Origin of the sequence: Rhizobium sp. BR 362 (genome assembly GCF_036528765.1) — a bacterium.
Lineage (GTDB): Bacteria > Pseudomonadota > Alphaproteobacteria > Rhizobiales > Rhizobiaceae > Rhizobium.
Window position 1 is genome coordinate 112407 of record NZ_JARWGH010000004.1, and the last position, 57671, is coordinate 170077.

55 protein-coding genes, 1 tRNA gene and 1 pseudogene (2 of these 57 cut by a window edge) are annotated in these 57671 nt (G+C 60.4%); 31 read left to right on the top strand and 26 right to left on the bottom strand.

All coding sequences use genetic code 11. The features are described 5' to 3' along the window. A protein-coding gene (locus QDY28_RS07075; protein ID WP_331380988.1) for a hypothetical protein crosses the window boundary here: on the bottom strand, positions 1–232 show its 5' end (the start). It extends 329 nt beyond the left edge of the window; 232 of the gene's 561 nt are visible here — the first part of the coding sequence; the start codon lies at positions 230–232; its stop codon lies off the left edge, out of view. 172 nt (positions 233–404) lie between these two features. Then, positions 405–803 carry a VOC family protein gene (locus QDY28_RS07080; protein WP_331380990.1) on the bottom strand — a complete coding sequence of 133 codons (399 nt, stop codon included), beginning with the start codon at positions 801–803 and terminating at the stop codon, positions 405–407. 84 nt (positions 804–887) lie between these two features. Between QDY28_RS07080 and QDY28_RS07085 the strand changes: the two genes are divergently transcribed. Further along, positions 888–1598 (top strand): helix-turn-helix transcriptional regulator, encoded by a 711-nt coding sequence (locus tag QDY28_RS07085; RefSeq protein WP_331380991.1) that lies wholly within the window; start codon positions 888–890, stop codon positions 1596–1598. 95 nt (positions 1599–1693) lie between these two features. Here QDY28_RS07085 and purU read toward each other — a convergent pair whose 3' ends face one another. The 4 genes from purU to QDY28_RS07105 form a co-directional block, all read right to left on the bottom strand. Further along, positions 1694–2578: a formyltetrahydrofolate deformylase gene (purU, locus tag QDY28_RS07090; RefSeq protein ID WP_331380992.1), complete on the bottom strand. Its 885-nt coding sequence runs from the start codon at positions 2576–2578 to the stop codon at positions 1694–1696. A 193-nt stretch (positions 2579–2771) separates the two neighbouring features. After that, entirely contained in the window at positions 2772–3797 is a 1026-nt protein-coding gene (locus QDY28_RS07095) for an acyltransferase family protein (RefSeq protein ID WP_331380993.1), read from the bottom strand. Between the two features lie 38 nt (positions 3798–3835). After that, a complete protein-coding gene (locus tag QDY28_RS07100; RefSeq protein WP_331380994.1) occupies positions 3836–5080 on the bottom strand; it encodes a hypothetical protein in 1245 nt (414 codons plus the stop codon). Between the two features lie 95 nt (positions 5081–5175). Next, entirely contained in the window at positions 5176–6255 is a 1080-nt protein-coding gene (locus QDY28_RS07105; RefSeq protein ID WP_331380995.1) for a glycoside hydrolase family 5 protein, read from the bottom strand. A 210-nt stretch (positions 6256–6465) separates the two neighbouring features. Between QDY28_RS07105 and QDY28_RS07110 the strand changes: the two genes are divergently transcribed. Both QDY28_RS07110 and QDY28_RS07115 read left to right on the top strand, forming a co-directional pair. Continuing rightward, complete coding sequence (locus QDY28_RS07110) at positions 6466–8160, top strand: GumC family protein (RefSeq protein ID WP_331380996.1); 1695 nt, start codon at positions 6466–6468, stop codon at positions 8158–8160. 215 nt (positions 8161–8375) lie between these two features. Beyond that, on the top strand, positions 8376–10430 hold the full coding sequence (locus QDY28_RS07115) for a polysaccharide biosynthesis protein (protein ID WP_331380997.1): 2055 nt from the start codon (positions 8376–8378) through the stop codon (positions 10428–10430). A 6-nt stretch (positions 10431–10436) separates the two neighbouring features. Here the strand turns inward: QDY28_RS07115 and QDY28_RS07120 are convergent, their stop codons facing one another. Continuing rightward, entirely contained in the window at positions 10437–11279 is an 843-nt protein-coding gene (locus QDY28_RS07120; protein WP_331380998.1) for a glycosyltransferase family 25 protein, read from the bottom strand. A 292-nt stretch (positions 11280–11571) separates the two neighbouring features. Here QDY28_RS07120 and QDY28_RS07125 point away from each other — a divergent pair, with 292 nt between their 5' ends. The 6 genes from QDY28_RS07125 to QDY28_RS07150 all read left to right on the top strand — a co-directional run bounded on the left by QDY28_RS07125 (position 11572) and on the right by QDY28_RS07150 (position 17505). After that, positions 11572–11904, top strand: a complete 333-nt coding sequence (locus QDY28_RS07125) for a hypothetical protein (RefSeq protein WP_331380999.1) — start codon at positions 11572–11574, stop codon at positions 11902–11904. 195 nt (positions 11905–12099) lie between these two features. Then, positions 12100–13257: a Gfo/Idh/MocA family protein gene (locus QDY28_RS07130; RefSeq protein ID WP_331381000.1), complete on the top strand. Its 1158-nt coding sequence runs from the start codon at positions 12100–12102 to the stop codon at positions 13255–13257. Positions 13258–13270: 13 nt separating this feature from the next. After that, positions 13271–14155 carry a carbohydrate ABC transporter permease gene (locus QDY28_RS07135; RefSeq protein WP_331381001.1) on the top strand — a complete coding sequence of 295 codons (885 nt, stop codon included), beginning with the start codon at positions 13271–13273 and terminating at the stop codon, positions 14153–14155. Continuing rightward, the gene (locus QDY28_RS07140) at positions 14152–15009 is read left to right on the top strand and encodes a carbohydrate ABC transporter permease (RefSeq protein ID WP_331381002.1); all 858 of its coding nucleotides are present in this window, start codon (positions 14152–14154) and stop codon (positions 15007–15009) included. Before QDY28_RS07135 ends, QDY28_RS07140 begins: the two co-directional genes overlap by 4 nt. 36 nt (positions 15010–15045) lie before the next feature. After that, positions 15046–16275, top strand: coding sequence for an extracellular solute-binding protein (locus QDY28_RS07145; protein WP_331381003.1), 1230 nt, complete (start codon positions 15046–15048; stop codon positions 16273–16275). Positions 16276–16365: 90 nt separating this feature from the next. Beyond that, a complete protein-coding gene (locus QDY28_RS07150) occupies positions 16366–17505 on the top strand; it encodes an ABC transporter ATP-binding protein (protein WP_331381004.1) in 1140 nt (379 codons plus the stop codon). Between the two features lie 66 nt (positions 17506–17571). On the opposite strand, the gene QDY28_RS07155 is transcribed toward QDY28_RS07150, so the two are convergent. The 3 genes from QDY28_RS07155 to QDY28_RS07165 are packed head-to-tail and all read right to left on the bottom strand — an operon-like array spanning position 17572 to position 20649. Then, positions 17572–18675, bottom strand: coding sequence for a D-TA family PLP-dependent enzyme (locus QDY28_RS07155; protein WP_331381005.1), 1104 nt, complete (start codon positions 18673–18675; stop codon positions 17572–17574). A gap of 1 nt (position 18676) precedes the next feature. Continuing rightward, complete coding sequence (locus tag QDY28_RS07160) at positions 18677–20152, bottom strand: M81 family metallopeptidase (RefSeq protein WP_331381006.1); 1476 nt, start codon at positions 20150–20152, stop codon at positions 18677–18679. Between the two features lie 11 nt (positions 20153–20163). Next, positions 20164–20649 carry a hypothetical protein gene (locus QDY28_RS07165; protein ID WP_331381007.1) on the bottom strand — a complete coding sequence of 162 codons (486 nt, stop codon included), beginning with the start codon at positions 20647–20649 and terminating at the stop codon, positions 20164–20166. A 112-nt stretch (positions 20650–20761) separates the two neighbouring features. On the opposite strand from QDY28_RS07165, the gene QDY28_RS07170 reads away from it, so the two are divergent. The 5 genes from QDY28_RS07170 (at position 20762) to QDY28_RS07190 (ending at position 25313) form a co-directional block, all read left to right on the top strand. Then, positions 20762–21151, top strand: a complete 390-nt coding sequence (locus QDY28_RS07170) for a RidA family protein (RefSeq protein WP_331381008.1) — start codon at positions 20762–20764, stop codon at positions 21149–21151. Between the two features lie 85 nt (positions 21152–21236). Further along, positions 21237–22100 (top strand): MurR/RpiR family transcriptional regulator, encoded by an 864-nt coding sequence (locus QDY28_RS07175; RefSeq protein ID WP_331381009.1) that lies wholly within the window; start codon positions 21237–21239, stop codon positions 22098–22100. A gap of 28 nt (positions 22101–22128) precedes the next feature. Then, positions 22129–22905, top strand: a complete 777-nt coding sequence (locus QDY28_RS07180) for an SDR family oxidoreductase (RefSeq protein WP_331381010.1) — start codon at positions 22129–22131, stop codon at positions 22903–22905. Between the two features lie 27 nt (positions 22906–22932). After that, the gene (locus QDY28_RS07185; RefSeq protein WP_331381011.1) at positions 22933–24852 is read left to right on the top strand and encodes a beta-N-acetylhexosaminidase; all 1920 of its coding nucleotides are present in this window, start codon (positions 22933–22935) and stop codon (positions 24850–24852) included. A 146-nt stretch (positions 24853–24998) separates the two neighbouring features. Further along, positions 24999–25313, top strand: a complete 315-nt coding sequence (locus QDY28_RS07190) for a hypothetical protein (RefSeq protein WP_331381012.1) — start codon at positions 24999–25001, stop codon at positions 25311–25313. Positions 25314–25362: 49 nt separating this feature from the next. Here QDY28_RS07190 and QDY28_RS07195 read toward each other — a convergent pair whose 3' ends face one another. The 3 genes from QDY28_RS07195 to QDY28_RS07205 are packed head-to-tail and all read right to left on the bottom strand — an operon-like array spanning position 25363 to position 26968. Then, entirely contained in the window at positions 25363–25932 is a 570-nt protein-coding gene (locus QDY28_RS07195) for a pyridoxamine 5'-phosphate oxidase family protein (protein WP_331381013.1), read from the bottom strand. After that, a complete protein-coding gene (locus tag QDY28_RS07200) occupies positions 25929–26231 on the bottom strand; it encodes a DUF1330 domain-containing protein (protein ID WP_331381014.1) in 303 nt (100 codons plus the stop codon). The genes QDY28_RS07195 and QDY28_RS07200 overlap by 4 nt, the downstream gene beginning before the upstream one ends. Positions 26232–26263: 32 nt before the next feature. Continuing rightward, positions 26264–26968: an SDR family oxidoreductase gene (locus QDY28_RS07205; protein WP_331381015.1), complete on the bottom strand. Its 705-nt coding sequence runs from the start codon at positions 26966–26968 to the stop codon at positions 26264–26266. Between the two features lie 117 nt (positions 26969–27085). Here QDY28_RS07205 and QDY28_RS07210 point away from each other — a divergent pair, with 117 nt between their 5' ends. Continuing rightward, the gene (locus tag QDY28_RS07210; protein ID WP_331381016.1) at positions 27086–27973 is read left to right on the top strand and encodes a LysR substrate-binding domain-containing protein; all 888 of its coding nucleotides are present in this window, start codon (positions 27086–27088) and stop codon (positions 27971–27973) included. Positions 27974–28109: 136 nt separating this feature from the next. On the opposite strand, the gene QDY28_RS07215 is transcribed toward QDY28_RS07210, so the two are convergent. Beyond that, positions 28110–28194: transfer RNA gene (locus QDY28_RS07215), tRNA-Leu, on the bottom strand. Positions 28195–28286: 92 nt separating this feature from the next. Beyond that, entirely contained in the window at positions 28287–29708 is a 1422-nt protein-coding gene (locus QDY28_RS07220) for a phosphomannomutase (protein ID WP_331381271.1), read from the bottom strand. 191 nt (positions 29709–29899) lie between these two features. On the opposite strand from QDY28_RS07220, the gene QDY28_RS07225 reads away from it, so the two are divergent. Together QDY28_RS07225 and QDY28_RS07230 are read left to right on the top strand one after the other, a co-directional pair. Continuing rightward, entirely contained in the window at positions 29900–30325 is a 426-nt protein-coding gene (locus QDY28_RS07225) for a BA14K family protein (RefSeq protein ID WP_331381017.1), read from the top strand. A 157-nt stretch (positions 30326–30482) separates the two neighbouring features. After that, a complete protein-coding gene (locus QDY28_RS07230; protein WP_331381018.1) occupies positions 30483–30620 on the top strand; it encodes a hypothetical protein in 138 nt (45 codons plus the stop codon). Positions 30621–30717: 97 nt separating this feature from the next. On the opposite strand, the gene QDY28_RS07235 is transcribed toward QDY28_RS07230, so the two are convergent. Continuing rightward, positions 30718–31011: a SelT/SelW/SelH family protein gene (locus QDY28_RS07235; RefSeq protein ID WP_331381019.1), complete on the bottom strand. Its 294-nt coding sequence runs from the start codon at positions 31009–31011 to the stop codon at positions 30718–30720. A gap of 121 nt (positions 31012–31132) precedes the next feature. Here QDY28_RS07235 and QDY28_RS07240 point away from each other — a divergent pair. Then, positions 31133–31828 (top strand): annotated as a pseudogene (locus QDY28_RS07240) (type 1 glutamine amidotransferase); the annotation flags it as partial. 235 nt (positions 31829–32063) lie between these two features. After that, positions 32064–32519, top strand: a complete 456-nt coding sequence (locus QDY28_RS07245; protein ID WP_331381020.1) for a GFA family protein — start codon at positions 32064–32066, stop codon at positions 32517–32519. Between the two features lie 22 nt (positions 32520–32541). Here QDY28_RS07245 and QDY28_RS07250 read toward each other — a convergent pair whose 3' ends face one another. Continuing rightward, positions 32542–32772: a type II toxin-antitoxin system CcdA family antitoxin gene (locus tag QDY28_RS07250; protein ID WP_331381021.1), complete on the bottom strand. Its 231-nt coding sequence runs from the start codon at positions 32770–32772 to the stop codon at positions 32542–32544. Positions 32773–32831: 59 nt separating this feature from the next. Further along, positions 32832–34664 carry a translation elongation factor 4 gene (gene lepA, locus QDY28_RS07255; protein WP_331381022.1) on the bottom strand — a complete coding sequence of 611 codons (1833 nt, stop codon included), beginning with the start codon at positions 34662–34664 and terminating at the stop codon, positions 32832–32834. Positions 34665–34828: 164 nt separating this feature from the next. On the opposite strand from lepA, the gene QDY28_RS07260 reads away from it, so the two are divergent. Beyond that, entirely contained in the window at positions 34829–35398 is a 570-nt protein-coding gene (locus QDY28_RS07260) for a helix-turn-helix domain-containing protein (RefSeq protein WP_331381023.1), read from the top strand. Positions 35399–35413: 15 nt separating this feature from the next. Next, entirely contained in the window at positions 35414–35935 is a 522-nt protein-coding gene (locus QDY28_RS07265) for a GNAT family N-acetyltransferase (RefSeq protein WP_331381024.1), read from the top strand. A 15-nt stretch (positions 35936–35950) separates the two neighbouring features. Here QDY28_RS07265 and QDY28_RS07270 read toward each other — a convergent pair whose 3' ends face one another. Further along, positions 35951–36556, bottom strand: coding sequence for an HAD-IA family hydrolase (locus QDY28_RS07270; RefSeq protein WP_331381025.1), 606 nt, complete (start codon positions 36554–36556; stop codon positions 35951–35953). A gap of 161 nt (positions 36557–36717) precedes the next feature. On the opposite strand from QDY28_RS07270, the gene QDY28_RS07275 reads away from it, so the two are divergent. Continuing rightward, complete coding sequence (locus QDY28_RS07275; protein WP_331381272.1) at positions 36718–37734, top strand: histone deacetylase family protein; 1017 nt, start codon at positions 36718–36720, stop codon at positions 37732–37734. A 97-nt stretch (positions 37735–37831) separates the two neighbouring features. Beyond that, the gene (locus QDY28_RS07280; protein WP_331381026.1) at positions 37832–38746 is read left to right on the top strand and encodes an EamA family transporter; all 915 of its coding nucleotides are present in this window, start codon (positions 37832–37834) and stop codon (positions 38744–38746) included. A gap of 685 nt (positions 38747–39431) precedes the next feature. On the opposite strand, the gene QDY28_RS07285 is transcribed toward QDY28_RS07280, so the two are convergent. Both QDY28_RS07285 and QDY28_RS07290 read right to left on the bottom strand, forming a co-directional pair. Further along, entirely contained in the window at positions 39432–39899 is a 468-nt protein-coding gene (locus tag QDY28_RS07285; RefSeq protein WP_331381027.1) for a group III truncated hemoglobin, read from the bottom strand. 213 nt (positions 39900–40112) lie between these two features. Next, complete coding sequence (locus QDY28_RS07290) at positions 40113–41018, bottom strand: lysophospholipid acyltransferase family protein (protein ID WP_331381028.1); 906 nt, start codon at positions 41016–41018, stop codon at positions 40113–40115. A gap of 530 nt (positions 41019–41548) precedes the next feature. Between QDY28_RS07290 and mbfA the strand changes: the two genes are divergently transcribed. Continuing rightward, a complete protein-coding gene (mbfA, locus tag QDY28_RS07295; RefSeq protein WP_331381029.1) occupies positions 41549–42532 on the top strand; it encodes an iron exporter MbfA in 984 nt (327 codons plus the stop codon). 232 nt (positions 42533–42764) lie between these two features. Further along, on the top strand, positions 42765–42950 hold the full coding sequence (locus tag QDY28_RS07300; protein WP_331381030.1) for a hypothetical protein: 186 nt from the start codon (positions 42765–42767) through the stop codon (positions 42948–42950). Positions 42951–43065: 115 nt separating this feature from the next. Here the strand turns inward: QDY28_RS07300 and QDY28_RS07305 are convergent, their stop codons facing one another. Beyond that, on the bottom strand, positions 43066–43665 hold the full coding sequence (locus QDY28_RS07305) for a transglutaminase-like cysteine peptidase (RefSeq protein WP_331381031.1): 600 nt from the start codon (positions 43663–43665) through the stop codon (positions 43066–43068). A gap of 235 nt (positions 43666–43900) precedes the next feature. Continuing rightward, positions 43901–44713 (bottom strand): alpha/beta hydrolase, encoded by an 813-nt coding sequence (locus QDY28_RS07310; RefSeq protein ID WP_331381032.1) that lies wholly within the window; start codon positions 44711–44713, stop codon positions 43901–43903. A 278-nt stretch (positions 44714–44991) separates the two neighbouring features. On the opposite strand from QDY28_RS07310, the gene infC reads away from it, so the two are divergent. The 6 genes from infC (at position 44992) to pheT (ending at position 50335) form a co-directional block, all read left to right on the top strand. Beyond that, a complete protein-coding gene (infC, locus tag QDY28_RS07315) occupies positions 44992–45528 on the top strand; it encodes a translation initiation factor IF-3 (RefSeq protein ID WP_181315998.1) in 537 nt (178 codons plus the stop codon). A 320-nt stretch (positions 45529–45848) separates the two neighbouring features. Continuing rightward, on the top strand, positions 45849–46052 hold the full coding sequence (gene rpmI, locus QDY28_RS07320) for a 50S ribosomal protein L35 (RefSeq protein WP_028750884.1): 204 nt from the start codon (positions 45849–45851) through the stop codon (positions 46050–46052). A 37-nt stretch (positions 46053–46089) separates the two neighbouring features. Then, the gene (rplT, locus tag QDY28_RS07325; protein ID WP_331381033.1) at positions 46090–46494 is read left to right on the top strand and encodes a 50S ribosomal protein L20; all 405 of its coding nucleotides are present in this window, start codon (positions 46090–46092) and stop codon (positions 46492–46494) included. Between the two features lie 94 nt (positions 46495–46588). After that, on the top strand, positions 46589–46774 hold the full coding sequence (locus QDY28_RS07330; RefSeq protein ID WP_331381034.1) for a hypothetical protein: 186 nt from the start codon (positions 46589–46591) through the stop codon (positions 46772–46774). 38 nt (positions 46775–46812) lie between these two features. Continuing rightward, positions 46813–47895: a phenylalanine--tRNA ligase subunit alpha gene (gene pheS, locus QDY28_RS07335; RefSeq protein WP_331381035.1), complete on the top strand. Its 1083-nt coding sequence runs from the start codon at positions 46813–46815 to the stop codon at positions 47893–47895. A 16-nt stretch (positions 47896–47911) separates the two neighbouring features. Next, positions 47912–50335 carry a phenylalanine--tRNA ligase subunit beta gene (gene pheT, locus QDY28_RS07340; RefSeq protein WP_331381036.1) on the top strand — a complete coding sequence of 808 codons (2424 nt, stop codon included), beginning with the start codon at positions 47912–47914 and terminating at the stop codon, positions 50333–50335. Between the two features lie 268 nt (positions 50336–50603). On the opposite strand, the gene QDY28_RS07345 is transcribed toward pheT, so the two are convergent. The 3 genes from QDY28_RS07345 to QDY28_RS07355 form a co-directional block, all read right to left on the bottom strand. Further along, on the bottom strand, positions 50604–50963 hold the full coding sequence (locus QDY28_RS07345; protein WP_331381037.1) for a nuclear transport factor 2 family protein: 360 nt from the start codon (positions 50961–50963) through the stop codon (positions 50604–50606). A 91-nt stretch (positions 50964–51054) separates the two neighbouring features. Next, complete coding sequence (pbpC, locus tag QDY28_RS07350; protein WP_331381038.1) at positions 51055–53142, bottom strand: penicillin-binding protein 1C; 2088 nt, start codon at positions 53140–53142, stop codon at positions 51055–51057. Positions 53143–53151: 9 nt separating this feature from the next. Then, positions 53152–57671, bottom strand: partial view of an alpha-2-macroglobulin family protein gene (locus tag QDY28_RS07355; RefSeq protein WP_331381039.1) — the 3' portion only. It continues 988 nt past the right edge of the window; only the last 4520 of its 5508 coding nucleotides appear in the window; the start codon falls outside the window, past its right edge; it ends in the stop codon at positions 53152–53154.

The following is a 57671-nucleotide window of genomic DNA, read 5'->3' on the forward strand; positions in this document are numbered from 1 at the left end:
ACGGCTGCTCGGTAATTCCGAACCGTTTCATCGCCTCGGTCGTTTCCGGTCCGGTCAGCCACATGGCAAAGCTGTTATAGCTTTGCACGTCGTATGTCGTGCATTCGATCAGCTTGGCGAGATCGATCTTCGAGGGATCTTCTTGCGAGGTCATCGCGGCAGTCGACACCTGCGTGGCGAGCAGCATGGCAAAAACCGAGAGCGGCAGGATTTTATCCAGATATGATCGCATTTTCCTCCCCCGCAACCTCCAAGCGACTCGATATCGGCCGCATTAAATCGCAATTTTGCGGGAAAAGGAAATGGGGTCGTTCAGACCCCGGACGGAAATGTGGAACAGTTCCTCTCGAAAATATCTATCGCGAAACCTCGACTTTGCGGGTGGGTTTCGCCGTAGGATCCGCTTAACGGGAAGCAAAGCGCTTCTTTGCGTCTTCCGTGGCGGGCATATAGAGCGAAACGGCGTTGCCATCCGGGTCGCGAAACTGGAAGGTCGTATTGCCCCAAGGCATCGTCTTAAGTTCATGCACAAGGGGTACCCTGTCTTTGAGACGAGTATATTCCGCGTCGATATCGTCGACCTGCAATTCTAAAACAAGGCTGCGATTGGCGCCGGGTTCGGCGCTGCCTTCCTTCCACAGCGCCACCGTTTCCGAAGCGCCGATCGCTAACACCGCGCCGGGCATGACGATTTCGGCGAAAACCGGCGCCAGCCATTGCGCTTTAACGGTCGCGATCATCTCATAGAAGGCGACCAGTTGCTTTATGTCTGCTGTGATAATGCGGGTCGATGCGAATTTCACTGAGGGCTCCTTTGCGGCTTTTGCGGTATTGGAGCTTGTCGCACAGTCCTGCTGCCATCATTATGGCAGCAGGAGTCAGCACAAATGCGTCGAGCCGACCGACTGTTTCAGATCATTCAAATCCTGCGCCGGAGCACCAGACCGGTGACGGCTGCCGCCATTGCCAAAGAACTTGAGGTCTCCAAACGCACCGTCTACCGCGACATCGGCGATCTGATCGGCCAAAGAGTTCCGATCTCGGGCGAAGCAGGCTTCGGCTACCTGCTCGATCCAGCCTATGACATGCCGCCTCTTATGCTTACCCCGGATGAAATTGAAGCGGTTGTGCTGGGCGCGCAATGGGTTGCCGGCCATGGTGATGCGCTCATCGCCAACGCCGCCCTCGATGTCATTGCCAAAATTGAAGCGGCAGTTCCTGAAAATTTGCACCCGTTCATCGCCGAGCCAAGCGTGGGTGTGAAGCCCGGATTGCGCCCGCCGGTGGAAATCATTGACCTCGCCAACATTCGGGAAGCGATCCGTCAGAAGCGCAAACTTGCGCTGACTTATCAGGCGGAGAAAGGTGAGATCACGAACCGCATCGTGTGGCCGGTCATACTCGGTTATGCGGAGAGTCACCGACTGCTCGTCGCTTGGTGCGAACTAAGGCAGGATTTCCGGCACTTTCGCTGCGACAGGATCAGCGCTGCGAAACTGTGCGACGAAGCCATCAGCTTGCGTGCCGGTGAGCTTCGTCGGAGGTGGCAGCAATGGCGAGCGGAACAATTCAAACTATTCCTGGGGCCGGGCCGCTGATTGCAAATGCGGGACTCCCGGCCCTTCGCTGGGGCTCATGGCTTCGATGCTCGAACGATCGGCTAGGTCGTTTCATCGGCTACGCCGCCCGCAGCTCAACCCATCCTCTCGGATGCATAGCTTCCGGGGCTTGCCGGGAAGACGATGGTGCGGTTGCCGTTGAGGAAGGTGCGGTAGTGGATATGGGCATGGATGGCCCGCGCCAGCACCTGGCTTTCGACATCGCGGCCGATCGAGACATAGTCTTCGGCCGACTGCGCATGCGTGATGCGGGCCGTGTCCTGCTCGATGATCGGACCTTCGTCGAGATCGCCGGTGACGTAATGCGCCGTCGCCCCGATCAGCTTGACGCCGCGTTCATAGGCYTGCTTGTAGGGATTGGCGCCCTTGAAGCTCGGCAGGAAGGAATGGTGGATGTTGATGATCTTGCCCGACATCTTCTTGCACAGCGCATCCGACAGCACCTGCATGTARCGGGCAAGCACGATGAGCTCGGTGCCGGTCTGCTCGACRATATCCATGAGCTGGGCTTCGGCCTGCGGCTTGTTGTCCTTYGTCACCTTGATGTGGTGGAAGGGGATGTCGTGRTTGACRACCACCTTCTGGTAATCGAAATGATTGGAGACGACGCCGACGATGTCGATCGGCAGCGCGCCGATCTTCCAGCGGTACAAAAGGTCGTTGAGGCAATGGCCGAAGCGCGACACCATCAAGAGCACCTTCATGCGCTTYTGGGCATCATARATCTCGGCATCCATCTCGAATTTGTCGGCGACCGGTTTGAAGCCTTCGACCAGCTTCTGCTGGTTGATCCCTTCTTCGGAGATGAAGGAGACCCGCATGAAGAACTTGCCGGTATCGAGATCGTCGAACTGGCTGGAATCAACGATGTTGCAGCCTTGATCGGCCAGATAATTCGCTATCGCCGCAACGATCCCGCGCGTCGATTGGCAGGATACCCGTAGTACATAGCTCTTCATATCTCTTCCCTCGTAAGGCGGCCCATCTGTTGGCCGCTCGCTTATAGCAATCGAAAGGCACGGGAAAGCTCCCCGCCCATTCCTCGCGACAGAGATTATGATAGGTGGCGAAAAATTCCGTTCCTATTGCGCCTTTCAGCCGCGTATCCCCGTCGTTCTGAAGGAAAGCTGTGGCAGATCGACGGGAAACCGATCAGGCGATGGCCGTCTGCTTCTTTCTCCACTTCCCCCAGCGGCTGGGTGTCGTCAGCTCATGGACAATCGCACCTCCGATCGCCGAGCAGACGATGCAGCAACTGACGAAGACCGGGCCATGCGCCAAGATATCGATTTTCAGCACGCCGCAGACAACACGCAGAAAGGCCAGCGTGAAAGCATGGGTGATGTAGATGCTGTACGAGGAATCGCCGAGATAGTTCAGCCAGCCAATGACGGGCAGCTTGGAGAAATCGATCGAGACGGCGGAGTAGAGAATGACGACAGCCGGAATGCCCCACATATAAGAGCGCATGCTGGCATCGCAGAGCGTCTCATTGATCAGCAGGAAGGCGAATCCGACCGCGAGAGCCGGCCAGGCGACCGCCTGCGGCAGCAGCACTTTTTCGAGATAAAGCTTGGCGAGAACGACCCCCGCCAGGAATTCGTAGATGATCGGGTTGCCATAGACCGTCGTGGCCGTGGTTTCCACCGGAAACAGGCGGCAGGCGAGGATAATGGCCGTCATCGTGCCGAAAAGGGCATAAAGCCGCCATTTTTCACGCACGAGCAGCAACAGGCCGAAGACGAAATAGAAGAACATTTCGTAATTGAGCGTCCAGCCGGGCACGACGACGGGAGCTATGAGGCTGGGATCGGCGGGATTGCGCCAGGGCAGGAACAGAAGCGATGCGGCAAGGTGAGGAATGTCGAACACCGTCGATTTCAGGATCGATGGCGCGATGAGAGCGACGGCGGCGGAAAACAACGTCGCCAGCCAATAGAGCGGCACGATGCGCTGGATGCGGCGGCGATAGAAATCGAGCGGGCGCACTTCGCGGCCGGTCGTGGTCAGCCACATGACGAAACCGCTGAGCACGAAGAAGATATCGACACCGGTCTCGCCGAAGAGACGGAACTGCCAATCGAATCCGGAATTGACCTTCGGCACCTGCAGCACTGAATGAAAATAGACGACCATCAGCGCAGCAATGGCGCGTAGATACTGCAACTGTACAAGCATCCCGATCCTCATGCGGCCTCGGCCGACGCAAGGCAAGGTCAGCCCGGCACTCTGCTGCCATCCATATTTGCCGGCTGTATCCGGGCAGTACGCGGCTTGTCAGAAACGCGCATGTACCCGATCAGCAGCCAAAGCAGGCCGGCAATCTTGATGGAAAAGATCGCAGTGCCGCCGATCATCATATTCAGAAAAATGAAAAGAGAGAGTGAATGAGCGCAACGTCTTTGCGCCGGTGTTTCACCGGCGGGAAAAAGACAGACGAACAGCCAGAACATGATCAGGCCAAAGATCGTCGAACCGTAGATGAGATAGACGTAACCGCTGTCGGCGAATTCGCCGATACGCGTAATGTCCAGCCCGAGGATCGCCTGGAAATCGAGGTCCAACATCTTTTTGATCGTGACGCCGATACGGCCGGTGAAATTGTCGCCCACTTCGTCCGGCTTCATGAAATGCACGAAGAAGCCGATCAGGATGATCAGCGGCATCAGGATGAGATCGAAGGCCTTCGGGATCTTCGGGAAGACGAAATAGCCGATGATGCTGATAAGGGAGAAAATCAGCATCGTGCGCGTGTCGTTGGTAAGCAGGATCAGCAACACCGTCGAAACGAAGAGCGCCTTCTCGATCTTGCCGAGCTTCGGCCAGAACGAGAGCAGATAAATGACGATGACGCCGCAGAAATTGGCAAGCGACACCTGCTCCAGGAAGATCGATGAGGAACGGTGGTCGATGAGGCCGAAGGAGAAGCGGCCCTGGAAACCGAGCGCATTGGCGAACAGGCCGGTACTATTGAAGCTTGCCTGCTTGATACCGCGGGTATTCTCGAAATATTCGCCGGGATGGAACAGGCTGACATAGAAGGGCGTGCTGACGATCTCGCAGACCAGAAACAGCAGTACGAAGAAACAGCCGATGCGGAAAGCAAGCTTCACCGTCCGTTCGCTCGCCCAACTGCCGATGCCAGCGAAGGCGACGATGATCAGCACGTTGCGGAACTGGTCGATGAAGGGCACCCGGTTCATCACGGTGATGTAGATCGTGATGATCAGCGTGAATATCAGATAGAGGAAGATCGGCAGATCCTCCTCGTAGATGCCCTTTTTCAAAAGATAGGCGACGCTGGAGAGCATCATCATGCCTTCGCAGAGCACGACATGCGAGACGGCAAGCGGCGTGATGTTGTGGTTGATATAGGCAAGGACGCAATTGTAAAGCACCGAAAACAGCGTGATCGCGAGGATCGGGTAGTCGATGCGCTGCTTGTCCGTGAGGCTTTTCATGAAATGTCCAGGGCTGCCGCATCCATCGGCCGGGCGCAACCATAGCAGCGCCGTGATTCGGCACAAAGCGCTATCCGCCCGTTCGTTTTCGCCGATCAGCCTTCTGGCTTGACGCTGGCGCAGGCCGGTGCAAGCGGCGTCTTCCGGCCGACGGCAGCGGTGATCGTCTTCATCTGCGGCCGGTCCTTGCCGCCGCGCGGCTGCACGTTCAACGGTTCCTGCGATGGCCACCAGTCGCCGGCGGCCCAATAGGTCCAGCCGAGCCAGACGTCGCTATTGTCCGACATGACATCGAAGACCTGTTTCAGCCCGTCGAGGCAGGGCTGGTTTGCTGCCACGCCGAATTCGCCGAGAAAGCCGCGCTTGCCGTTTTTGCGCAGCCAGGCGGTCACGTCGGTCAGTCCCTGTTTGGCCTGGGCGCTGCCATCGCAGACGGGATGCGTGCCGGAACTGTCGGCGTCGAGATACTGGTGAAACTCGAATGCATAGAAATCGAGCGGGTCCTTGACGCCGAGCATGACGGCATCGTTCGCACCACCGCCGAGCTTGTCGGCCGCCCAGCTCGCTGCGCCGGTCCAGTTCGTGCCCGGTACGAGGATAAGGTTGCGGGCGCCGACCGTGCGGATGCTGCGAATGGCCGTATTGGCGGCCTCCAGCCAATCGGGAGCCTTGATATCGTGGGGCTCGTTCATCAGCCCGAAAAACACGCCCTTCTGATTGGCAAACTCAATGGCAAGGCGCGCCCAGAAGTCGCCGAAAGCGAGATCGGTCGCAGGCGCCTGCGTCAGTTGGTCCTTGTCGTAATAGCCGAAATTATGCGGATCGAGGACGACGGCCATGCCATGCTCTTGAATAAGGTCGACCGCATCCCTGAGCCGCTGCAGCTCGGCATCATCAAGGGGCTGCCCGAGCACCGGCTGCAGCCGCTCCCAGCGGAAGGGCAGGCGCACGACATTCATGCCCTTGTTGGCGAAATAGCGCACCGTATCCTCAGACGGATAGGTGTAGTTGGTGCCGAGCACGCCGGTGCGGTCGCCATATTCGGCCCCGGAAAGATTAATACCCCGGTAGCAGAGTTGCGATGCGGCAAAGCTGGGATCGGTCTCCGCCGCCGAGGCGAGCAGAACAACGGCGGCGAGCGATTGGCGCAGCAGCCTCTTTGCCAGTCCGGTCATTGCAAGCTCCTGTTCTTCCTCGTCGCTGGTGTGACCGTTTCATATGAACTTCCCGGTTGAATATTGATGAAGAGATGGGCTGGGCCGGCTCTCGCCGGCGTCTTGTCACGGGACTTCCTGGGAACGTCCTTAATGTTCCGTTAGCCAAACATTTCTAAACTCTGGGCATCTGCTACGCAGGACCTGCGGGCGGACCCATGAAAGTCTGTCATGAGCTCATTGGAACGAAGCAAGCGATCGAGCCAACTTCCGGGTTGGCACAGCACCGAGCCGTCGGAAGCACGGCGCGAAGGCTTGCGCTCGCGCACTCCTGTGCTGCGGCCGAGGGACTTTGTCCATGAGGTTCGACCTGTTGCCGCCGAAGAACTGGCCGGTCCGGTGACGCCGGCAATCTCCGCCCCGCCAAACTCCGCCCAAAATAAAATTCTTCGCGAATTCGAGCGGAAATCGGAAGCCGTTCCACAGCCGATCGTGGGGCCGGTCGTTATCGCAGCCCCCTTGGCCACTGAGCCGGCGGTGGCTGCCGAACCGCAAACGACCTTGCCTGCGCCGATGCCTGCGGCCGATGCGCCGCTCCTCGATCTGCGCTCGGCTGTCCGATCGATCTGGGCGAAGAAGCTGCTGGTTCTTGCGCTCGCGGCCGTCGGGGCGGTGCTCGGCGCCGCCGTCATCCCGCTGCTGCCGCAGAAATTCACGGCGGAAACCAGCCTCTATTTCGATCCTCGCGAGGTGGGAGGCTCTGATTCCCCGCAGGCCGCTCCCATTGCGCCGGAGCTGATCCTGACGATGATCGACAGCCAGACCCAGATTCTTTCCTCCGGCAAAGTGCTGGGCCGAGTCGTCGATGCGTTGAGGCTCGATCAGGACCCGCAATTCAGCGGCGGCGCCACCGGCGATGCTGCAAAATACGTGGCGACGGCAGCGTTGGCGAAGGCGGTGCAGATCGCCCGCGAGGCCAGCACTTATGTCGTGTCGCTGAAGGTGACGACGCGCGATCCGCAGATGTCTGCCAAAATCGCTAACCAGCTTGTTACTTCCTTCATGGAGGAAGAGAGCAAGGCGGCGGCAAATAGCTACCGGACCAGCAACACCGCGCTGGACAGCCGGCTTGAAGATTTGCGCCAGCAGGTGCTTACCGCCGAAAGGGCAGTCGAAGTCTACCGTGCCGACAACGATATGGTCGCCGTTGAAGGCAATCTGATTTCCGACAAGCGCCTGACCGCGCTGAACGACATGCTGGTGACTGCGCAGCAAAAGACGATCGAGGCGAAGGCGCGGGCCGATGCCGCCAATAAATTGAGTTTCGAGGATGTCGTTTCCAACGGCTCTCCGGCGAATGCGACGGCTACGTCCACAGCGCTCAGCAGTCTTCGCCAACAATATGCGACGCTCGCCGCCAACGTCGGCAGCCTGCAAAGCCAGCTCGGTGCCCGTCATCCGCGTCTGCTCGCAGCCAAATCCTCGCTCGACAGCCTTGCGGCCGAAATTCGCAGCGAGCTGCAGCGGCAGACGACCTCGGCCCGCGCCGATTACGAGCAGGCGCAGAAGGCCGAGCAGGATATTGCCAAGGAATTGGCGGTGCAGAAGGCTTCGCAGGTCAATACGTCGGGCAAACTGGTCGGATTGAACGAACTGCAGCGCAAGGCGGCTGCCGCACGTGAGGTTTATGAGGCGCTGCTGAAGCGTTCCGGCCAGACGAGCGACGCGCAGGACCTGTCGCAGAACAATGTCCGTGTTATCTCCGAAGCCGAACCGCCGCTGACGGCGAATGGACCGAGCCGAAAGGTGATGATGGTGGCCGGATTGATCGCCGGCGCCCTGTTCGGCATGAGCCTTGGCGCCGCCTTTGCGATCCTAGCCGGTCTGTTCCGGCATCCGGTCGTCCGCGGCTATTTGGGGAAGTGATCTTCGTCGCCACCCTTGCTTCCGGTGGTTCTTTCAAGATCGGGGATGCAATTGCGCGTCCGCTGTTCTAAAAGTGAATTGATGCAGAGAGTGATTGCATTTTGCTAATGAAGGCATAAAGACAATCTTACTGTGCTGTGCAAGACGTGGTGGGACAATTTATGCGAGAGAAGCGGTCTGCTGTTCCGTTGACCGGCGCCAGGGGAAACTGACCCATGGTGCCCGCGGATAAGCTCGTCCTACCGTTCCTGGCGCTGCCGCGCTCGACCAAACGGGCGCTGGCGCTGATTGTCGATGCCAGCCTTTGCGTACTGACCGTCTGGTTCGCCTATTGTCTGCGCCTGGATGACTGGGTCATTCTCGAGGGCGTGGAATGGCTGCCGGCGATCGTTTCGCTCCTCGTCGCCATACCGATCTTCATCGTCCTTGGCCTCTATCGCGCTATCTTCCGCTACGCGGGGATGTCGGCCTTCATGACGGTCGTCAAGGCAGTGTCGATCTATGCGCTCGCCTTCATGACCATTTTTACCGCGATCAGCGTGCCCGGCGTGCCCCGCACGGTCGGCATCCTGCAGCCGCTGCTGCTGTTGATCGCCATAGGCCTGTCGCGCATGTGGACACGCTACTGGCTCGGCAACGCCTATCAGCGGCTGTTGAACCGCAATCAGCTCGCCAAGGTGCTGATCTACGGTGCCGGCTCGTCCGGCCGGCAGCTCGCCGGCGCGCTCGCCAACAGCGCTGAGCTGAATGTCGTCGGCTATCTCGACGATGACAAGCATCTGCAAGGCAGCATCATGGGCGGCCTCCCCATCTACGATCCCGCCGACCTGTCTGCCTTGAGTATCTCGAGCGAGATCAGCGACGTGCTGCTTGCACTGCCAAACGCGACGCGTCAGCGCCGCAACGAAATTCTCGAAAGCATGCGTAAGGCGCGCGTCACCGTGCGCACCATGCCCGATCTGACGGCTCTCGCCCAAGGCCGCGTCGCGGTCTCCGACCTGCGCGAACTCGATATTGAAGACCTGCTCGGCCGCAACGTCATCGCGCCAGATCGCGCGTTGATCGAGAAGAATATCCGCGGCAAGGTGGTGATGGTCACCGGCGCCGGCGGCTCGATCGGCAGCGAACTCTGCCGCCAGATTTTGAAGAACGGCCCGTCCTGCCTGCTGCTGGTGGAGCAGAATGAATTCGGGCTCTACGCCATTCACGGCGAGCTGGAGAAATCGGCGGCCACGGCTGGCGACGGTGATATCCGCATCATCCCTTTTCTGGCGTCCATCCGCGACGGTCGGCGGCTGAGGCAGATCATGGAGGCTTGGCGGCCGAAGACTGTCTATCACGCCGCCGCCTACAAGCATGTGCCTCTCGTCGAATACAATCCCGTCGAAGGCATTCGCAACAATGTGTTGGGAACGCTGACGGCAGCGGAAGTGGCGCGCGACTGCGGCGTCGAGGATTTCGTTCTGATCAGCACCGACAAGGCCGTGCGTCCGACCAACATCATGGGCGCAAGCAAGCGGTTGGCGGAAATGGTGCTGCAGGCCATGGACGCGGACCGCAAGCCGGGTGCCGGCGGCACGAATTTCGCCATGGTTCGTTTCGGCAACGTGCTGGGTTCATCGGGTTCGGTGGTGCCGCTCTTTCGCCAGCAGATTCGCGATGGCGGTCCGATCACGCTGACGCATCCCGATATTACCCGCTATTTCATGACGATCCCCGAAGCGTCGCAGCTCGTCATCCAGGCCGGCGCCATGTCCGGCGGCGGCGATGTCTTCCTGCTGGATATGGGCGAACCGGTGCGCATCGCCGATCTTGCCCGCCGGATGGTGGAGCTGTCCGGTCTGACCGTCAGGGACAAGGATGAGCCGGAGGGCGATATCGAACTGGAGATCACTGGCCTGAGGCCTGGCGAAAAACTCTATGAAGAGCTCCTGATCGGCGACAACCCGCAGGCGACATCCCATCCGCGCATCATGCGGGCCAAGGAGGATTTCCTGCCCTGGCCGGAGCTGTCGAAGAGGCTCGCGGCCCTTGAGGCGGCGCTTGATGAAAATGACATCCCGCAGGCAAGAACCCTGCTGCAGAAGCTCGTCTCCGGCTACGTGCCCAACGGCGAAGTGGTAGACCTCGTTTTCCGCGAGCGCGAGATGGATCTAGCCATCGATCAACCGGATTTCGACAGCGTCGCGGGGCGGCAGCCTTCGAAAAGCACAGCGGTTTCGACGGGAACACCGAAAGACGCAGCAGTTCTGCGGTTTCCTGGAAGCTGAACCGCCTCAGCGCTGTTCGGCGCTTCCGACAATCGATTGAGGCTTTGCCTTTACGGCATAGATCCAGCGGCGGAGCTGATCGCAGACGCGGAACCAATGCGCTGTTGCCCGCAGCAGAAAAGGCCGCTTCACGGCGCGGTAATGTACGCGCTTGCCGATCGTGGTATCGGCCCGGAATGGGCTGAAATCCGCCAGATTTTCAAGCGTGGCGAAGGTTTCCACTCCGGTCGACCAGCCGCGTTCGAGCGCGACGTCATAGGGAAGAAGCATCGGCTTCAGCGCGACCAGCAGCTTCTTCGCCGCCTTTCGGTTGACGATGTAGCACGCGGCCGATCCCTGCGGCCCATGCATGCAGCGGCCGACAATGTCGTATTCGGCGGTTTCGGATATCGGTTTGAAGCCGACCAGACGATGATTGACGAGCTTCACCAGGCGTGCGCCGCAAACGCAGTCCATGGCGGCGAGCGCACGCGGTATCAATCTCTGGTTGAGTTCGACATCATCCTCCATGATGATGGCCATCTTGTCGCCGCTTGCGACGAATTGCTGCAGCGCCAGCAGATGGCTGCGATAACAACCATATTCGCCCGCCAGCAATTTACGCCCGTTGTGATAGATGAATTGTCGAGGTTGGAAATCGACGCGGTCACGTTCCGGAATCGTGCTGCCATCGATAGCAGGAATTCGCGTGACGCTCAGGCCATATTGAGCGGCCTGCCCGCGCAATCTTTCCCAGCGTTCGGGCGAACGATCGAGATTGATGACGTAAATATGAACCTGCGGTGCCAGACTGTCGGCGCTGGGTACTTGCTCATATGCGATGATCCGATTGGTTCGCTCGAGAATCACCTTTACTCCCACAAACAGAAATCTTGACGACAATAAACTGGAGCGACAGCCGATTTAGTATATAGCAGGCTTCTTACTTTTCGCAAACTCAGATTGCACGCTTATGGTGTATGCTCAAGTAAAAGCGTTTTCGTCGACGTAATTTGCTGTGAACGAATGGGCGGTTGCGGACATGCCCCGAGTCTCGGTTCATTTTCACGAGCATTTGTTGGCGGGCTGCGCGGGCATTATTATATCTGCGATAGAAGGCGTCTGTTGTTGCGCCCGCGTGCCGGAAGGATCCTGGAAATCCATGTGGACCAAACCGAAAATCGTCGTTGCCGCATTGCTTCTCGCCAGCCTCGTGCCTGTGCCGGCTTTTGCCGACAATCCGCTGCTTCCCAAGCCCTATGTCCGCCCCGTCTATCCCTTTAAGGACCTTCCGGGCGTGACCGAACCGAAGATGGCTGCCGACGAAAAATTTGAGTGCCGCACGACGACGGTGCGGATACGCGGTTTTCACGAGGGCATCTTCTATCACAACATGCCGCGCCTCGGTTATATCTGCGAACAAAACGGCGTCATCTCCGAAGGCACCAGCAAGCCGAACTATCAGTATTGGCAATATAACAGTCCGAACCGATAAGCTCGGCCGTTCCTCAAAAAATAACCGGCAGCAAGATCGATCCCATACGGTCCCGCGTCGAAGCGATCGTGTATTCTCTACGACCAATCTGAAAATGAATTTCATCACCACGAGTATTTTCCGGAAGCTCGTTGACGGATGCGAAAATTTCGCTCAAGCTGACGAAAATAAATTACGCAGCGGGAACATACCAGTATGCGAGTGGGGATCATTGGACTCGGATTCCGTCTGGGATATCTGGGTTATGTTTTCAAAGCCATCGACGACAGCTTCGAGATCGCGGGCTATGTGGATCCCGAGCCGGCGGGCCTGCAGGGGCTTACCGAAAAGGGCATTTCGGCCGGCAAGGCCTATGAGTCGCCTAAGGACTTGATTGCGGGCGAAAAACTCGACCTGCTGATGATCGGCTCGCCGAACCACATGCATCTCGATCATATTCGCCTCGGTCTTGAGGCCGGGCTGAAGATCTTCTGCGAAAAGCCGATCGTCTCCACCATCGAGCAGAGCATCGAACTGGCCCATCTGATGGCGAAATTCGGTCAAGAACGCCTGATGGTCGGTCTTGTGCTGCGCTATTCGCCGCTCTATCGCGATCTGCGGGCGGTTCAGGCTGCCGGGACGCTTGGCCAGATCGTCTCTATCGAGGCGGCCGAGCATATCCAGCCTTACCATGGCGCTTTTTTCATGCGCGATTGGCGGCGCTATGAGCGTTATTCCGGCAGTTTCATGCTGGAAAAATGCTGCCACGATCTTGATCTTTATAACGGCGTGGTCGGTTCCCGGCCGGAGCGGGTCGCAAGCTTCGGCGGCCGCAAGAGTTTCATCCCCGCCAACGATCCCGCGCGCGAGGGGATCAACGACCTGGAAATCTTCCATCGCAAGCCAAGCGGCTGGATGGGCTCGAACCGCGTTTTCGACAGCGACGGCGACATCATCGACTACCAGGTGGCGATCATTGAATATGCCAATGGCGTCGGCATGAATTTTCACACCAATCTCAACGTGCCGGACCAGTTTCGTCGCTTCGCCGTCATGGGCTCGCGCGGCATGGCAGAGGGTGATTTCATCCGCGGCTATCTCGACGTGCATGAGATGCTGACCGGCAAGAAGGTCATCGAAAAAAAATATGCCGCGACTGAACTTTCGCAGCATTATGGCGCCGACGAGCAGATGGCCGCCGATCTCATCGCCCATGTGAAAACGGGCGCTGCCCTGCCGGTCTCGACGCTCAATGCCTTGGAGGCTGGAATTCTCGCTTTGTCAATGGACGAAGCCCGCATGAAAAGGACCGTCGTCGATCTCAGGCCCATATGGGACCAGTTCGACGAGGCGCTGCATTCGCGAGCCGCGTAGAGGGAGGCGCAAGATGGGTGTTCAACGCAGCACGATCATCTTCGCCTGGATCCTGCTTCTTCCGGCCGTCCTCTACGTCGTCGTCATCGTTGCCTATCCGCTGGTCGACACCGTCATCCTGTCCTTCACGGATGCCTCGCTGAAGAAGCTGACGAACTGGGTCGGCTTCGAAAATTACGCAAAGATCTTCAACAACACCTTCGCTGAGGTCATCGTCCGCACCTTCATCTGGACGTTTTTCTCCGTGTCGATCAAGATGATCATCGGCACCTTCGGGGCGCTGATGCTGAATTCGGCGGTCCCTGGCCGCTCGCTCTTCCGGGTACTGACCATGCCGCCCTGGATCGTGCCGATGGCCATCGGCATCTTCATGTGGGGCTGGATGTATAACGGCCAGTTCGGCATGATTTCCGGCCTGCTGCAGCGCTTCGGCCTGGTGGATGGCCCGGTGGCCTTCTTGGCCTATGGCAGCACCGCCTTCTGGGCGACGATCGTAACCGACGTCTGGATCGGCGTGCCGATGGTGACGCTCTACATGCTGGCTGCCATGCAGTCGATTCCACAGGATCTGTACGAGGCCGCCTGGACGGACGGCGCCGGACGGGCCTACCGCTTTCGCCGCATCACGCTGCCACTTCTGGTGCCCTCCCTGGTCACCATGTCGATGTTGTCGCTGATTTCGACGTTCAACTCCTTCGACATCATCTGGATCCTGACCCGCGGCGGGCCGAACGGCGAGACGACGACGATGATCATCGACACCTATAAGACGGCGATCGGGTCGTACAAGTACGGTGAGGGCGCGGCTCGTGCGGTGCTGATCTGCATCTTCCTGTCGCTCTTCTGCCTTGCCTATTTCCGCGTCACCAGCCGCTTTGCCACGGGGGACAAGCGATGAGCCATCCAATGATGATCAACCGCTACAAGTGGTATGAGCTGGTCGGAATTTATGTCGGAATCCTGGTATTCCTCACCTTTGTCCTAGCGCCCTTCATCGAGGGATTTTTGGTCTCGCTGAAGCCCCTCAGCCAGCTTTTTTCCTCGCCCTACCGCTTCATTCCCGAAAACGGCTCGTTCGAAGCCTATCGAACGATGTGGACCAGCGTGCCGGGCTTTGGCTGGTATATCTTCAACTCGTTCCTGATTTCCGGTTCGATCACATTTATTGTTCTGATCCTTGTGGTGCCCGCCGCCTATGCCTTCGCCCGGTTCGAGTTCCGAGGTTCCGGACTGCTGCTCGGTGCCTTTCTCGCTGTCAAGATGTTCTCCGGCGCGGTCCTGCTGATCCCGCTGTTCCGGCTCATGCGCTCCTTCGGCGTGCTCAATACCTATTTCGCCATGATCGTGCCGGGCGTGGCCTTCATCATCCCGACCGGAATCTGGCTGCTGCACACCTATATGAGGCGCATCCCCCGCGAGCTCGATGAGGCTGCTTATGTCGATGGCGCAAGCCAGCTCTATACGCTGCGCCGCGTCATCCTGCCGATCGCCATGCCGGGCATCGTCGTGGTTGCGATTTCCTCTTTCATCGAAGCCTATGCGCAGCAGTTCATCTATGCGCTCACCTTCAATTCAAAGACCGAATACATGCCGCTGCCGGTTGGGTTGTTCGCATATTTCGGTCGGCAAGAGGTTGTCTGGAACGAGCTCATGGCCGCAAGCTTTGTCGGCATCGCGCCGGCGCTGGTCGTGATCTTCTTCCTGCAACGCTATCTCGTCAGCGGTCTGACCGCCGGCGCGGTGAAGCAATAAAACATGTAAAAATCACCAGAGAACGGGAGCTTAAACGTGACATTCCATTTCAAAACAGGGCTGCTTGCCCTTGCTTTGCTCGGCTCCACCGCGCTTGGCGCCGTGAATGCCCAAGCCGCCGACAAGGAAATTAGCTGGATCTATTGCGGCGACAGCATCGATCCGATCCATGTGAAATATATCAAGCAATGGGAAGACAAGAATCCGGGCTGGGCCGTCAAGCCCGAGGTCGTCGGATGGGAGCAGTGCCAGGACAAGGCGACGACGCTCGCGGCAGCCGGCACGCCGGTCGCCATGGCCTATGTCGGTTCGCGCACGCTGAAACAGTTTGCCGAGAACGATCTTATCGTTCCGATCCCGATGACGGACGAGGAGAAGAAGAGCTATTATCCGAATATCGTCGATACGGTGACCTCCGATGGCCAGCAGTGGGGCGTGCCGATCGCCTTCTCGACCAAGGCGCTCTATTGGAACAAGGACCTCTTCAAGCAGGCGGGCCTCGATCCGGAAAAGCCGCCGACCACCTGGGCCGAGGAAATTGCCGACGCCAAGGCGATCAAGGAAAAGACCGGCATTCCCGGCTATGGCCTATCGGCTAAGACGTTCGACAACACCATGCACCAGTTCTTGCATTGGGTTTACACGAACAACGGCAAGGTGGTCGACGGTGACAAGATCGTCCTCGACAGCCCGGAAGTGCTGGCCGCGCTCCAAGCCTATAAGGACATCACACCTTACTCCGTCGAGGGTCCGACGGCCTACGAACAGAACGAAGTGCGCGCCATCTTCTTGGATGGCAAGGTCGGCATGATCCAGGCGGGCTCGGGTGCCGCCTATCGCCTGAAGGAAACGAAGATCAACTGGGGCGTCGCACCGCTGCCGCTCGGCCCTTCGGCCAAGGGTCAGGGCACGCTGCTCATCACCGATAGTCTTGCAGTCTTCAAGGGCACCGGCGTCGAGGACAAGGCGATCGAATTTGCCAAGTTCATTACCTCTCCGGGTCCGCAGGGTGAATACGAACTGCAGGGCGGCGCTGGCCTCACGCCTCTGCGTCCGTCCCCGATGGTCGATGAGTTCGAGAAGAAGGACCCCTTCTGGAAGCCGTTCATTGACGGCATCAGCTATGGCGGTCCCGAGCCGCTGTTCAAGGACTACAAGGGGTTTCAGAACGTTATGATCGAGATGGTCCAGTCGGTCGTGACAGGCAAGGCACAGCCGGCGGATGCCTTGAAGAAGGCGGCTGCCGATCTTGAGCAGTATAAATAACTCCCAGCAACTAGGCCGCGCGCATCTTGCGCGCGGCTGCTTTTTTGGGAGCCATGCCTCCTCTATAATTGTGCCGAGCGGAGACGGAATTTGGGACAGCTTCACCTTAACAAGGTCAAGAAATTCTACGGCCACTTCGAAGTCATCAAAGGCGTCGAGCTTGATGTGACGAAAGGCGAGTTCGTCGTTTTCGTTGGCCCTTCCGGTTGCGGCAAGTCGACCCTGCTTCGAATGATCGCCGGTCTCGACGACGTCACCAGCGGCGACATCATCATCGACGGCGCGCGCGTCAACGACCTGCCGCCGGTCAAGCGCGGCATAGCCATGGTGTTCCAGTCCTACGCGCTTTATCCGCACATGACGGTGTTCGAGAACATCGCCTTTCCCCTGCGCGTCGAGAAGATGGCGGAAGACAAGCTCAAGGCGAGGGTGGAGCACGCCGCCCGCATCTTGCATCTCGATCAGCGCCTGCAGCAAAAGCCGGGCATGCTGTCGGGCGGCCAGCGACAGCGCGTCGCCATCGGCCGAGCCATCGTCCGTGAGCCGAAGATCTTCCTGTTCGACGAGCCCCTGTCGAACCTCGACGCGGCCCTGCGCGCCGACATGCGGATCGAGCTTGCCAAGCTGCACCAGCAATTGCAGGCGACGATGATCTATGTGACCCACGATCAGGTCGAAGCCATGACCATGGCTGACCGGATCGTCGTCCTCAATGCCGGCGAGATCGCCCAGACGGGCGAGCCCTTGGAACTCTATCATAAGCCGGCAAACAAATTCGTCGCCAGCTTCATCGGTAATCCCAAGATGAATTTCCTACCCGTGACCTGCAAGGGCATCACCGAGGCAGGCGTCGAGGTGGATTACAAGGGCCAGACGGCTTTGCTGCCTGTGACCCCCCGAGACGGCGCCGTCGGCAAGGAGCTGACGCTCGGCATCCGGCCGGAGCATGTGCAGCTCGGCAGCGGCGATATATCCCTGACGGTCATGCCGACCGTAATCGAGCGGCTGGGCGCGCAGACGGTCGCCTATGCGGCGCTGGAACGGTATAGCGGCGAGAATTTTTGCGCCACGCTGCCGGGAAGCGTCGCCATCCGCACGGACGTGCCGCTGCTCACCGGCATTCGCCTGTCCGACTGCCATCTTTTCGACGAGAACGGTGTCGCTTTCGAGCGCAAAGTGGAGTTGACGGATGTCGATATGGAGCTGTTGAGCACACCTTCGCACCGGTAAGAAGAAGGAAGCGAGCGCCATTCCCCTTTGGGCGCCTTCTCTCCGAAGAGAGAAGAGAGGCACTGCCTACCAGACCAGCCCGCGTGCCGTCACATCTTCGACGCGGGTGACGATGCCATCGCGGTGAAACACCATGCTGTCGAACAGGTTGGAGACGACGCAGGTGTGGTTGGGAACGATGCGGATCTTGTCGCCGATCGCCGGGCGAGGCCCACTGCATTTCGAAAGATCGATCACCCCATGCTCTTCCGAGAGATTCGTAATCACCGCTTCGGGGTAGCCGACCACGGCGCCGTAATCCGAAAAGCCGAGGAGATCGGAGGTCAGCGCCTTGGAACCGGCATCGATGACGGCGCGGTCCGGCGTCGGGCGCGAGACGACGGTGGCGAGGATATGCATGGCGCAATCCTCCTCGCCGCAATGACCTGCGCGCACCATCGAGCGGTCGTTATAGATATAGGTGCCGGCACGGTGCTCCGTGGCCGCCGTTACCAGATGCGCCTCGTAGAGGCTCGGCGTGCCGCCGCTGCTGACGATGGCACATTCGATGCCGTCGCGTTGTAGGAGCAAAATGGTCTCGGCCAGGAAGGTCTGTATGGCGCCAGCGCTGTTCGGCCTGGGATAGGTCATCAGCCCGCCGAAAATCAGGCCGGGCTTGCCGGAGATCTGTCTGGCCAGAGCCGCCGCCTCTTCAGGCGATTGCACGCCGCAACGTCCGCCGCCGGTATCGCATTCCACCAGCACGGTGAGGGGCTTCCGCGCAGCGAATTGGGCGGACAGGCCATCCACCGTCGCCATGCTGTCGGCGACCACTTTCAGTCCGGCGATACGATGGTTCAGCGTGGAGAGGCGGGCGAGCTTTTCGGCGCCGATGATGTTGAAGGTGATGAGGATATCTTCGAAGCCGGCGTCGGCGAACACTTCGGCCTCGGCGATCTTCTGGCAGTTGATCCCCTTTGCGCCCGCCTTCACCTGGGCGCTCGCAAGCGCAGGAATCTTATGGGTCTTGATATGCGGCCGAAAGTTAAGCCCATGCGCGTCCATATAGGATTGCACGCGGGCGATATTCGCCGCCATGCGGTCTTCGTCGATGATCGGGCGCGGCGTCGAGAGATCGCCAATGCGGTCGCCGGGCCTGGGGCTGATCTCGGAGACGATGTCGTGCGCCATATCAGGCAGCTCCCTCTTTTGCCGCATGCGGGTCGGCAACCATCGGCCAGATATCTTTCGGCGCGCGGCGATAGGGCGTGCGCGCCGGATTGTTCGGATAGGGCGTTCCAGCCGAGCAGTAAAGGATTTCCGACGCGATCTTGGAGAAGGAGGCATAGAAGTGATTGGTCGACTTGATCACCAGGATTTTCTTGCGGGTGGGGTCAATCCCCATCACCGAGAAAAGGCTGGGATCGAAGCTTTGGGCGCGCGTCGAATTGAGGATGATGTCGATGCCGTTGAGTTCGATGTGCGCCGCATCACCGAAGGGCGCGAAACTTTCGCCGAAGCGCATTTCGGCATTGGCAACGAGCCGCACGACCTTGACGATGCCGTCGATCGGATTGCCGGTGCCAGGCGCCGATTTTGCTCCGAAGCGCAGCGGAATTTCCGCACCTTCGCCGGCCGCCATGCATATCTGCACCGCCATCGGATCCCAGATCGTGCCGATCGCCATGTCGCGGGCGCCCCGGGCCAGCAATTCTTCCAGAATGACAGTCGCATCGCCCGCCGTGCCGCCGCCGGGATTGTCCCAGACATCGGCAATGACGACCGGACCTGAATGTGCGGCCATGGCCTCCGTCACTGCCTGCTTTTCATCGATCTGCGGCATCATGAAGGTGCCGCGCTTGGAAAAGAGCTCCAAGCCCAGGTCGCGAGCGAGGGCCTCACCCTTAGCCGGCTTATCATTGCTAACTACGAGCAGCTTCGTGCCCATTTCCGGCACGTCGCCGGCCATGAAACCGTGGATTACCGAGATGGACAGGATATCGGCATCATCTTTCTCGATCGTCATGATCTTGTCGACGAAGGAGCGCATCGGTTCGCGCGAGGTCGGGTAGACGTCGATCATCCGGCAATCGAAGACCGACATGACCGGTTTGACCCGGCCCTGCAGCGTATCGACGGCGATGCGCCAGAGGTCTTCGGCGCGATCGACGAAGTCCGTATGCGGGAACTCTTTGAAGTAGACGAAGAAATTCGCCGCTCCGAGGCGCTTTTTCGTCAAATGGCTGTGCGGATCGAGTTCGGCGCAGACAAGAATGTCCGGCCCAACGATCTCACGGACCCAAGTGAGAAAATCGCCTTCTGGGTCCTCGTAGCCGGCGGCAACCATCGCGCCGTGCAGGCCAAGCACGACGGCGTCGACCGGCATGGCGGCGCGAAGCTGGTCGAGAATTTCGTCACGCAGTCCTTCATAAGCCGTGCGGTTCACCAGACCGGCCGGGTCGGCCCAGGCGGCGGTGCCCTCGATCAGCTCCCAGCCTTTTTCCGCGGCCACCTGCCGGCCGACCGTAATCGGCGCGGAACAGAGCGTCGGCGTCTCCGGATGTTCGCCGGGCGGCGCATAGAGGGAAGCCTCGAACGCGCGCCGATCGACGCAGATCGGGGAGAATGTGTTCGTCTCGGTCGCGAGCACCGCGGTGAAAATGCGCAACGCCGTCGCCTCTATTCCATTGGGTTCGGCAGGTAACCGGTAAAGCCGGAAATCTTCCAGCGGCCTTCATGCAGACGGCAATAATAAAGCGTCTGCCATTTCAGCACATCGACGCCGCCATCGGCTTTCTTCAGGCTGCCATCGAATTTCTTGCGCACCAGCGCCGTCTCGCCTTCGATCTCGATGTCTTCCAGCGTGGTCGTGGTAAAGATTGCGGTGCGCGGGTCCTCTGCAAAGGATTGGCCGGCGAAATCGCGTGCCTGCCGCAACCATTCGTCGCGATAGGCCGCAAGTGTCGGGAAGGCGAGGCGCCATTTGTCGGGGCTGACCTCGCGGCGGCCATCGATGCCGATAAAGCCCTCTTCGACGAAATCGTCCGCAACCAGCGACCAGTCGGCGGCGAGAAAGGCGCCGATGTCGCGCGGCACCAGCATCTCCCAGATGGCGTGCCGGGCGGTATCGTCGGCAGGGAAGGGATTTTTAAAGGGATCGCGCATTGGGTCCGCCGATATTGAAATTCTTTTCATAAACAACGATTTTGACTGGTCAAATTCTGCTTTCTATGGTCATTTGTCAACGCAATAAGAAAATAATTTGCAGGATTCGGAAATGTCCATCAAGCGTTACGGCACCGGCCAGACGGGTGCGGGCGGCAAGCCGCTGCCCTTTGCGCGTGCGGTCGAAGCCAATGGCTGGCTCCATGTCTCGGGCCAGGTCGCCATGGAAGACGGCGAGATCATCGACGGCGGTATCATCGCCCAGACCCACAAGGCGATCGGCAATCTCATCGCCATTCTCCATGAGGCCGGCTACGGCGTCGAGCATGTCGTCCGTGTCGGCGTCTGGCTCGATGATTCACGTGATTTCTGGAGCTTCAACAAAATCTATCAGGACTACTTCGGCGCGCATCCGCCGGCGCGCGCCTGCGTGCAGTCGTCGATGATGGTGGATTGCAAGGTGGAGATCGATTGCATCGCCTATAAGGCGCCGGAAGGCTGAATCGGCAAGACTTCGGGGGAGGCAGCATGGCTTTGAAAAGCGTGAAGCGGCTTTTGGATAAGGCCATGCATTAAGGGGGAAGTTCGTGGATATTTTCACGACCATGCAGGAGGAAAGGGGGCGGCTGTCGCAGTCGGAAAACCGCATTGTCGACATTGTCCTCAATGACTTCGAATTCGCGGTCAACGCCTCGATCATCGAGCTTGCCGGCAAGGCGGATGTTTCGCCGCCGACCGTAACGCGCTTCTGCCGCCGCCTCGGCTGCGATAGCTTTTCCGACTTCAAGGTGCAGCTTGCCCGCACCGCCTATGTCGGCATGCGCTATATCAAGCCGGAGCCGAAGAGCATCGAGCCGGCGGATGTCGCCCAGGACATCATCACCAAGGCGCAGAATGCGCTGTTCCTGCTGCATCGCGGGCTGGACATTCCCGCCATCGAGCAGGCGTCGAACAGGCTTGCCGGCGCGGAGATGATCTACGCCTTCGGCTCCGGCGGCAATTCTTCGATGATTGCCAGCGAGCTGCAGAACAGGCTTTTCCGTCTCGGGCTGCGCGTCACCGCCAGTTCCGATCACAGCATGCAGTTGATGATGGCCGCGGCCGCCAAGCCGGCGGATGTGCTGATCGGTTCGTCGCTGTCGGGCCGCAATGCCGAGCTGGTGCGGGCCTTCATGCTCGCCCGCGAGGCCAAGGTGCCGACGATTGCGTTAACGCAGAGCCACAGCCCGGTGGCGCTGGCCGCCGATATTGCCGTGCCGGTGGATTTGCCCGAGGGCAACAATATCTATCGCCCGACATCGACGCGTATCGCCTATCTCGCGGTCGTGGACATCATCGCAAGCCTCGTTGCCTATCGCATCCAGCCGCAAGCGACGGTCACGCTGCGCCGCATCAAGCAGCAGCTCGTGACCCATCGCGACGGCGACGACCGCCAGCTTCTCGGGGACTAAACAACTAGGATTTATCAGGGGCAGAAGCATGACTCGATCCGTCGCCATCGTCACCGGAGCTGCCGGCGATATCGGCCGCGCCATTGCCCGGCGTCTTGCGGATGATCACGATATCGTCCTGCTGGTCGATATCGATGCTGCGGCAGTCCAAAAGGCTGCGGAAGATCTAGGGCCGCCAGAATGCTTCGTCGCCCTGAAAACCGATGTCACCAGCGAGATCGATACGGCTGAGATGGCAAGGGCGGCTGCGGGATTGGGTATGGTCAGGACTCTCGTCAACAATGCCGGTGCGGCCCGCGCCGTCAGCCTGCACGACACGACGCCGGGTATCTGGCGCGCCGACAATGCCCTTAATCTCGAAGCCGCCTTTCTCTGTTTCCGCGCCGTTGAGGACATGCTGAAGGCGTCGAAGGGATCGGTGATCAACATCGCCTCGGTCAATGGCATGGCGGTCTTCGGCCACCCGGCCTACAGCGCCGCCAAGGCCGGGCTGCTGCATTTCACCCGGCTGGTTGCAGTCGAATACGGCAAGTTCGGCATCCGGGCCAATGCGGTCGCCCCGGGCACGGTGCGCACGCAGGCATGGGAGGCGCGTGCGTCAGCCAATCCCAATGTCTTCGAAGAGGCCCGCCGCTGGTATCCGCTGCAGCGCGTCGTCGATCCCTCAGATGTCGCCAATGCCGTCGCCTTTCTTGCCGGCCCGCTGGCCGCTGCCATCACCGGCATCTGCCTGCCGGTCGATTGCGGCCTGACGGCGGGACAGGCCGAGCTCGCCCATACATTTTCACAGTCCGATCATTATTGAACGCTTGTCGTTAAGGAGAGAATAGATATGCAGCCGGCTTCCTATCATCTCGAAAACACCTGGTCTCCCGATGGCGGACCGAACGGCCGCCTGACCTTTACCCTGGTCAATCTGTCGAATGCGCCGCTCGCCGGTTTCCGGCTCGTCTATACCTCGCTGACGCGGGTCATCGACCCCAAGGCCTGCGACAATGCCGTCTTCCTTCGCCGCAACGCCAATTTCCATGAATTTGCCCCGCCTGCCGGCCTGTCGCTTGCATCGGCCGAAAGCTGGACCTTCAGCGTCAGCGGGCTGAACCGCACCGCGAAACATTGCACCGATGGCGCCAAGTCCGCCTATCTGACACTCTCCGATGGCACCCACGTTCCGGTATCCGTTACCGACCTGCTGCTCGAAGGCCGCGTCAGCGAGCCGCCGCCGGTGCTGCTGCCGGAAGGCAAGCTCGATCTTCCTTTCGCCATTCAGCCCTGGCCGGCGGCAGTCGATGCCAAGCCGGGCGAGAGCTTTCCCGTCGCGCTCTATCCCGTCAAGGGAACCGATGGCGCCAGCCTGAAGGCCGTTGCGATGGCGCTGGCGCTCTTCCAGCGCCTGTTCCCGGCCAATCACGCGCCGTTCAGCCTCATTACCGCACCGCAGGGCAGGGCTCTGCGCTTCGTCGAGCGGTCGCCTCTCGCCAAGGAGGCCTATGAACTCACTTTTTCCCCCGACGAGATCACGCTTGCCTATGCCGCCGATGCCGGCCGCCTCTATGGCCTGACAACGCTGGCGCAGCTTCTGGACGGCGCGCGGCGCGAACCCGGCAAATTCCGCTTTCCGATCACCGGCACGATCTCCGACCAGCCGCGCTACGGCTGGCGCGGCTGCCATCTCGACGTCTCCCGGCAATTTCATCCCAAGGAGAATGTGAAGCGGCTGATCGATATTCTCGCCTGGCTGAAGCTCAACATATTCCATTGGCATTTGACCGACGACGAGGCCTGGCGGCTGGAAATCAAGGCCTATCCGCAGCTCACCTCGACCGGCGTACTGCGTGGGCCGGACGAACCTTTGCTGCCGCAGCTTGGCAATGGCGCCGAGCCGGTGGATGGCTTCTATTCGCAGGATGATGTCAGAGAGATCGTGGCGCACGCCCTGACGCTCGGCGTCGAGGTCGTGCCGGAGATCGATATTCCCGGCCACAGCACCGCCGCCCTCGTCGCCCTGCCGGATCTGGCCGACGGGCAGGAGGCGCCGGAAAGCTATCATTCCGTCCAGGGCTATCCCAACAACGCCCTCAACCCGGCCGTCGAGCCGACCTATGATTTCCTCGGCAAAGTGTTCGACGAAATGGTCGGGCTCTTCCCCTCCGAGTATATCCATATCGGCGGCGATGAGGTGGCCAATGGGTCCTGGCTCGCCTCACCTCTCGCCCGCAAGCTGATGGAGCAGGAGGGCATATCCGGCACTTTCGCGCTGCAATCCTATTTCCTGAAGCGGGTGAAGACGATGCTGACGGCGCGCGGCCGCAAGCTTGCCGGCTGGAACGAGGTCGCCCATGGCGGCGGCGTCGGCACGGACGGCACGCTGCTGATGGCCTGGGAGAAGCCGGAGGTCGGCATCGAGCTCGCCCGCGAAGGCTATGACGTGGTGATGACGCCCGGACAGGCCTATTACCTCGATATGGTGCAGGCCGAAGCTTGGCAGGAGCCGGGTGCAAGCTGGGCCGGCACGGTGCCGCCGGCACATACCTACGCCTATGAGGCGGAAGGCGAGTTCCCCGAGGAATTGAAGGATCGGATGAAGGGCGTGCAGGCCTGCATCTGGCTCGAGAATTTTCTCACCCGCGCCTATTTCAACCGCCTTGTCTTCCCCAGACTGCCGGCCATCGCCGAAGCCGCCTGGACGCCGAAGGCGGGCAAGAACTGGGAGCGGTTTGCCGCGATCGTGCGGCTCAGTCCGGCCCTATAGAAAGGATGTCCAGGGTCGTGATTGCCGCAGCCGTGATTGGCTGCATTACCGGCTACGCATGGCAATGTCACGAAACTGATAGAATAGACGCAGAATAATGGGGTTCCTTTCGACAGCGACGCCTGTCACCTGGAAGAGGAACCCCCATGAAAAAGATCATTTTCCTCGCAGCATTGACGCTGTCCGCCTCCAGCGCAATGGCAATGTCCCGCTATGACTCCCACAACATGACATGCTCGGCCCTTCACGACAAAATCGCCCGAGAGGGCGAAATTGTCCTGCGATACCCCTCGCGCAGCGTCAACAATCTGATGATGTACGATCGATACGTCTCAAACTCCGCCGCCTGCATAAACCGCGGCACCATGTCGAGCGCCTCGGTACCGACGTCCGATGATCCGAGCTGCAAGGTTCAGCGCTGTGTCTCGACGACGGGCAAGGGGCATAATCGTAGCCGGTGAGCGGGGTACGAGCCGAGCGAATAACGGTGACGTTTGAGGGCTGGCCCGTTCAGGGATTGATCCATCTGGCGTCCACCAGAACTCCCCGATGATCGTAACTGAAGATCGCTCTGCGGTTCTCGGCTTGCCGCAACTGCAACCAATCCATTGTCTCGGCCCGAAATATCAGCACCCCAAAGAAGTTTCGCCCTTCAGCGTCTCCGTTCGCCTTTCCGGTCGCCGGCATCTCGCCGAGATTGTCGCCTGGCGGCCCGCCCGAGTAGGTGCTGCGTGTCCAAGGCGAAAGACGATCCCAGGCCTCATTGGCGAGTTCGCTCCCTGGTCCATGAAGTTCCGCTGATCCCTGAAAGCGAAGCTGCAATCGTGACTGCTCATTGAAGCCGAGGATCGTGACCGCAGGTCTGGCGGATATTTCTTGCCACTTGGAGCTTCTGGTATGCGTATGGATTTCCACGAGACGTCGTGCTCTGTCCGCCCGCCGCAGCACGACCATACGGGCCTGCGGTCGGCCGGAAGCGTCCGCCGAACACAGGTTCACGTAGCGAAAGCCGGACTGCGGAGCGGCCGCCGCGACCTCAAGTTCGGCCCAAGCGGACGCATCGATCTCGGAGAGATTCACCGGGCAACCTCGTCTGACCCTTCGAGAATAGACAGTTCACGGGAATAGGCGCGCGCGGCGAACTCGAGCGAGGCCTGATACTCCGGATCATGATAGCAGGCCTTGGCGGCCTCATAGCTGTCGAAGCGCAGGATCAACTGGCGCGGGGCATGTTTTCCTTCGACGGTCTCGATTGCGCCTCGGCCGGCGATGATCTCGACACGGTAGCGCTTAGCGATCGCGGCAAACATTTCGCCGTAGGTTTTAAGCGCCTCGGCATCTTGAATTTCGCCGCCCTTGACGATCCAGTAACCTGACATTCCTGTTCTCCTCGACGCTTGAGCGCTTCAGGTCAGACAGACCGGGTGATGCCACCGTCGACCTTGAGATTCTGTCCCGTAATGTAGCCTGCACCATCAGACACGAGGAAGGAGATCACCGCGGCCACTTCGGCGCTTGTGCCGTAGCGCTTCATTGGAACGCTGTCTCGACGCTCTTCCGTCGCGGGCAGGCTATCGATCCAGCCCGGCAGCACATTGTTGATGCGGATGCCGTCAGCCGCATAGGTATCAGCGTAAATCTTGATATACGACGCCAGTCCCGCGCGGAAGACAGCCGACGTGGGGAACATAGCCGAGGGTTCGAAGGTCCAGGCGGTGGAGATATTCACGATCGCGCCCGACTTCTGCGCCTGCATGATCGGCGTTACCAGCCGAACAGGACGGATGACGTTCATCAAATAGACATCGAGGCCAGTATGCCACTGCTCGTCCGTAATCTCGGTGATAGGCGCGCGAGGACCGTGGCCTGCGCTGTTGACGAGAGCGTCGATCCGGCCCCACTTTTCCATGGATGCATCGACAAGGCGCTTGAGATCGTCGTTGGACTGGTTCGATCCGGTGACGCCGATGCCGCCCAGTTCCTTGGCGAGCGCCTCGCCCTTGCCGGATGACGATAGGATCGCGACCTTGTAGCCGTCGGCCGCCAGGCGCTTCGCCGCCTCGGCACCCATGCCACTGCCGCCTGCCGTGATAATTGCCACCTTTTCTACTGCCATAGCCGCCATCCTTGTTCGATTTCATCCCGGTTGCCGGGCTCTAGTCATTCGAATACCATGCGTCTTATGCGAGAGCGAACCAGTTTTCCTCAAATTTCTCAGTAGAAAAACTATCGAATGTTCATGCCCATCGGAAATCTTCCGTCCCTCAACGCCCTCAAGGCCTTCGAAGTAGCAGCCCGCCACCTCAACTTCCGGCTCGCGGCGGAGGAACTCGGCGTGACGCAAGGAGCTGTTGCCCAGCATGTACGAGGACTTGAAGCGGAACTCGGGGTGGCATTGTTCGAGCGGCTGCCAAAATCATTGGCCCTGACGGGTGAAGGACGAACCTACGTTGCCGACGTTCGGCGCGCGTTCGAACTGCTCTCCGCAGCGACGGCGAATCTGAAGCCGCAACCGGTCAAACTGACCGTCAGCACGACGCCAACCTTCGCCTCGAAATGGCTGATCCCGCGCCTGCCAGACTTTACGGCGAAGCATCCGAGCCTCGACCTGCACATCCTAGCCACAGATCGTATCTCCAGCTTCCAGACAGACGGCGTTGATCTGGCGATCCGCTACGGGGCGCCTCCCTTTGGTCCCGGTCTTGCCGCCGAGTTGTTGTTCGAGCAGGAAATCATTCCGGTCTGCAATCCGGGCCTTGTTCCCGAAGGCAGTGAACCGCAGAATGCAGGAGAACTTACGCGCTATACCCTTCTTCACGACGCCCATAATTTCTGGCCGGAGTATATCGATAGGTTTCTCGGCGGAGGCGATCCGGTACTGTTTCGAGGCATCAGCTTTTCGCAGACCTCGCACGCGATCGAAGCTGCCATCGCAGGGCAGGGCATCGCCATGGCGACCCGCGCTTTCGTATCGACGGACATCGAAGCGGGCAGGCTCAGGCAGATCATCAACGGCGTGCTTCGCGCGCGAGCTGGCTTCTATCTGGTGAAACCGCGATATCGGAAGTCGGAAGCAGTCGACAAGCTTCGGGACTGGCTATGGTCCCAGGTGCAGGATTGAGATCCGGGATGAGGAGAGCCCTTCGAAGCCCTCGCGGTAAACCTCAAGCGCAGAGCTACGAGCCTGCGTCAAAGGTGCTAACCGCATAATTTATCAGGAAAATAGAACTTTGATCTTGGCAGTGATCAAAAGGAAATGGTGCCCAGAAGAGGACTCGAACCTCCACGCCTCGCGGCACAGGTACCTGAAACCTGCGCGTCTACCAATTCCGCCATCTGGGCGACGGACACGCATGTAAGGGGGTGGCTCTTCGGTGTCAACAGGGTTTTTGAAGTTTTCGTGGCAATCTGAAAAAAAGCGGTTGAAGCCCGGGTTAACCCCGGGCTGCCGCCCAGGCGCGGATGAGGCCAAGTCCCTGTTCCAGCAAGGCCTTTGCTTCGTTTTCATTGGCTGCTTCGACATAGCAGCGCATTTCCGGCGCATTGCCGGAGGGGCGGAAATGGATGATCCGGCCATCGGTCAGCGTCACCCGCAGCCCGTCGATGTCGCTTTTTGATGCCACGCCGGCGACGGGCGCCAGGAAAGCGGCGAGATTGGCGTCGGAGGCGCGCAGATGGGCCATAAGCGCCGCGCTGGTTTCGACCGGGAAGTTCTCCAGCCGGTCGGCGGCGGCAAAGGGCAGGCGGTAGCTGGCGGCAACGACTGACAGCGGCTGTTTTGCGCGCGCGGCGGCGTAAAGAGTCGCGAGGATGGGCAGGAAGCTGTCGCGCGTCGGCAGGGCGCGCACCGGCTGGCCTTCGATGATGAAGCGGCTTGCCGTCAGCGTGCCGCCATTGGCCTCGAATCCCATGACATTGGCCTTGCCGGCCACCAAGGCCTCATCCATGCCGGCTATGACATAGGGCGAGCCGACGCGGGTGCGGGTGACGGCGTAGGAGCCGGCGGCCTCGATGCCGGAATTGGAGGTGACCGGCGTCACCACGACTTCCGCGCCCAGGAAATTCGCGGCGATGAGACCGAGCAGATCGCCGCGCAGCGGCTCGCCGCTCTCATCGGAGATCAGCGGCCGGTCGCCGTCGCCATCGGCGGAGACGATCGCATCCAGCCCATTTTCCGGCGCCCAGCCCTTCAGTAGGCGGATGGTTTCGGCGGAGACCGCTTCGGTGTCGACGGGAATGAAGCTTTCGGAGCGGCCGAGCGGTACGACGCGCGCACCGTAATGCGCGAGCACCAGGCCGAGCAGATCGCGTGCAACCGTGCTGTGCTGATAGACGCCGATGGTGAGGCCGGCGAGACTGCCGGCGGGCAGTAGGGTGGTATTACGCTCGAAGAACAGCGCCTCGGTCTCCGCGGCCCGGTTTTCGCCGACGCTCGGCGTTTCATCCAGATCGGCATCGCCGATGTCAGCGGCTTCCGCGCTGATCGCCACTTCGTCCTGCTTGTCGATCTCGCCGTCGGGGCGATAGAATTTGATGCCGTTGCGGTCGGCCGGAATATGCGAGCCGGTGATCATCAGCGAAGCGGCCTTCAGTTCCAGCCCGTAAAGCGCCAGCGCCGGGGTCGGCACCGTGCCGCAATCGACCGGCGTCAGGCCGGCGCGTTTTAGCGCGCCGATGCAGGTGGCCGAGATCGCCGGACTGGACTCGCGAAAATCGCGGCCGACCAGAATGAGATCGCCGGGCTGTGCATGGCCGCTCTTCAACAGATGGCGGGCATAGGCCGTGGCGTAGAGGGCAGACGCGCGTCCCATGAGATCGACGGACAAGCCGCGAAGGCCACTGGTTCCAAATTTCAAGCTGCTCACGTGCAATCTCCTCGGAAAGGTCGCGCCTCTTATGGAACAAGCGAGGAAAAGGATCAACCGATCGATCGTGGCCGATATCTGCCATCGCCACCCTGGTTTTGCCTCAGGTGAAGGCCCAGATATAATTCGAGCCGTCGCGAAAGCGGTGTTGGGGTCGCTGCGATCGGCAACAGGAGTCCGCCATGACTGTTTTCGGCAAGATCGCATTTGGCTGTACCGTCAGCCTCGTTTTGCTGTCGCCGCCAGATCTCGCCAATGCGGCCTCGAACAGCGCGAAGATGGGCCTTCCTCCCCCCAGGATGGGGCCTACTGTTTGCGACAGTCGCGGCTGCTTCGGCTTCGGCTCGCAGCAATGGTATCGCCCGCCCGGCTATCCCCTTCCCTATACGCCGCCAAGCCTCGACAAAAGGAATCGCTTCAATAATCCGCGGGTCTATATCCAGCCGCGCAATATTGTCCCGCCGAGAACCAACTACCCTGCGCCGGTCAACGATCGCACCCGCCATCAGATGTGGTGCTCCGAACGTTATCGGACCTACAATCCCGGCACCAATCTCTACACGACGCTTCACCACGGCTTGCAGACCTGCCGTTCCCCTTATGATTGAAAGGGAGGGCTTCTGGCGCCGGTTCCAGCCCAGAGCACATCCATTCGCCTTGTCTATATGAGCAAACAAAAATAAATCGCTTGCTTTTCTCGCAACTTGGGCAGTCCCTAAAGTTTCGCCGCTTCCACAGGGTCGCGGGCGAAGCAAGGAGCCCAAAATGGCAAAGGGTCAATTGAGAAGTAATCGCGAAGCGCGAAAACCAAAGAAGGGCAAGATCGTCGCTGTAAAGCAGCAGCCGGGTTCTATCGTCAGGCAAGCTACCAGCACGGTCAGCCTTGGCAGGAAAGATAAATGACGGAGCGAAGGCGCGCCGGCGGGCCGCGCCTTCTCGATATGTCAGCCGGTGCAATGTCGGCCGGCGCGCCAGCGAGGTGCGCCGGGGAGTGCTGCAGTCAGCTCTCCAATGATCCGCGGTCGGTATGGCCAAGATCGCGGTCGGGATCGATGACGTCGCGCACCCGCTGCTTCAGCTCCTTCGGGCCGGGAAAACCGCCATCGCGCTTGCGCTCCCACAGCAGTTCGCCGTCGATCCGGATTTCAAAGTTGCCGCCAGTGCCGGGGATCAGCGCGACTTCGCCCACGCTGTCGCTGAAGGTCTGCAGCAGTTCCTGCGCCATCCAGCCGGCGCGCAGCAGCCAGTTGCATTGCGTGCAATAAAGAATGGTGATGCGCGGCTTGTCGGTCATCGTCGGGTTCCTTGTTGTTTGCTGACATTTAGGCTCAACTTTAATCGGCCGCAAGCCGGGCTCTTGCGCCGTCGATCCGCTCATGCTCATCTTTGCCCGAACTATTTTGGGGAACATGAGAATGCGGGTCGCAGTCGTCGAAAACATGAAAAACACGCCGCTCGGCGCGCTTGGCATCGCGCTGGAAGAAGCGGGAGCGGAAATCGAATGGTTCCGCGCATGGGAGGGCGAGCGACTTCCGAGGGAGGCCAGCGCGCATGATGCGCTCGTCGTGCTCGGCGGCGAGCAGAATGCCCGCGACGACGAGACCCACCCCTATCTGCCGGAGCTGGCAAGGCTCATGCGCCGGTTCGAAGAGGCCGACAAGGCGGTGCTCGGCATCTGCCTCGGCAGCCAGCTTCTCGCCCGCGCCTACGAGGCCGAAAACCTCATCGGCATAGCCCATGAATTTGGCTGGAAAACGGTCGGCGTTACCGAGGAAGGCCGGGCCGATCCGCTGCTGTCCGACCTCGGCGACGACTTCACGATCTTCCAATGGCATTCCGACACGTTTTCGCTGCCGATCGGCGCCGTGCACCTCGCCGCCAATGCGGTCACCAGGAACCAGGCCTTCCGCATCGGCCGCGCCGCCTATGGCACGCAATTCCATTTCGAGGCCAATACCGCTGTCGTCGAAGGCTGGCGGACGGACTTTACGGCATCGATCGAGCGCAACGAACCCGGCTGGCTGGAGCGCTATGCCGAAATCGCTGCGCTGCATGCGGCGGCGGCAGATGTCGCAGGGCTGGCGATCGCACGCGGCTGGGTGGGCACGATTGGTGCGGCGGCGGCAAAGAAATCACTCCAAGAGCCGCAACAAAGCATCCCGCGTCTCCAAGAGCTGGTTGACCAAGGGTTGGAACGTGGTGCCAGTGAGCGTGATCTTGGGGAAGTCCTCGCCGAGGCGCGGTGACGGCCACGTGTCCAGTCGCAATGAAATTGCGCAGCGGGGTCGACTCGACGGCCACTCATCCGGCGCTAATTAACCGTCAGCGACCGGAGGAGGCGAGATCATGACCCAGCCAGAATTACCCTGGGAAGGCGGATGCCGTTGTGGGGAGGTGCGATTGAAGATCAGCGCCAAACCGCTATTGACCATGGCCTGCCATTGCACCGGCTGCCAACGCATGTCCTCTAGCGCCTATTCGCTGAGCGTCGCGATCCCGAGCGAGGGTTTCGAAGTCACGCAAGGCGAACCGGTTATCGGCGGGATGCACGATGAAAACCTAAAGCACTATTTCTGTCCGTACTGCATGAGCTGGATGTTCACCCGCCTGGAAGGGTTCGACTGGTTCGTGAACCTGCGCCCCACCATGCTTGACGACCCCAGTTGGTTCACGCCCTTTGTCGAGACCTGGACGAGAGAAAAATTGCCCTGGGTGACGACCCCAGCGGTTCACAGCTATGCCGCGCTGCCAGAGATGAATGAGTATGAGGGGCTGATCAAGGAGTATGGGGAGCAGGCATAAATTTGGCTGCGAAACCGTATCGTCAGAATTGCCGATATTGTCCGAACGGCAGGCCATGTTTTTCAACATAGGCATTGGCTTGTTCGATGGCCTCAGCATTTTCCCGAAGCCATGAGCGCTCGCGCTCAGTTTTGATGGCACGCGCTGTGCCGTCTTCGGCCGCACGCGAAATATTGATTTTCAGTTCAAAGGTATCGGCAGCAACGCTCTCGTCCAGAGACGGGTCTTCGGCTTTTTCCGTCACTTGGGGCATGAGGCATCTCTCGGGGTAATGCGCAAACTTTACGCGCATGATCCGCCACTGAGAAGCCCTCACTCATCCCCCATCTTCAGCGCAGCGATAAACGCTTCCTGCGGGATTTCGACTTTGCCGAACTGCCGCATGCGCTTCTTGCCTTCCTTCTGCTTGTCGAGCAGCTTGCGCTTGCGGGTGGCGTCGCCGCCGTAGCACTTGGCGGTCACGTCCTTGCGCAGCGCCTTTACCGTCTCGCGCGCGATGATGCGTCCGCCGATGGCGGCCTGGATCGGGATCTGGAACATGTGCTGCGGGATCAGGTCCTTCAGCTTTTCGCACATGACGCGGCCGCGCTTTTCGGCGGCGGAGCGGTGGACGAGCATCGAGAGCGCATCAACAGGCTCGGCATTGACGAGGATCGACATCTTGACGAGATCGCTCTCGCGATAGTCGGTCAGGCTGTAGTCGAAGGAAGCATAGCCTTTGGAGATCGACTTCAGGCGATCGTAGAAGTCGAAGACGACTTCGTTGAGCGGCAGGTCGTAGGTGATCATGGCGCGGTTGCCGACATAGGTCAGCTCGGTCTGGATGCCGCGGCGGTCCTGGCAAAGCTTCAGGATCGAGCCGAGATAGTCGTCAGGCGTCAGAATCGTCGCCTTGATCCACGGTTCGCGGAATTCGGAAATCTTGACCACGTCCGGCATGTCTGCCGGATTGTGCAGCTCGATCTCGGTGCCGTCGGTCATGGTGAGCTGATAGACGACCGAAGGGGCTGTCGCGATCAGGTCGAGATTGAATTCGCGCTCGAGCCGCTCCTGGATGATTTCCAGATGCAGGAGGCCGAGGAAGCCGCAGCGGAAGCCGAAGCCGAGAGCGGCCGAGGATTCCATTTCGAAGGAGAAGCTCGCGTCGTTGAGGCGCAGCTTGCCCATGGCCGAGCGCAGATCCTCGAAATCGGCGGCATCGACGGGGAAGAGGCCGCAGAACACCACAGGCTGCGCCGGCTTGAAGCCCGGCAGCGGCTCGGCGGTCGGCCGCTTGTCCTCGGTGATGGTATCGCCGACGCGCGTGTCGGCCACTTCCTTGATCGAAGCGGTGATAAAGCCGATCTCGCCGGGGCCGAGACTGTCGACCGCGACCATCTTCGGCGTCAAAACGCCGACGCGCTCGATCTGATACTTCGCATCCGTGCCCATCATGCGGATCGTCTGGCCCTTGGTCAGCGTGCCGTCGATGATGCGCACGAGAACCATGACGCCGAGATAGGTGTCGTACCAGCTATCGACCAGCAGCGCCTTCAGCGGTGCCTTTTCGCCGCCCGCGCTCTTCGGCGCCGGCAGCTTGTGCACGATGGCTTCGAGAACGTCGGGAACGCCGAGGCCTGTCTTGGCCGAGATCAGCACGGCGTCGGAAGCATCGATGCCGATCACTTCCTCGATCTGTTCCTTGATGCGGTCGGGTTCTGCCGCCGGCAGGTCGATCTTGTTGAGGACGGTGACGAGCTCGTGATTGTTGTCGATTGCCTGATAGACGTTGGCGAGCGTCTGCGCCTCGACGCCCTGCGATGCGTCGACCACCAGCAGCGAGCCTTCGCAGGCCGACAGCGAGCGGGAGACTTCATAGGCGAAGTCGACGTGGCCGGGCGTGTCGATCAGGTTGAGAATATAGGTCTCGCCATTGTTCGCCTTGTAGTGCAGGCGCACGGTCTGGGCCTTGATGGTGATGCCGCGCTCGCGCTCGATCTCCATATTGTCCAGCACCTGCTCCGACATCTCGCGCTCGGCAAGGCCGCCCGTCGTCTGGATCAGGCGGTCGGCCAGTGTCGATTTGCCGTGGTCGATATGGGCCACGATCGAGAAGTTGCGGATATGCGATAGCGGAGTGGTGGAATTGGTGCTCATGCGCGCCATATAGCAGCGCCGCCCCGCGCCGCAAAGCGGAAAAGCAGGGTTTTATTAGGGATATCCGCATGCTTCAGGGCTCATGACGCTGCTGCCCCAATTAGCGGCGCTACCCGGCTTGATTCCATCATTCGATCGTGTATTTCTCCTATAGTGGAATTTTGGGGAAGATGATGGATCTTGATCTCGAAAGCGCTATTGGCGCGCGCATCAGGCAGTTGCGGATCGCCCGCGGCCTGACGCTCGACGAGTTGGCGAGCGCCTCGGCCGTCAGCCGTGCGATGATCTCGCGCATCGAGCGGGCCGAGGCGAGTCCGACGGCTTCGTTGCTTGCGCGGCTCTGCGCCGCGCTCGGACTGTCGCTCTCCGCCTTCTTCGCGGAGGAAGAAAAGGACGTATCGCCGCTCGCCCGCCGCAATGATCAGCCGGTCTGGCGCGATCCGGAAACCGGCTATGTCCGCCGGGCGGTCTCGCCGGCCGGCACGCAGTCGCCCGTCGATCTTGTCGAGGTCAGCTTTCCTGCCGGCGCACGCGTCAGTTTTCCGCCCAATACCGCCAGCCGCGGCATGAGCCAGCATGTCTGGCTGTTCGAAGGCGAAATGGAAATGACGGTCGGCGAGACCGTGCATCACCTGATGCCCGGCGACTGCCTGTTCATGGGCATCGGCGACGGCCACGTGTTTTACAATCCGGGCGACAAACCGGCGCGCTATTGCGTCGTTCTCGATCGGCCCCGGTCATAGTCGAAGGATATTTTCATGCCCGATATTCGTCTTCTTTCCTCATCCGAAGCCCGCGCCATCTGTGCCGATCTCTGCGAGGTGCTTGCCGATTGCGTCAATGGCGGCGCTTCCGTCGGTTTCATGCAGCCCTATGGACCTGGTGACGCCGCCCCCTATTGGCAGGGCGTCGCCGACAGCGTCGAGACCGGCGCGACTTTGTTGCTGGTAGCCGCCATCGAAGGCAAAATCGTCGGCACCGTCCAGGTCGGCGCCGCGCAGATGCCGAATCAGCCGCATCGCGGCGACCTGAAGAAATTGCTGGTGCATCGCCGCGCCCGTGGCAGGGGCCTTGCCCGGCTGCTGATGGAAGCCGCCGAGCGTGAGGCGGTAAGGTTTGGCAAGACCTTGCTGGTCCTCGACACCGCGACCGGTAGCGACGCCGAAGCGATCTATCCGCGTCTCGGCTGGCAGCGCGTCGGCGTCATCCCCGACTATGCCATGTGGCCGGAGGGCGGGCTCTGCGACACGACGCTCTTCTATAAGCGAATTGCTGCTTGAGCGTGATCGGCACAATCATTGCAAAAATGCGGCAAGGGCGTCTTCCAGCCTGGAACCCGGCGCCCAATGCATCGCCTTCCAGCCGAATTGCCGCGCGGCCTCTATGTTGGCGGGATAGTCATCGATGAAGGCGATTTCATTGGGCGCGATGCCGACGCGCTCGGTCGCCAGCCGGAAGAATTCCGGCGCGGGCTTCTGATAGCCCAGCAAGGCGGAATAGAAGATGCCGTCGAAATAGGCGGATAGTTCGAGCTTTTCCATAAGATAGGCGGCGCGGTGATGCTCCTGGTTGGTTGCCAGATACATCGGGATGCCTTTTGCCCTGAGCGCGGCGAGATCGGCGAGCAGGGTCCGGTTCAGGCCGGAATCGTTCGCGAACCAATAGTCGATCAGCGTTGCGGCGCTGAGCCCCGGTGCAATCCGCTTCAGAACGCTGGCAAGCCGGGGTTCGAGATCGTCGCGGCCGGTAACGACATCGTTCCAATGGGTTTTGAAGAATTCTTCCTGAAGCAGATCGAGCCGCAGCCCGAGATCACGCTCCAGATAGGTGAAAAGCGGGAGGCCATCGCCAGGCCGGCCATGCACCAGCACGCCGTCGACATCCACCATCAGAACTTTCATGCGGTGCGAATCTCCCAGTTCACTGAAAGGCCTGCGGAAGGTGGCGTTGTTTCTCCCGGCGATCAAGAGCCTAAACAGCTCTTTTTTCCGGTCTTCAACCCGTGTAAGCCTCTGCATTCGCGAAGAAACTTAGCCGGCGACAGGAGGCTGCCACGCGCGTCATCTATTCGGAAGATCACAAGCTGAGGGACGCCAAAACCGAACTGCATGACGGCCAGCTCGTCACGCCCTTCGAAGCGCCGTTTCGCGCCGAATGGATCCTCGCCGCCGTTAAGGAGGCCGGTTTTATTGATGTTGTTCCGCCAGAAGCGCATGGATTGGAAACGGCGCGCAAGGTGCACGACCCGGCCTATCTCGATTTCCTTGGGTTCGTCTGGGAGCGCTGGATCGCAGCCGGCTACAAAGGTGAGGCGATCGCAAATTCCTTTCCCGTCCGACGCACTAGCCAGCGCGTGCCGGAAAACATCGTCGGCATGATCGGCCATTATGCCAATGCTGCCGATACCTCGATTACCAAGGGTTCCTATGAAGCGGCAGTCGCATCGATGCGCTGCGCGTTGACGGGTGCCGATTGGCTCCATGCCGGCAATCGCTTTGCCTTCGCGCTCTGCCGTCCGCCCGGCCATCATGCCGGCTTCGATCTCTTCGGCGGCTATTGCTTCATCAACAATGCCGCCGTCGCCGCGCAGCGGCTGCGCGATCATGGCGCGAAGAAAGTGGCCGTGCTCGACGTCGATTTCCATCATGGCAACGGCACGCAGGATATCTTCTATCGCCGCGGCGATGTCTTGACCGCCTCGCTGCACGGCGATCCCATCCATGCCTTCCCCTATTTCCTCGGACATGCCGACGAGGAGGGGGAAGGCGAGGGGTTGGGGATGAACCGCAACTATCCGCTGCCGCGTGGCACGCCGTGGGAACAATGGTCGGCAGCACTTGCCGATGCTCTCCGCCGCATCAAGGATTTCGGTGCCGAGGCGATCGTGCTTTCGCTTGGCGTCGATACGTTCGAGCGCGATCCGATCTCCTTCTTCAAGCTGACCTCGGAGGATTTCATCCGCATGGGCAAGCTTGTAGGCGGAGCCGGCCTGCCGGTTCTGACCTGCATGGAAGGCGGTTACGGCGTGCCCGAGATCGGTCTGAACGTCGCCAATGTGCTGACGGGCCTGGAAGCCTGAGAAGATCTTGCATCAAAGTGCCTGATCGCAGGATGAAAAGTTTGAATTTGCCAGCGCGAAGCCAGACCTCTAAAAAACCCGCCTAACGGGAGAGGTCATGAACCAGCAGCTTATCGAGAGTGGTACGGATGGCGGCGCGGCGCTGATGCCGCATCCGGACGTTGCGCCATCCTCCAGCGGCATCGCCGCCGGAGTGCTCATGTGCGTGATGTCCATGTGCTGCATCCAATTCGGCTCGGCCTTGTCGTCACCCATCATCAACGCCTACGGGCCGGTCGGCGCCACATGGCTGCGGCTCGTCTTCGCATCCGCCGCACTGGCGATCATCGTCCGGCCGAAGATCACGAGCTACAGCCGTTCGCAATGGATTAGCGTGCTGGCACTTGGCTCCGTATCGGCGTTGATGACGGCTTCCTTCTTTTCGGCGATCGCGCATATTCCGTTGGGTCTTGCCGTCGCCATCGATTTTCTGGGGCCTCTGCTTGTCGCCACCCTCGGCTTCGGACTGAGCCGGCAGCTTCTCTGGCCCGTCTTTGCCGGAGTCGGCGTTCTGCTATTGGCCTATGACGGCGAGGAATGGGTGGGCAATCTGCCGGGCATCCTCTTTGCCTGCGGCGCGGGGGTGGGCTGGGCCTGCTACATTCTGTTGACGAAGAAGGTCGGCAATGCCTTCAAGGGTCTCGAAGGGCTTTCCATGTCGCTACTGGTCGCGGCGGTCGTTTCGACACCTTTCGGCTTCGCCTCCGCCGCCCCGCATCTGACCGCTTACGGCCTCCTCGAATTAGCCGGCTTGGCGCTGCTCGTTCCGCTCCTTCCCTACGTGCTGGAAATGGTGGCGCTGCGGCGCATGCCGACCTCGTCCTTCGGCATCCTCATGAGCCTGGAGCCCGCCATCGCTGCCGTTGCTGGCTTCGTCATCCTATCGCAGCCGATGACGCCGTCACAGATGTTCGGCACGGCGCTCGTCGTTGCCGCCAGTATTGGGGCAACGATTTTCGCTACAAAAAGCTGAGGCAAAAGCGCAGCACGATTTCCTGGATCCGCTTTTTACAGCTTAAACTTACGCACCCCCTATCGCTCCTACTCCCACGGTTGTATAGTTCTTCGGGGAAAGCGTCGTGGGGTTTTGAGCTCGTTATCAAGGGAGGATACCTTGCCTAGATCATCGTTGTTTTTGTCAGTAGCGCTGGCTGTCGGCCTGTCCGTCACATCAATATCCGTGCCGACCGAAGCGAGCGCACAAACCCACGTCTCCATCAGCGTTGGTACCAATCTCAACAGAGGCAGAGGGATTAGCTGTAGTCAGGGCGAGAGGCTGCTCCGTAACCGCGGTTTTAGGGACGTCAGGCGGATCGATTGCCGTGGTCGTTTCTTCGCCTATCGTGCCTGGAGGGGCAACAACCGGTTCGAGGTTACCGTACGGCAGCGCGATGGCCGCGTTGTCGATGTGCGCCGCATCAGTAGAAGGCGCTAAAGCAATTCCAGAAAAAGTGCGCAGCGGTTTTCCGTCCGGAATTGCGTGAAAACAAAGAGATAGAGCAGTTCAGCGATTCCGTGAAGCGATGAACTGCTCTAGTGCCAAGAAGGTGAGACCCGCGATCTATACGCGCTTGTGCGGTTTCGGTGCAAATTTGCCGTGAACGCCCCACCAGGATCGGGAATTTGCCACCGAACTCCACACTCTTGCGCGGCGTGCCTTAGACAGTTTTCTTCGCGGGATCGTCGAGCGCCGGATTATAGAAGAGCGATAGCGTCAGGCTCTTGGCTATGCGTTCGGCTGTGGCCATGAACCAGGCCTTGGCTTCATCCGAGGGTGCTATGTCGGCAAGTGTTTCGGAAAAAAGCGCCAGCCATTCCGGAAAGAGATCGGGCGCGATGCCCGCAACGCCGAGATGCGCCTGCACCGGCTTGCCGCCATAGGCGCCGTTCTTGAAAGCGACCGACGACCAGAAGCGTTTCATCTTCTCCATATGGTCCGGCCAGCGGCCGGCAAGACGCCCGTTAAAAACCGGGCCGAGCCTCGGATGCGCCTGAATGCGTCCATAGAATGTGTCGACCAGCTTGTCGATGAAGGCGGCATCGATGCCCATGCCAACCATCTCGGCTTCAGCCTTCTCACGTATCCCGGCCATGTGAGCGGCGCGGCCCTGTATGTCAATGTTCATGTGATGCTCCTGCCGCCGCGCGCAGCATCTTCTGCAAGAGCGGGCGTTTGTCGCCCCTATGTATGCCTTTTCGCGACGTAACCAAGCCGTCATGCCGCCATTGCGGCAATCTGTCAAAGCCGCGTCGATTGGCTTGGCACATAACCGCACCCATCAAAGGCGTGGGTGTCTCCGCGACCAATTGCGCGACCGCCGTGGAAATAGCGGCCGCCCTCAATAAACCCAGGCCGGAGACTTGCGGCTAATGCCGCCCTCGCGCCAGAGCCAATGTTGCTGCCTGACCCTGATCGCCGCTGGTGACAGGCGCCGCCGGTCATAAGGCTGCATTGCAATGACCTTTTGCTGGATATGATCCATCAGCGCCTTGCGGTCGCGGATGGCTGCAAGTTCGCCATAAGGCATGAGCCGACCCACGCTTGCGGAAATTGATTGCTTTGACAGGCGGTGAAATTCGTTGAATAGAAGCGCTATACGCACCGTTGGCGACACGCGGCTCACCATCTGGAAAAGCAGGCTGTTCTGCCCCTCGATGAAAATGGGCAGAACATTGGCCCTGCTCATCTGGATAAGTTTTGGCAGGAACATCTTCCACGGCAGTTCCTCGATCGGCCCGAAACCGCGTGGCGCAGTCGCCACGCCGCCGGATGGGAAGATGCCGATCGTGACGCCATCACGCAGCAGCTTGATCGCCTCGTTGCGGGTGGAAATATTGATCTCCATCGCTTCGGGCGTCTCGTCGAAGGAGATCGGCAAGATATAGGGCCGGAATTCCGGCACCTTCATCATGCGTTCGTTGACGATCACCCGGTAAGGTCGGCCGAAATGTTCGGCAATGGCGCCCAGTGCCATGCCGTCGGCTACACCGAATGGGTGGTTTGCCACCATAAGGATCGGACCCTCGGGGATTTCCTGCAGCGGCCACTCGCCGCTCATGCGGAGGTCAATTCCACACATTTCCAGTAGGCGACCGAACGGATGTTGAGAAACACCGTGAACATCGACACGCCAACGCTCATAGACTTTCTCTACTGCGTGGCGGCCAAGTGCACTCTCTATGCCTCGGATGGCCATGCGTTTGAGGACATGATCCTCGTTGCTGGCATAGGAAAGAACGCTCACGATTTCATCCTTTTGAAATAGCGCGCGCAAGGATAGCGCGGTGCGGCGATATAGCAGGTCGGAAGCGTGGCTTTGCCCGCTGATGTCGGTTTGTAATTCATGCCTTTCCTCTAACGGCCTTTGCCGTTCAACCCTGCTTTCATGGTGAGAGATCAATCACTTACGTCGCGCAAGATACGTAGACGCGAATGAAGGGCAATCGCTGGAGCGCATATTTGTGAGGCCGGGAATGAAATTGATACGCTCAGAAAATCTCGCTGAGACGACCGGCAAATACTTTAGGAAAACATCGCAAAACAGAAGGCTGGAGACGCGCGTATCCATTCCAAAAAGACGGAATTCGGCGCTTCGTCACGCGACGTCCATGCCCATTGTGTAGGGTCCCGCTCGCTGTCCACCAGGACGCCCGCCATGCCGCCAGACCGATCGCCGCCGCCCGACATGATCCCTGAACATTATCCGGGCTCTTGCCCTTGACCCGCGTGATTGTCCACTCTAGCTTAGAATAATTCTAAAAATGGAGATTCTAAATGTTGCTCGGGTTTTTCCGCTCGCCCAAACGTTCCTTTGCCTCTTTGACCGAACAGGAAATTCTCGCCATTGCTATCGCCTCGGAAGAGGACGATGCGCGCATCTATCTCGCCTATGCCGATATTCTGAGAGCCAATTATCCCGATTCCGCCAAGGTCTTCGAGGACATGGCCGAAGTCGAAGACTTGCATCGCAGGACGCTGATCGACATGCACCGCAAGCGTTTCGGCGAGCGCATCCCGCTGATCCGGCGCGAACATGTCAGCGGTTTTTATGAACGCAAGCCGGATTGGCTGCGCAAGAACCTGTCGCTGGAAGCTATCCGTGCTGAAGCCGAGGGCATGGAGCAGCAGGCCTATAATTTTTATGTCGAAGCGGGCAAGCGGGTTTCCGATGCCTCGACGCGGCAGCTTCTCGGCGATCTGGCATTGGCGGAACAAGGGCATGAAGACATCGCCCGCATGCTTGGCGACAAGCACACGCCGCAATCCGTGAAGGAAGAAGAGGACGCCAATGCCCGCCGCAAATTCGTGCTGACCTATGTGCAGCCGGGTCTTGCCGGCCTGATGGACGGCTCCGTTTCGACGCTTGCGCCGATCTTCGCAGCCGCTTTTGCGACTCAGCAGACATGGCAGACCTTCCTCGTCGGCCTATCGGCTTCCGTCGGCGCCGGCATTTCCATGGGCTTCACGGAAGCTGCCCATGATGACGGCAAGATTTCCGGCCGCGGCTCGCCGATCAAGCGCGGTCTTGCCTGCGGTGTCATGACGGCGCTCGGCGGATTGGGTCACGCGCTCCCCTATCTCATTCCCGATTTCTGGACGGCCACCATCACCGCCGCCATCGTGGTCTTCTTCGAGCTTTGGGCAATCGCCTTCATTCAGAACAAATATATGGAGACACCGTTTCTCCGCGCCGCCTTCCAGGTCGTCGTCGGCGGCTCGCTGGTGCTTGCCGCGGGCATATTGATCGGAAATGGGTGAGATGCGCTAGGCGAAGCCGACGAAACGATCCAGTGAATCGTTTCGAGCATTGAACGCCCTGAGCCCAAGCGAAGGGCTGGCAGGTGCGGCATAGGCGGTGTCCTATCCCCGTCTTCAGGACGAGGATGGCCCATCATCACGAAATGTTAAAATTCGGAACGCTCCTGGATGCGACTGGTTACCACTGCGAGGCCGCTCTTGGCCTCGTCTGCAAACCTAAGGAGATAATCCAATGGCAAACCAAGGTGGAACCCACGAACAGCACGTTAAGGCCGGCCAGCAGAGCCACAAGAACACGGATGACAAGACTCGCGATGCGTCGTCTTCCGGCTCGCGCCAGGAGCACTCGGGCGGTACGCGCGGCGGCACCCATGAGCAGCACGTCAAGGCTGGTCAGCAGAGCCATAAAAACCACTAACGAGTGGTACGATCGATTTGTCCATGCCTAAACGGCAAGGACCGTTCTTAGAATTTTCGGATAGAAAAAGGCCGGCAAACCTGCCGGCCTTTTATATGGATCTGGTCGTGGGTGTTTACTTGACTGCGCCGACGAGGACGTCGTTGCCGTTTTCGATGGTGACCCAGCGGCCGGCATTATAGCTCGCTTGACGCTTCAGGTAGGAATAGGGGGTCTTGTACCAGACCTTCACCTCGTCATCGAGATTGTCGAGAATGTAATCACCCTGCTCGGTGCGCAAGGTCAGCACGGCATGGCCTTCGCCATCCGGTTTGCGCACGACCGTCATCAGAAGGTTGGCGGCGGAAATTCCCTTCTGCATCAGGAGTTTGCGCTTCAGGAGCGCGAAATCCTCGCAATCGCCGGCCGTCTTCGGATATTCCCAATATTCTTCCTGGCCGTACACTTCCATGTCGGTGGCCGGCGTGATGGTCTTGTTGACGCGCAGGTTGATCTGGGTGACCAGCGCCCAGGTGGCGGCGTTCATATCGACCGGACCGGTATTGCGCGTTGCGCCACATTCGTCGCTATGGCGTTCGCAAAACTCATAGTGCCCGATCGGTTGCGATGTGACGCCGCCGATGGTCATCGATGCGGTGTTCTGGGGGGCCGGCATGGCCGACGACGACATCGCAACTATAGCTGCGAAGGCAACGAATACGCCCTTTATACGCACGCCCACTTTCCTTGTATCGTCCCTGCATTTGTTAACAAATTGTTAATGTAAGGGGGCGCGCCAAGTCAATCGTTACTTAAGTGTTAACAGGGGAACCAGCCTTTATGGTTAATTTCAGCACAATTAAAAGGCTAGCTGCCATAATTTAATGCCTCTTATGATTACCGGAATGCATGTGAAACCTGCCGTGCAGAAGAGCCTTCCGCGAGCTTTATCGGCAGCTATCTATATGTTTTTATGGATTATTATGGAGCGCCAGCGTCTCTGCTGCGGTCATTATGCGCTCGATATCCTGCGGTCGGGACAGCCGGTGATCGCCGTCGCGCACAAGTGTTAACACGACATCGTCGGCCGGCAAATGTTCGACTAATTTTAACGAATGTGCAAACGGTACATCCTCGTCCTGCATGCCCTGCAGGATATGAACCGGGCAGCCCGTTTCGATGATGCCGGTCAGGACTCGGTTGACGCGGCCATCCTCGATGAGCGCGCGGGTGAAGATATTCGGTTCGGGACTATATTCCGAGGGCTCCTCGAAATAACCGCGTTCGGCAAGCGATCTCCGTTCGGTGTCGGAAAGGTTCGGCTCGATAAGGTCGATGGTGAAGTCCGGGGCGGGAGCTATCAGCACAAGACCTTGGACGACTGGTGCCTTCTTGCGCTTGCGCAGTTCCTGGATGAGTCTCAGCGCGATCCAGCCGCCCATTGACGAGCCGACGAGCACGACGCGCTTCGGCTTGGCGTAGTCGATGACGGCGAGCGCCTCTTCCAGCCAGCGCGAAATCGTGCCGTCTGTAAACACGCCGGCGGATTGGCCGTGTCCGGAATAGTCGAAACGGATGCAGGCGAGACCCAGCCGCTCGGCAAGAGCGTCGAGCTCCAGCGCCTTGGTGCCGCTCATATCGGACCGATAGCCGGAGAGCCAGACAACCGTCGCGCCTTTTGCGCCTTTCCGGGGCGCGCGCAGTTGCACGGCGATCTGCCGTTGATCGCCGGCGCTGCCCACGGAAATAAAGGTCGGCTCAAGATTGGCTAGTGCTTCGGACATCGGAAACTCCCGGATTTTTTCGCTCTATAGAGCAGATTCGCTCACGCGTGACCGCAAAAATCCTTCCAATTTATGAAGAAGCGGCTGCGCTATTTTGCGATGTTACTGTGTCGTTTGCGCATCTTACGGCTGCGCGGCATAGTAATGGTACGCGGGAGGTGATTTTTTCCTGGCATCATGCTATTGACTTCACCGCAGCTTTTACGACATTTCCGTCAGTTGCGCCGACGGGAGCGAGAGGCTGCAGCAATCCGAAACAATTCGTGGAGAGTACGACCATTCGCAGACCCTTTAAAGCCGACGCGCCCGTAAAGGACGGGCCGCGTTCCAACAGGGAAATTCGCATTCCCAAAGTTCAGCTCATCACGGCTGACGGCCAGAATATGGGCATCGTCCCGACCGACCAGGCATTGAGAATGGCAGAGGAGGCCGGTCTCGATCTCGTGGAGATTTCCCCCAATGCTGAACCGCCTGTGTGCAAGATCCTCGATCTGGGCAAGCTGAAATACGCCAACCAGAAGAAGGCCGCCGAGGCGCGCAAGAAGCAGAAAATCGTCGAAGTCAAAGAAATCAAGATGCGTCCCAACATCGACACCCACGACTACGAGGTGAAGATGAAGGCGATCGGCCGTTTCTTCGAGGAAGGCGACAAGGTGAAGGTGACCTTGAAGTTCCGCGGCCGTGAAATGGCCCACCAGGAACTCGGCATGAAGCTTCTCCAGCAGGTCAAGGAAGATACGCTCGAAATCGCCAAGGTAGAGGCCGAGCCCAAGCTCGAAGGCCGCCAGATGATGATGGTGCTTGCGCCGAAGTAAGGTGCGAGCCGAGATAGAGGCCGGAGCCGTCCGCTTGGGCGGCTTTTTCCTTTTATGGCGCCAGGTTGATGCCTGTCATCGATCTGCAAAATAATCCTCGCCGTGCCCGTTGCACTTACGGGCGACTGCGGTTATAAGCGCGCGTCCGAACTGACCGGCAGGGCATGCCGTGGCAGTTCAGAATGCTGGCGGAGCGGTTCGTCACCGTTTCAGCCGTTCAACAACAAACGCTCCGGCACCCTTGTTGCAGCCCGGCTTGGCCGGATCTGTGGGAAGGGCTTTTAGCAAAGCGCGCCAGGAAGCATCGAAGGAGTAGCAAAATGCCCAAGATGAAGACGAAGTCCTCTGCCAAGAAGCGGTTCAAGATCACCGCGTCCGGCAAGGTCAAGGCAGCCGCTGCTGGCAAGCGCCACGGCATGATCAAGCGTACCAACAAGTTCATTCGCGACGCCCGCGGCACCATGGTTCTCGCCGAACCGGATGGCCGTAAGGTTGTCAAGAACTACTTGCCGAACGGTCTCTAAGACTATTCGTAACGCTATAGACTAAGGAGATCATGAAATGGCACGCGTAAAAAGAGGCGTTACCGCCCATGCCAAGCACAAGAAGGTTCTGAAGGCAGCCAAGGGCTTCTACGGTCGCCGCAAGAACACCATCCGTACCGCCAAGGCCGCCGTCGACCGTTCCAAGCAGTACGCTTACCGCGACCGCAAGGTCAACAAGCGCAATTTCCGCGCCCTCTGGATCCAGCGCATCAACGCTGCCGTCCGCGAATTCGGCCTGACCTACGGCCGCTTCATCGACGGCTTGAACAAGGCTGGCATCGAAGTCGACCGCAAGGTTCTCTCCGACATGGCGATCCATGAGCCGGAAGCTTTCGGCGCGCTCGTTGCGGCCTCCAAGAAGGCCCTGGAATACCTCAAGGACGCCGGCACGAAGAACGAATTCGAAGCTGTTGTGAGCTAATACCGCTTCGCACGTATCTCGTGTATTCATTACAAACCCGCGCTGGCAAAACCGGCGCGGGTTTTGTGTTTGCAGCAGGCGCGATCGGGCCTATGTGGCCTGGTCGAAGCGTGCGCCGCCGGAAGCGGTGGCCGAACTTCGGCACATGACCCGCATTCTCAGTGGCTTTTTGTCATTTGCCCGGTTGATTGGCCGCGTGCACATGGGTAGTGATCTGCAGCGCTTCATCGTTGCCACCAGCTATCTGATGTATGTGTTCACCAATTATTCTGCGGAATGAGCGGCACGGTGAGCCCGCCCTCCGCAAGGCAGGACAAGATGACGGAACTCGATACTCTTGAAACCCAACTCATGGCCGACGTGGCCGCTGCCACGGACGAGCAGGCGATCGAAGCCGTCAGGGTGTCCGCTCTTGGCAAGAAGGGCTCGGTTTCAGAACTGTTGAAGACGCTGGGCTCGATGTCGCCGGAAGAGCGGCAGACGCGGGGCGCGGCGATCAATGCGCTGAAGAATTCGGTGACCGACGCCATCAACGCCCGCAAGGGCGAACTGCGCGACGCCGCGATCGAGGCCAAGCTGAAGGCGGAGACGCTGGACGTCAGCCTGCCGGTCCGCTCCTCGCCCGCCGAACGCGGCCGCATCCATCCGATCAGCCAGATTGTCGATGAGATCACCGCCATCTTCGGCGACATGGGTTTCTCGATTGCCGAAGGTCCGGATGTCGAGACCGATTATTATAACTTCACGGCGCTGAACTTCCCGGAAGGGCACCCGGCCCGCGAGATGCACGACACCTTCTTCTTCCAGCCGGATGAAAAGGGTGAGCGCAAGGTGCTGCGCACGCACACCTCGCCGGTGCAGATCCGCACCATGGAAGCGCAGAAGCCGCCGATCCGCATTATCATTCCCGGCAAGACCTATCGCCAGGACAGCGACGCCACGCACTCGCCAATGTTCCACCAGGTCGAAGGCCTGGTGATCGACAAGACGGCGAATGTCGCCAATATACGTTGGGTGCTGGAAGAGTTCTGCAAGACCTTCTTCGAGGTGGACAATGTGACGATGCGCTTCCGCCCGTCCTTCTTCCCCTTCACGGAACCATCCTTCGAGGTCGACATCCAGTGCGACCGCTCTGGTCCGATCGTCAAGTTCGGCGAGGGCACCGACTGGATGGAAATCCTCGGCTGCGGCATGGTGCATCCGAATGTGCTGCGCTATGGCGGCCTCGATCCGGACGAATATCAGGGCTTTGCCTGGGGCATGGGCCTCGACCGCATCGCCATGCTGAAATACGGCATGCCCGACCTGCGCGACTTCTTCAACGCCGATGTTCGCTGGATGAACCACTATGGCTTCCGCCCGCTCGACATGCCGACGCTGTTCGGCGGTTTGAGCGTGTAAGGAAGGGATAAAGCACATGAAATTCACACTCTCCTGGCTGAAAGAGCACCTGGAAACTGACGCCACGCTCGATGAGATCTGCGCTCGCCTGACGATGATCGGGCTGGAGGTCGAAGACGTCGACGACAAGGCATCGTTCAAGCCCTTCGTCATCGCCAAGGTGCTGTCGGCGGAAAAGCACCCGCAAGCCGACCGGCTGAAGGTGCTGATGGTCGACAACGGCTCCGGCAAGCCGGTCCAGGTCGTTTGCGGCGCGCCGAACGCCCGCGCCGGCCTCGTCGGCGCCTTCGCAGCGCCCGGTACCTATGTTCCCGGTATCGATGTGACGCTCACGGTCGGCAACATCCGCGGCGTCGAAAGCCACGGCATGATGTGCTCGGAAAAGGAGCTGGAAATCTCCGACAGCCATGACGGCATCATCGATCTGCCGGAAGATGCGCCCGTCGGCACCAGCTTCGCCGCCTATGCCGGCCTCGATGATCCGATGATCGAGATCAACCTGACGCCAAACCGCCCGGATTGCACCGGCGTCTATGGCATCGCCCGCGATCTTGCCGCTTCCGGCCTCGGCACGCTGAAGCCGCGCCTGACGCCAACCTTCCCTGTCGATGGTGACACCCCGACCGAGCTGAAGATCGAGCTGGACGATACGCGTCTTTGCCCTGGCTTTGCCCTGCGCCTGGTGCGCGGCGTCAAGAATGGGCCAAGCCCGAAATGGATGCAGCAGCGGCTGCTCGCCATTGGCCTCCGTCCGATCAGCGCGCTGGTCGACATCACCAACTACATGACCTTCGACCAGGGCCGGCCGATGCATGTCTTCGACGCCGCCAAGGTCAAGGGCAATCTCGTCGTCCGCCGCGCCAAGGAAGGCGAAACCGTCCTGGCGCTCGACGAGCGCGAATACAAGCTTGGCCCGAACAATGTCGTGATTGCCGATGACGACGGCATCGAGTCGATCGGCGGCATCATGGGCGGCGAACATTCCGGCTGTGATGAGAACACGGTCGACGTACTGATCGAATCGGCGCTTTGGGACCCGATGAATATCGCCAAGACCGGCCGCAGCCTCGGCATCATCAGCGACGCCCGCTACCGTTTCGAGCGCGGCGTCGATCCGGAATATATGGCTCCCGGTCTTGAGCGCACCACCGAGCTGGTGCTCGCCTGCTGCGGCGGTACCGCCGCGAAGGCGAGGGTCGTAGGCTATAAGGGTTATGACGCCAAGATCGTCGATTTCCCCTTCTCCGAGGTCAAGCGTCTGACCGGTCTCGACGTCTCCATGGAAGAGGGCAGGTCGATTCTGACGAAGCTCGGCTTCTCGGTCTCCGGCTCCGGCGAGCGCGTTTCGGTGGCCGTGCCCTCATGGCGGCCAGATGTCGATGGCAAGGCCGATCTCGTCGAAGAGATCATGCGCATCCATGGCGTCGACAACATCAAACCGGCGCCGCTCGCAAGCCACAACGCCGTCAACGGCAAGATCCTGACGACGCTGCAGATCCGCACCCGCACCGCCAAGCGTGCGCTTGCCTCCCGCGGCATGCTGGAAGCCGTCACCTGGTCCTTCATTCCGGAAGATCAGGCCAAGCTCTTCGGCGGCGGCTCCACGGCGTTGAAACTCGCAAACCCCATCGCCGCCGACATGTCCGACATGCGCCCCTCGCTCTTGCCGGGTCTGCTCTCGGCTGCGCAGCGCAATGCCGATAAAGGCTATGGCGACGTTGCGATCTTCGAAGTCTCGGGCACCTATGAAAACGATAGGCCCGAAGGCCAGCGCCGCGTCGCCGGCGGTATCCGTCGCGGCACGGCGACGCTTACCGGCGCCGGCCGCATGTGGTCGAACGCCGCCAAGGGCGGCGGCAAGCCGGTCGATGTCTTCGATGCCAAAGCCGACGCCTTGGCCGTGATCGAAGCCTGCGGCCTGCCGATGGGCAACATCCAGATCGAGCAGGGTGGTCCCGCCTGGTATCATCCGGGCCGCTCCGGCACCATCAAGATGGGTCCGAAAGTCGTGCTCGGCTATTTCGGCGAATTCCATCCGAAGACGCTGGAAGCGCTCGATGTCACCGGCGCGCTCGCCGGCTTCGAAGTCTATGTCGACGTCATGCCGGAGCCGAAGAAGAAGACGACGCGCACCAAGCCGGCGCTGGAGCTTTCGCCATTCCAGGCGGTCAAGCGCGACTATGCCTTCGTGGTCGATAAGACGGTGGAAGCGGGCGCCATCATTCGCGCCGCTACCGGCGCAGACCGCAAGCTGATCACCGGCGTCAATGTCTTCGACATTTTCGAGGGTGCATCCCTCGGCGATGGCAAGAAGTCGATCGCCATCGAAGTGCAGATCCAGCCGGCCGAGCGCACGCTGACCGACGAGGATTTCGAAGCGCTGACGCAGAAGATCGTCGCCAATGTGACGAAGACAACGGGCGGGGTTTTGCGGGGTTAACCTGCAATCGCCTGCTGCAGAGTTCGCGGAGGGTGCGGCACCCCCCTCTGTCCCTTTCGGGACATCTCCCCCACAAGGGGGGAGATTATTGGGGAGTTTGCCGCGCTCGCCTTGTAATAACAACAGCAGCGTCAGCAGGCTTGATGTCCGGCTGAGGCAAAAGGGTGCAACAAGTTACCAATCTCCCCCCTTGTGGGGGAGATGTCACGAGAGTGACAGAGGGGGGTATCGCAGGCGCGGCATAGAAACAGTATCCTTGAGGCCAGCGCTACCGATGCAAATGATACACCTTGTTGACGATGCTCCACCGTCCGTCGATCTTCAGCAGTGACAGATAGTCCGAAAAGCGCATGCCGGCGAATTCGTCGACGACTTTGACGCTCGCGGCATCGCCCTCGATATCGATCAGCTCGATTTCCATGAGCGGCACCGTGTCGGGCGGTGCGCTGCCTTCTTCGACGATCGCGGTGATGAATTCGTCGCGCGTCATCCACTCCACCGCGCCTTGATAATTGCCTATGATCGCGACCCGTGGATGCAGCGCTTTGCGCAGCGCCGGCTCATTCGCAAATGCCATGCCATCGACATAGAGGTGAACAACTGCGCGGATTGCTTGCTCTTCCGACATCTCGCCGTTCCTCGTTTGAGTGCCTGTTAATATAGCATAAACGCTCAAGCGGACAAAAACGCCGACGTGATCGCAATGTTTTTATCAGGTCTTATTCCACGAAAATCCGCACGCTGGCGGCCCGGCCCGCGGCATCGATGACGGTCAGCGTCGAATAGCCGGCGCCGTCCGGAATCCACTTATTGGTGCGGCGACGGGAGAGGTCGGGCAGCGGCTTGCCGTTGGCGAGCCAGCGGAACGGCGCGCGGCCGCCCTGCAACTTCAGCGACAGCGGCATGAGCGGGCTGGCACCGCTGCTCGCGCCGAGGTCGACGCGCGCGCCCTCCGGCGGATAAACGATCTGCGGCGCCGGCTCGCGGGTCGAAGTCGACAGCAAGCCGGCGGCGGTCACTGAAAAACGCCGCTGGCTGATCGGCAGTTCGGTGGCCGAAATGCGCACCGCACCCATGGGCGCCGGCGGAAACGGCGCGATCGCGACGCCGGACTTGGCAAAACCTTCGAACAGGATGGGCGCGGCCGAGACATAGCCCGCCAATCCCGGCACCGCGCCATTGTCGGGCCGGCCGACCCAGACGCCGAGCACATGCGCGCCGTCATAGCCGACGGACCAGGCATCGCGGTTGCCGTAGCTGGTGCCGGTCTTGTAGGCGATGCCGAGCTGCTTGCTGCCGGCCGGTGCGATGATGTCGGAGAGAATGTCGGTAATGTTCCAGACCGCCACAGGCTCCATCAGCGGCTCGCCTTCGATCGGTCCGGGCTGATCCTGGATGCCATCGCCGATCCGCATCGGCTTGCCGCGATTGGCCAGCCCGGCATAAAGCTGCACAAGATCCTTGAGCGTGATGCCGACGCCGCCGAGCCCGATGGCGAGCCCCGGCGCTTCGTTGGGCGGCAATACTGGTTTCACCTCGGCGCGGCGGAAGCGCACGAGCAGCCGCGTCGGCCCGACCGCGTCAAGCAGGCGTACGGCCGGCACATTGAGTGACAGTTGCAGCGCCTCGCGAACGCTGACATCGCCCTGATAAGTCATGTCGAAGTTGCGCGGACGATAGCCGTAGAAATCCGCGGGGCGGTCTTCGATGATGGTTTCCTGGGCGACATATCCCTCTTCGAAGGCAAGGCCGTAGATGAAGGGCTTCAGTGTCGAGCCGGGCGAGCGCAAAACGCGGGTCATGTCGATCCAGCCGGAGCGGCTGGAATCGAAATAATTGGCCGAACCCACTTCGCCGACGATCTCGCCGGTATGTGCATCCGCCATCACCATGGCGACAGAAACCTTCGGTCCCAGCCGCTTCGATGCTTCATCGGCGACGGTTTCCAGTCCTTGCTGAATATCCCGGCGCAGTGTCGTGCGATGCTGGATGATGCCGGGCTGCTTGCGCAACGCGGCTTCTGCAAGATGCGCCGCATAGGCCGGCAATTGCCGCCGCTTGGCCGGGATGGGAACGAGCGCTGCCCTCTCCGCCTCGCCATCGCCGATCACAGCCGAAACGGCGGCGCGGTCGAGCACCCGGCGGCGGGCTGCTTCCGCGCTCGCGAGATTGCGGTCGGGCCGGCGCTTTTCCGGCAATTGCGGTAGGGCGACCAATAGGGCCGCCTGCGCGACCGTCAGATGCCGCGGCTCCTTGCCGAAATAGGCGAGGCTTGCGGCACGCACACCCTCCAGATTGCCGCCATAGGGCGCATGCGTCAGATAGAGATCGAGAATTTGTTCCTTGCTGAGCCGCCGCTCGATCTGGATGGCGCGGACGATCTGCAGCAGCTTCGCCGTCACCGACCGCTCGCTGCGCGGCTCAATCAACCGCGCCACCTGCATCGACAGCGTCGAGCCACCGGAGACGATGCGGCCATGGCTGACGAGCTGCAGAAAGGCACGGCCGAGAGCCATCGGATCGACGCCGTGATGGTCGTAGAAGCGCCGATCTTCATAGGCGACCAGCATGCGCAGGAATTGCGGATCGACATCGCCGACGTCGGTCTTCAGCCGCCAGCGCCCCTCTGGCGTCGCGAAGGCGCGAAGCAGCTCGCCATTGGCGTCGAGCACCTCGGCCGAAACGATGCCGGCCCTGTCGAGCGGCGGTTGAAAGGCGCGATCGGCGACCTCAAGGCCAAAGGCGAGCGCCACCACCGAGAGGGCGCTCACCCCGATACTGATCGCAATTTTCCACCGCGTCTTCATTGCCCGTTTTTACTGCTGTGCTGCCAGCACCTCCATGGGGCCCATCGCCGTGCGCGCCGAGAATTGCGGACGGTACATGTCTTCGACGCTTGCGGCCGGATGATCGTAGGTGCCGGGCGTAACAGCGCGTACGACATAGGCGAAGCTGAGATCGCGGTCGCTGCTCGACGACTGGTCGAAGGCGGCGACGAAGCGATCGTTGCGGAACTCGACATGAGCCGGCTGCACATCGCTCAGCCAGTCGAAGTTCGAAAGCTGCGCGCTGTTGACGATGCTCGGATTGTCGATCTCGAAGCCGGCCGGCAAGAGGTCGGTGACGAGAATACGGGACGGCCAGTCGTTGGTTTCCGTAACGTGCAGCACGACGACATAGCGTTCGTTCTGCTGTGCCTGGCTGACATTCGCCTCCTCGCCGTCGAGCGTGTAGTATTTGCGCTCGATGGTGAAGCCGTCGCCGCCGGCGGGCAGCGGCGTCACCGGCGCCGCGACGGTGGTTACAGCGGCAGACAGCGGCTGACGGCTGGTATTGGTGACGGTCAGCGGATGGCCCATAAGCGCGTCGCCGCTCATCTGGGCCATGTAGGCGCCGCTACGGGCAGCGCCGTTGACATCGAGCGTCAGGCCGTCATCGCCGTTCTGCAGGGCGCGGGCGGCGAGCAGCATCCAGGTCTGTTCCTGGGTGCTGGTATAGGTCTTGGTCTGCCATTCCTTGGCGACGACACCAGCCAGTTCCGGAATGATCGGCGGCACGGGGCGGCTTTCGGCGGCAAGCGCCAGCACGGCCGCGCCGTCGCGCAGCGACGAACCGTAATCGGACCGGGCGAAGCTGACCTTCGTCACTGCCGCCTTTTGCGACATTTGCAGAGCATCGACGAAGATGTTGCGCGAGCGCTGTGCATCCCCATAAAGCGCCAGAGCCGCCGCCAGATGCGCCTTGGAGAGCGGCGTCGGGAAGTCGTTCAGCATGGTGTCGGCGTAGTACCGCAGATCGCTGACCGACGCTTTCTTGTTGCGGGCAAGTACGTAGAGCGCATAGGCGATCTCGTTGCCCTGGTCCTTGACGTTGGTGTTGATGCTCAGCGAATTCTGCAGGTTCTCCAGCGCCTGCACCATGGCCTGATCTGGCACGATATATTTCTGCTCGCGGGCGCGGGTCAGGAAGTCGGTGACATAGGCGTCGAGCCAGAGGTCGCCGGAACCCGGCCCCCAGAGGCCGAAACTGCCGGTCGACGACTGATAGGACATTTCGCGATAGATCGCGTCCTGAATACGCTGATGGATTTCAGCGTCGTCGGCCAGGCCGTTCTTGATCGCCAGCTCGCTGAAATAGAGCAGCGGCAGCGAGCTGCTGGCCGTCTGCTCGGCGCAGCCATAGGGATAATGGCTGAGGCTCATCAGAAGAGCGGGCACATCGAAGGCGCTGGAGCGGCTGACATTGACGCTGACGGAAGCGCCCGGCAGGACGCTGTCGGCCAGCAGGTCGGCATTGACCGTCAGGCTCTTGCCGGGTGCGAGCGTGATCAGCCGCCGTTCGGTAACCGGCAATTGTGCCGGGCGGACCGGTATGTCGACCGACTGGTCGAGCGATAATCCCGAAGCATCGGACAATTTGATCGCGACGGTGCCGGCGCCTGGCTGTCCGCCGGTCAGAGGCAGGGTGATGTCGTATTTGCCGCCTTGTTTCAGATTGATCGTCTGCTGCGCGGCGCTGGCATCGACAGTCACCGCCGAATTGCCCGTAACCGTCAGCTTGTAGTCGCCGGCAGGTGCGTCGGTATTGGCGATATCGAGCCGGAGATTGGCCTTATCACCCGGAGCGAGGAATTTCGGCAGGCTGGCGGTGACGACGACCGGGTCGCGGATGATGACATCCTGCGTCGCATGACCGATCCCGGCCTTTGACCAAGCAACCGCCATTAGGCGCGCCGTGCCGTTGAACTGCGGAATATCGAAGCTGACATTGGCCTTGCCGCTGGCATCGAGCTTGATCGGACCGGAGAAGAAGGCGACCAGCTTTTCAGTCGGGGGGCTCGCCTGCAAGGCCGCCTGCCCGCCGTCGCCGCCGGTGCGCAGCCGCCCGGTGGCGCCGAGCGAGCCGTCGATCAGGCGGCCGTAGAGGTCGCGGATTTCAAGGCCGAGCTGGCGCTGGCCGTAATACCAATCGTCCGGAGCCGGCGGCTGGTAGCGCGTCAGGTTGAGAATGCCGACATCGACGGCGGCGACCGTCACATAGGCATCCTCGTTGGCGCCAGCGCCCGACACCTGCATGGCGATATTCAGCGGCTGGCGCGGCAAGGTTTTCTGCGGCGCATCGAGCTTGACCTGCAGCTTGCGTTCGCCGGGATCGACGGTCGCCCATTTGATGCCGATCGCGCGCATCGGCATGCGGCTCTCCTGCGCGTCTCCAGGACGGAAGAGGGTGGCGGTCACATAGGTGCCGGCGCCCCAATCGGCGGTGACAGGAATGTCGACCTCGCCGCCGGTGCCGCCGATGTCGGCATCGGTCACCGAGATCAGGGTTTCGGAGCCGGCCGTCACCATCAACTGCCCAGCATAACGGGAGGTTACCTTCAGCTTGGCCGTATCGCCGATATGGTAGCTGTCCTTGTCGAGTGCGATCTCCAGTGCGTCCGGCGTTTGCGTCGAGGTGGAAGCGACATACCAGCCGGCGTCGAATTCGACGCTGGATTGCGGCCCGTTCGCATCGGCGGTCTCCACCTCCAGCCGGTAGCGGCCCCAGGTGACCGGCACCGAGATTCTGGCGCCATCCGTCGTGGCGTTTACCGTGCCAGTGGCGACCTGCTTGGTCGACATGACAGGCTCGTATTTCCAGCTATTGCCGTCGCGATACCATTGGTAGTCGCGCTCGACGGCGAGCAGCTTCCAGGTCAGGCCCTGCATGGCCTGCTTCTGGCCGTTCTGATCGACCGCTATGACGTGGAAATTGCCGATCGAATTTTCGCCGAGATCACCGTCGAATTCGGGCTTGATGCCGATCCGCGGCCCATCCGCCTTGACCGGCAGCGTCAGCGAACGCTCGACGGCGCGGCCGCCGGCCTCCTGCATGCGCACGGTGATGTTGGCGTTGAGGAGCTGCGTGGTCGAGGGCGTGTCGCTGATGGTGACGTCGAAGGTCGTCTTGCCCTCTTCGTCCAGCGCCTGCAGGTCTTCGAGCGGCATTTGCGAGCTCTCGGCCTTGTTGTCGCTGCTGCTGTCGCTATCGCTGTTGTCCTGCCCGGCGCCTTCGTCGGCGAGGCCGAATTCGTAGCCCTTATAGTCGGCGCTCTCGCGCGTCGGCTTCAGCGTCACTTCGCCTTCGAGGCTAAGGCCCGCGGCCGGCGCACCGTAGAGATAGCGCCCTTCGATATTGACCGGCGTCGGCTGACCGACCTCGATCGCCTTGGCGTCGCTCTTCATGTCGAATTCGATGCGGTCCGGCACGAAATCGTCGACGAGGAAGGTCTGCGAGCCGATGGAGGCACCCTTCGGGTCGGTATAGATGTTCATCGTCCAGGTGCCGCGCATTGCGGTCTGCTGCAGCGGCAGGTCGACATTATAGCCGCCGAGCTTGCCGCCATCGGTAACGACGCGGCGATCCTCCACGCCGTCGGGGCGCAGGAAAACGAAGGTCAGCGGTACGTTCTCCACCGCCATGGAGCTGACGTCACGGGCAAGCGCGGAGGCATGCACCGTCTCGCCGGCGCGGTAGATGCCGCGTTCCGTCCAGGTGAGGAGATCGATCGCGCCCGGCGCCGTGCGGCCGGTGACGCCGCGGTCGGAGAGATCGAAACCGGCGCGGGTCATGTCGAGGAAGACGTAATCCTGATCGCCGTTTTGTGCCGTGATGACGGCCGGCGTCATGCCCGCCGTGCCGCGCATCAGGCCGGCGCTGAAGGTAGCGCGGCCGTTCGCATCGGTCTTCGCGGTGCCGAGGATTTCATTGTTCTTGGCGAGAAGTTGCAGCTCGACGCCGGCGATCGGCTTGGCGCTGCCGAGCGAGCGGGTGAAGACATTCAACCCGTCCGTGCCGGCATAGGTCGTTACGCCGATATCGGAGACGACGAACCATTGCGTTGCCTGAGGATCCCATTCCTGGCCGACGTTCGGTACGACTGCGGTCAGGACGTAAACGCCGGGCTTGCGCTTCGGCAGCGCCTCGTCGACCGGGAAGCTCGTCACGACATCCTTGTTGAGGTCCTGCTGGATATCGATCGAACCCTGCCAAACCAGCTCGCCGCTGGTGTCCTGAATGGTCTGGGCGCTATAGCTGTCCATCTGCGTCAGGAACTGCGAATTGTTGAGCAGTTGCGCGATGTTGCGGTCGCCGATGCGGTAGAGCTTCAGCTTGGCCGTGGTGGTGTTGACCGAAACCAGGGGAATGCCGCGGCGCGCCGTCGATGGCAGCACGAAATTGTCGCCGGTGAAGCGGATCGAGGCGGTGCGGTCCTTGACGTAGACTTCGATGTCCACCTGCGCGGCAAGGTCCTCATCGACCGACGAAGGCAGGCCGCGGCGCAGCGAAATCTTGT

Coding starts and splice junctions, on each gene's coding strand:
- QDY28_RS07085 (WP_331380991.1), top strand. CDS start 888: ATGCGTCGAGCCGACCGACTGTTTCAGATCATTCAAATCCTGCGCCGG.
- QDY28_RS07095 (WP_331380993.1), bottom strand. CDS start 3,797: ATGCTTGTACAGTTGCAGTATCTACGCGCCATTGCTGCGCTGATGGTC.
- QDY28_RS07100 (WP_331380994.1), bottom strand. CDS start 5,080: ATGAAAAGCCTCACGGACAAGCAGCGCATCGACTACCCGATCCTCGCG.
- QDY28_RS07105 (WP_331380995.1), bottom strand. CDS start 6,255: ATGACCGGACTGGCAAAGAGGCTGCTGCGCCAATCGCTCGCCGCCGTT.
- QDY28_RS07110 (WP_331380996.1), top strand. CDS start 6,466: ATGAGCTCATTGGAACGAAGCAAGCGATCGAGCCAACTTCCGGGTTGG.
- QDY28_RS07115 (WP_331380997.1), top strand. CDS start 8,376: ATGGTGCCCGCGGATAAGCTCGTCCTACCGTTCCTGGCGCTGCCGCGC.
- QDY28_RS07125 (WP_331380999.1), top strand. CDS start 11,572: ATGTGGACCAAACCGAAAATCGTCGTTGCCGCATTGCTTCTCGCCAGC.
- QDY28_RS07130 (WP_331381000.1), top strand. CDS start 12,100: ATGCGAGTGGGGATCATTGGACTCGGATTCCGTCTGGGATATCTGGGT.
- QDY28_RS07135 (WP_331381001.1), top strand. CDS start 13,271: ATGGGTGTTCAACGCAGCACGATCATCTTCGCCTGGATCCTGCTTCTT.
- QDY28_RS07140 (WP_331381002.1), top strand. CDS start 14,152: ATGAGCCATCCAATGATGATCAACCGCTACAAGTGGTATGAGCTGGTC.
- QDY28_RS07155 (WP_331381005.1), bottom strand. CDS start 18,675: ATGGCGCACGACATCGTCTCCGAGATCAGCCCCAGGCCCGGCGACCGC.
- QDY28_RS07165 (WP_331381007.1), bottom strand. CDS start 20,649: ATGCGCGATCCCTTTAAAAATCCCTTCCCTGCCGACGATACCGCCCGG.
- QDY28_RS07170 (WP_331381008.1), top strand. CDS start 20,762: ATGTCCATCAAGCGTTACGGCACCGGCCAGACGGGTGCGGGCGGCAAG.
- QDY28_RS07180 (WP_331381010.1), top strand. CDS start 22,129: ATGACTCGATCCGTCGCCATCGTCACCGGAGCTGCCGGCGATATCGGC.
- QDY28_RS07185 (WP_331381011.1), top strand. CDS start 22,933: ATGCAGCCGGCTTCCTATCATCTCGAAAACACCTGGTCTCCCGATGGC.
- QDY28_RS07190 (WP_331381012.1), top strand. CDS start 24,999: ATGAAAAAGATCATTTTCCTCGCAGCATTGACGCTGTCCGCCTCCAGC.
- QDY28_RS07200 (WP_331381014.1), bottom strand. CDS start 26,231: ATGTCAGGTTACTGGATCGTCAAGGGCGGCGAAATTCAAGATGCCGAG.
- QDY28_RS07205 (WP_331381015.1), bottom strand. CDS start 26,968: ATGGCAGTAGAAAAGGTGGCAATTATCACGGCAGGCGGCAGTGGCATG.
- QDY28_RS07210 (WP_331381016.1), top strand. CDS start 27,086: ATGTTCATGCCCATCGGAAATCTTCCGTCCCTCAACGCCCTCAAGGCC.
- QDY28_RS07225 (WP_331381017.1), top strand. CDS start 29,900: ATGACTGTTTTCGGCAAGATCGCATTTGGCTGTACCGTCAGCCTCGTT.
- QDY28_RS07230 (WP_331381018.1), top strand. CDS start 30,483: ATGGCAAAGGGTCAATTGAGAAGTAATCGCGAAGCGCGAAAACCAAAG.
- QDY28_RS07235 (WP_331381019.1), bottom strand. CDS start 31,011: ATGACCGACAAGCCGCGCATCACCATTCTTTATTGCACGCAATGCAAC.
- QDY28_RS07245 (WP_331381020.1), top strand. CDS start 32,064: ATGACCCAGCCAGAATTACCCTGGGAAGGCGGATGCCGTTGTGGGGAG.
- QDY28_RS07250 (WP_331381021.1), bottom strand. CDS start 32,772: ATGCCCCAAGTGACGGAAAAAGCCGAAGACCCGTCTCTGGACGAGAGC.
- lepA (WP_331381022.1), bottom strand. CDS start 34,664: ATGGCGCGCATGAGCACCAATTCCACCACTCCGCTATCGCATATCCGC.
- QDY28_RS07260 (WP_331381023.1), top strand. CDS start 34,829: ATGGATCTTGATCTCGAAAGCGCTATTGGCGCGCGCATCAGGCAGTTG.
- QDY28_RS07265 (WP_331381024.1), top strand. CDS start 35,414: ATGCCCGATATTCGTCTTCTTTCCTCATCCGAAGCCCGCGCCATCTGT.
- QDY28_RS07270 (WP_331381025.1), bottom strand. CDS start 36,556: ATGAAAGTTCTGATGGTGGATGTCGACGGCGTGCTGGTGCATGGCCGG.
- QDY28_RS07280 (WP_331381026.1), top strand. CDS start 37,832: ATGAACCAGCAGCTTATCGAGAGTGGTACGGATGGCGGCGCGGCGCTG.
- QDY28_RS07285 (WP_331381027.1), bottom strand. CDS start 39,899: ATGAACATTGACATACAGGGCCGCGCCGCTCACATGGCCGGGATACGT.
- mbfA (WP_331381029.1), top strand. CDS start 41,549: ATGTTGCTCGGGTTTTTCCGCTCGCCCAAACGTTCCTTTGCCTCTTTG.
- QDY28_RS07300 (WP_331381030.1), top strand. CDS start 42,765: ATGGCAAACCAAGGTGGAACCCACGAACAGCACGTTAAGGCCGGCCAG.
- QDY28_RS07310 (WP_331381032.1), bottom strand. CDS start 44,713: ATGTCCGAAGCACTAGCCAATCTTGAGCCGACCTTTATTTCCGTGGGC.
- rpmI (WP_028750884.1), top strand. CDS start 45,849: ATGCCCAAGATGAAGACGAAGTCCTCTGCCAAGAAGCGGTTCAAGATC.
- rplT (WP_331381033.1), top strand. CDS start 46,090: ATGGCACGCGTAAAAAGAGGCGTTACCGCCCATGCCAAGCACAAGAAG.
- pheS (WP_331381035.1), top strand. CDS start 46,813: ATGACGGAACTCGATACTCTTGAAACCCAACTCATGGCCGACGTGGCC.
- pheT (WP_331381036.1), top strand. CDS start 47,912: ATGAAATTCACACTCTCCTGGCTGAAAGAGCACCTGGAAACTGACGCC.
- QDY28_RS07345 (WP_331381037.1), bottom strand. CDS start 50,963: ATGTCGGAAGAGCAAGCAATCCGCGCAGTTGTTCACCTCTATGTCGAT.
- pbpC (WP_331381038.1), bottom strand. CDS start 53,142: ATGAAGACGCGGTGGAAAATTGCGATCAGTATCGGGGTGAGCGCCCTC.